This is a genomic window from Actinosynnema sp. ALI-1.44, from assembly GCF_001984155.1.
GTDB lineage: Bacteria > Actinomycetota > Actinomycetes > Mycobacteriales > Pseudonocardiaceae > Kibdelosporangium.
Genome location: NZ_MTQO01000052.1, coordinates 112,390 through 169,626 on the forward strand (window position 1 = coordinate 112,390; position 57,237 = coordinate 169,626).

Consider the following 57,237-nt stretch of genomic DNA (forward strand, 5'->3'; position numbering starts at 1 on the left):
TACGCGCACAGAATGTCGATGACGGTCTGTTGCATGCCGGGCCACGTTTTGGCCAGCCCTGCCAAGGCGTGCAGCGCACCGACCCTCACGTGATCAGCCTCGTCGCCCAGCAGTTCCACAGCGCCCAGCTTCCCGCTGACCGCACCGGCCAAAGGCGCCGGCACGACCCCGATCGCAACCACTTAGTTGGCGGAATCCGGCGGCGTCGCCCGCCTTGCCGGTAGGGTCGCTGGGGAGGTGCGGATGAGTTTCCGGCTGGCGGCATATGCCGTGTGCATCGAGGACGGGCGTGTGCTGCTCGCCCGTTATGTCTCGCCGACGGGAGACACGAACTGGACTCTTCCGGGCGGCAAGGTTGAGCATGCCGAGGATCCGTTCGACGCGGTGGTCCGGGAGGTCGCCGAGGAGACGGGCTGCGAGGTGGTGGTCGAACGCCTGTTGGGCGTGGATTCAAGGGTGATTCCCGCCGCCGAAGCGCGGTTGGGGATGGAGCACCAGAACGTCGGCATCTTTTACCAGGTCCGGATTACTGGTGGCGCCTTGCGGCCCGAGCCGAACGGCGAGACCGCTGAGTCGGTCTGGATGTCGATATCGGATGTCGCCGATCTGTGCCGATCGTCGCTCGTTGACGTCGGTCTTGCGTTGGCGCGGACGCTTCCGGCAACCGGCCACGTCTCTCCCGTCGCGGTCGGCGGCCTGATCCGGCATTGACGTGCCGTCCGGGAAACGACAGCGAGGACAGCAGGTCATCACTGTGCGAGCAGCTCGGGCCGATGGGCGGCCAAGGCTGTGCGGGTGCGGGCGGCGACGCGTGCGCCGGCCTTGTCCGGTTCGTGCTCGGCCCGGGTGAGCAACGCGTCCAGCGCGCGGGCGATCTCGGTTTCGGTGACATCGCGGCCGGACTCGGCGACCATGTGGCGGGCGTGCCGCCAGGCGAAGGTCGCGAACGGCGCGGCCACCATCGTCCGATGCGTCAAGGGCGCGGTGATCCAGCCGTCCGGAGTGCGGATGAACACCTGCGACAGGTCATAAGGGTCGTAGTGCACTTCCCAGAGACCGCGTTTGCCGGTCAGCCCGGAGTGCTGCCGCCGGTAGTCGCCCAGCTCGGGGCAGTCGTAGGTGCGGTCGATCCGCACGCCGTAGTGGTTGATGGCCCGCCATTTCACCGACAGCAGCTCGAGATAGTCGGAGCCGGTCAGGGTCAGCGGCAGATAGCCCGCGACCGCGACGAGCGCGGCGTAGCGCGCTCGTTCGGGGTGAGCTTGCGGCGAGCTGAGTGCGGGTCGCGCAGCGCGTCGTGTGGGCGGTGCTGCCAGCCGACGATCAGCCGCTCGTCGAGCAGGTTTGCAGTTGGTCCAGAGTCCAGACCGGTTGGACGTCGCGGCCGCGCTGCTGAGTGTTGGCGCCCTTGAACCCGGCGACGTGCTGGGCGAACAGCGTCTTGATCGCCGAGAAGGTCGCCTCGACCACCGCCTTGTCGGTCGGGGTGTCCTTGCGCGCGGGCTGGATGGAGATGCCAAGCCGTTCGCAGGCGCGGCTGAAGGTCTCGGAGATGAACACCTTGCCGTGGTCGATCACGACCTGCTCAGGGACGATGACCGGCCGCGCCGCGGCCTCGCGCATCCGCGCGTCGATGGTGAGCAGCCGCTCGTGCGGCAGCCGGGACGCCGACATGCGCAGCGCGTCCACCCAGCCGGGTCGCATCGGCTCCGGCACCAGCAGCTTGGCCAGCAGCAGCGAGGCGTCGATGGCCTTGGTGCCGACCGGGCGCAGCACCGCGGCGCAGATCGTGCGGGTCGCGACATCAACGGCGATCGTCAGATCAGCACGGACGGGAACGCCGTCGGCGGCCAGGACCATCACGTCGACGGGCGTGGAATCGATCTGAACCTGTTCACCGGGGCGCGCCGCCATCGTCGCGGTGAACGCCCCCGACGGCCGGTTCGCCGTCTGCCGCCGGGTGACCGCGGAGCCGAAGGTGTGCTGGCCGACCGCCAGCCGGTCGACGAGTTCGTAGAAGGCACTGCGTCCCGGCAGCGGCACCACTCCTTCGCCGTGCAGTTGTTCGAGGCGTTTGGTCGCGCGGCGGATCAGCCGCGACCGTGTCCCGGTGGACAGGTCTGTTTCGGCCTCGATCAGCTCGCGCAGCACCTCGACCAGCCGCGCGTCGGCCTGACCGGCGACGTCGAACGTGCGGGCGGCGCGCTGGTCGACCAGGCCCCACAACCCTTGCGCCTCGAACCGGGCGCGTTTGCGTTCGATCGTGCGGGCCTGATCCCCAGCTCGGCGGCTTTCGCGTGCAGGCGGTCGGTCTGTGAGGTGGTGTTCGGGTCGAAGCCGGGACGTGCGGCGGTGCCCGGTGCCGCGCCGGGCGGCAGCCCGGTCGCGATCTCCACCAGGTGCTCACGCCAGCGTTCGGCTTCGGCGATGACGTCGGCGGGCAGGGATTCCAGCAGCCCGAACGGTTCCATGAAGGCCTGGTCTCCGCAGCCGACGTCCTCATCGCCGACCACAGTCCGGTGGCGGTGCCCGCTGCGGCTGTCAGTTCCGTTGCTGCTGAACAATTCTGCCGAGGACAAACTCGATCATGCAGGATCTGGCTCGACTGAGCTCCCCCAGGTGTCCAAACTGGGCAGTATAGACATGTTGGCATTGTCTCGGTGAAGGTCCTCGACGACGGGCTCATACGGGTTGTGCGGCAACCAGATCTCCCCGCACGGAGGTGGTCTGCGTGGTGAGGTAGTCGCTGGAGACGGGCACGTCGAGGGCGCAGAACCGGGTTCCCAAGATGCTCGGCGCTTGCTCGACGGTCAGCGAGGTGGTGGGGATGTCGAGTATCCCGCGATCCGCTCCGTGATGCTCTTGATCCCTGTCCGGCCACCGAGACGCTGGCCCGCGCTGTGGACGCGGTCACCAGGCAGGACCGGCCCACACCGCACCCACTTGAACCACACCCGAACCCCAACACACCAACCACAACCCCGCAAGCCAAAGACAGCAACACACCCCGCCACGCAAGGCACAGCAGGCAACCAGACCACAACTACCGCCCAAGCAGGAGCGGCTCACACCGCGCCTGCTTGGCCCGCAACCCGACAAGCCGAAGGCTCTTACCCACGACCGGGACAAGTCCGGCGCGTCAGCCTGCGACGCGGAGACCGGGGGCGTCGACGGCCCCCGGTGGGTTGAGGTCGACGCTGCGGTCGACCACGGATTCCTCCCCGACTTCGGCGTTGTGGACGCGGTCGAGCAGGAAGCCGCGTGGGGCGTCGCGGAGGCGGCACCAGGCGAGCAGGTACCAGCCGCGGGGACCGTGTAAGAGGCCCATGGGCTCCACTGTGCGGTCGGTCGTTGTGTCGTTGCGGTCGTGGTAGCGGATTTTGAGGACTCGGCCGGTTTCCAGGGCTCGCTGGATCGGCCTGGGCACCGCTGAGCGGGGGCCTGGTGGGGCGTTCACCGGGCGGACGCGGTCGACGAGTTTGTCCGCTCGTTCGAGGTCCTGTTCCGGCATCATCGCGGTGAGCTTGGCCAACGCCGAACGTGCCGCCGCTTCGAAGGGCTCGCCGCGCAGCTCCCGTAGGGCCACGGACACCGCCATGGCCTCTTCTGTCGTCATGGTCAACATGGGCAAGGCGCGGTCCTTGTCCAGTACGTAGCCCCCGCGTCGTCCCCGGTCGCCGTAGACCGGGAGGCCTGACTCCTGCAACGCAGCCAGGTCACGCTCGATCGTGCGGACCGAGACGTTGAGACGATCTGCCAGCCACCGTGCCGCACGCGGCTCGGGTGCGGCCGCGCGAAGCTCCTCCACCAGGGCGAACTGTCGATCGGTTCTGTTCATACCGAGCAAGTTACCGAAGGGGTCTGACATTTTTGAGGTTGTCGCACAGCCGTTCGTCACCCGTTCGGCTCATCGCGACCGCATCTCCCCTGGTCAGAGACTCGAACATTTGTTCGAAATTTCTCCGTCAGAAGCGGTAGCGCAGGATCCGGCCGATGTCCCGCAGCGCGGGGATCCGAGCTACCACCCGCAGGCCGATCCGCCCCGACAGCGGCAGGTTCTCCAGGTCGGGCATGTCCACGCTGCGGAGTGCGTCCACGCACTTCAGTCCCGGATGCCACGCCTCGAGTTCGCGCGGGTCGTCGATGCCCCAGTGCAGAGTGGCGCCAGCGTTGCGGACCGCGGGCACGAGCTTCTGCAGCTTGATCCCCCACGACCCGTAGCAGTCGAACAACAGCTGCCCGGACGGGAACCGGGAGGTGATCCGTTCGATCAGCCGCCTGCCCTCTTCCTTGCGCAGATACATGGAGAGGCCTTCGAACACCGCGACCGTCGGCCGGTCCGCGGGTACCTCGTCCAGCCACGAGTCAGACGTGACCGACGCGCCGACGAGACGGTAGTCGCCGCCGGGCGCTTCGAGGAGGCGGGTGCGCAACTCGACCACGTCGGGAAGATCCACGTCCACCCAGCGCACGGTGTCCGCTGGCGCGATCCGTTGCACGCGAGTGTCCAGACCACACGCGAGGTGCAGGACTGTCGCCGTCGGATGAGAGGCGAGGAACGAGCGTGTCCAGTCGTCGAGGGCTTTGGCACGGATCGCCACGCCGACCGCGCTCGTCCCTGTCATCTTGGTCTTGCGAAAGTCGTAGTCGATGCGCGCGACGGCGCGGGCCGCGGCGACGTCGTTCAGCACGGAGTTGGGCCGTCGGCTGTCCAGCGCACGCCCGTACAGGGTGGCCAGCATGGTCTCCGGCGCTCCGGTCAGCGTTATTCGCTCCACGCCTCCATGATCCCACCGTTAACGAGATCCCGGCGCCGGTGCCGCGGTAATTCACCGGTGGGGGCAACCGGCAAGGCCGCGGCGCTGGCCCGGGATCTCCGATCCCACCCTCAGTCCGACCTTGCCGGAACCCACTTCGCGCGGTTCTTGTCAGTGTGGATCCAGCAGCCGGTGGTGCTCGTGGGTGGGTTGTCCGTTTCCACATCGGGAAGGTTGAGCAGGTCGTCCAGCACGCGGGGCGCCGGGCCCGCCGAACGCCAGCTGTGCGAGGTCGGCGCGAGGACGTCCGTCGTGTCACCTGCCAGCCGCAACGCCACCGCGTCGTCCTCGGTGCGCAGCTGCACGACGTCGATCACGTCGTGGTGCGGGCGGACGCCGACTATCGCGGTGATGTCCCCCGTTTCATCTCTCGGGTGCACGAATTTGAAACCGCGTGCGATCAGTTGCCGTAGTCGTTCTTCGGTGACTTCGGCAGCGTTCACCGCACGCCCTCGCCCTCTTTTATGCGTGCCGTCATTGACATCAGCCGGTATGCGTCATAGATCAGCACGGCACCCCGCGGATTGCGCGAGTTGCGGACGGCGACGCGGCCGTCGGGCAGCCATGCCAGTTCCACACAGTTGCCGTTCTTTCCGCTGCGACTGCTCTTTCGCCATGACAGGCATGACAGATCCGGCAGATCCGCGGGAGAGGGCGCGGCGGGGTGCATCGCGGATCCTCCTCGTTCGAAGGGTGATGCAGATGCAATTGCATCCGGGATTGCGCCCTACCGTAGCACGTGCGGATGCGTCCGCTTAGGTCTATCAGGGTGATGGTTGGCGGCCGTATGTCAGAGCGCGGCGCGTACCTTCATCAACCACTGCCGGGTCTCGCGCGGCGTCGCGGCGTCGACCGTCAACTGATCGAATACGCGCCCGTATTGTTCGACGTCCACGCGTTTGTCGAGGTAGAAAGCGCCGGTGAGGTGTTCGATGTAGACAATGTCCGGCAATTCCCGCTCGCCGAATCGCAACATCGTGAACGAGCCTTCCGCGGCGTACCCGGACAGCCCGTACGGCACGATCTGCAGCGTCACGTGCGGCAACGTGGTCAGCTCGAGCAGGTGGTCGATCTGTTCGACCAGCACCTCCCTGCCGCCGAGCGGCCGGTTCAGCACGGACTCGTCGATCACCGCCCACAGCCGCGGCGGCGACGGCCGGTGCAGCACCTTCTGCCTGCGCATCCGCAGGGTGACGCGCCATTCGGCGTCCGGCGTGGCCAGGTCGGGGTGGCCGCTGGTCGCGATGGCGCGGGCGTAGTGCTCGGTCTGCATCAGGCCGGGGACGAACTGCGTCTCGCAGGTGAGGATGCGGGTGGTGGCCTCCTCGAGGCCGACGAAGTCCTGGAACCAGTCCGGCATCAGGTCGGCGAAGCGGTACCACCAGCCCGGCTCGTTCGACTGCTTGACCATCTCGATGAACTGGTCCCGCTCAGCCCGGTCGTGCACGCCGTAGAGGGTGAGCAGGTCGGCGACGTCGCGTTCCTTGAGACCGACCCGGCCGAGTTCGAGCCTGCTGATCTTCGATTTGGAGCCGCGGATGCACGCACTCGCCTGGGCAGGCGAAATTTCGGCGGCCTCGCGCAACTTCCGTAACTGGGTTCCGAGAATAATGCGCAACGCGGTCGGCCCTGCCGGGCGATTGGCTCCACCGTCCGCAGCGCCGAGATCCCCACCGGTACGACCGTCCACCACCACCGTGCTCCCTTCCAGCCCAACCCCACCAAAACCTACTCATAGTAGTCGTCAAAAGATCAGCTGGCCACACCTCACCTGAACGGAGTAGCCCCCACGATAGCTCAGGTGGACCTGCCGACGACAATGCGGATGTGATGGGATAAGAAACCCCGACTGACGATTGCGGGTTGAGAGGATCTAATGTCGCAGAAGCTTGTGCCGACGCATATCGACACGACAAAGGCCAGTATCGCTCGGGTCTACGACGCCTTTCTCAACGGAAAGGACAACTACGAGGTCGACCGCGAAGTGCTGCGCCGGGTCCAGCAGGTGGCACCGGAGGCCGCACAGCTCGCGTTCGACAACCGTGCCTTCCTGATCCGCGTCACCCGGTTCATCGCGATGGAAACCGGTATCACCCAGTACATCGATCTCGGGTCCGGCCTGCCGACCGCGGAGAACACCCACCAGGTCGCCCAGCGCATCCAGCCGGAGTCCCGCGTGGTCTATGTGGACAACGACCCGGTTGTGCTCGCCCACGGCCGCGCGTTGCTGGAGGAGAACGACCAGACGTTCCTGACCTCGGCCGACATCTTCAAGCCCGAGGAGGTGCTCGACGACCAGATCGTCCGCGAGCAGATCGACTTCACCGAGCCGGTCGCCCTGTTCCAACTGGGCACGATCCACCACTACGACGGGGAACGCACCCCCGAGTCGATCATGCGGGCGTACGTCGACGCGCTGCCATCCGGCTCCTACGTGGCCGTCAGCCACTTCTTCGACCCGCAGACCGAGGAGTACAGCGGCCTGGCGCGGCGGATGGAGGACACGTTCCTGCACAGCCCGATGGGCACGGGCCTGTTCCGCACGCGCGACGAGATCCTGAGCATGTTCCCCGGCCTCGAACTGGTCGATCCCGGCCTGACGCTGTGCGCGGACTGGTGGCCGGACGGGCCGCGGATCAAGCCGCTCACCCAGGTCTCGTACTGCATCGTCGGCGCCATCGGCCGCAAACCCTGATCAAATGCGCACTAGTGCACTAGGCTGAAATATAGAGCGTTAGACGTCTTGTTCAGCACGTACGATGTACGCATGACTGATGCGCTCCCGATCGCGAGGACTTCCCCGTTCGACCCGCCCGCCGAGCTGACCGACCGAGCGGCGGTCAGCAGGCTGCGCTTCGGCGACGGCTCGCTCGGCTGGTTGGTCACCACCCACGCCGAGGGCCGGAAAGTGTTGTCGGATCCACGGTTCAGCGCCCGCGGCGAGATCGTGCGCTCCCCGATCCGGCCGACCACGATGCCCGCGTCGCCGGGGTCGTTCGCGTTCATGGACCCACCGGAGCACACCCGGTACCGCAAGCTGCTGACCGGGCAGTTCACCGTGCGGCGGATGCGACTGCTCGAACCGAGGGTCGAGCAGATCACCCAGGAACTGCTCGACGCCATGACCCCGCCGACGGATCTGGTGCAGGCGTTCGCCTTACCGCTGCCGTCCCGTGTGATCTGCGAACTGCTGGGCGTGCCGTACAGCGACCACGAGTTCTTCGAGACGAACTCGCACGTCATGGTCGAGCCGTCGGTCAGCGCGGAAGTCCGTGACGCCGCGGGATCGGCGCTGTTCGGCTACCTGCACGACCTCGTGCGGACGAAGCGGTCGAACCCGGGTGACGACCTGATCAGCGGACTTGTCACCGACAGCGACCTGGACGACATGGAGCTCACCGGAATCGCGATCATGCTGCTGTTCGCCGGGCACGAGACGACCGCGAACATGCTGGGGCTGGGCACGTTCGCCCTGCTGCGGCACCCGGACCAGCTCGCCAGGCTGGCCGACGACGTACCGGGCGCGGTGGAGGAACTGTTGCGGTACTTGAGCATCGTGCAGTTCGAGGTGAACCGGACCGCGCTGGAGGACGTGGAACTCGGCGGTGAGACGATCAGGAAGGGCGAGACAGTCCTGGTGTCACTGCCCGCAGCCAACCGTGACACTTTCGAGCGACCCGACGAGCTGGACGTCACCCGTTCGACAGCAGGGCATCTCGCCTTCGGGCATGGCGTGCACCAGTGCCTCGGCCAGCAACTGGCCCGGATCGAGATGCGGGTCGCGTTCGACGCGTTGTTCCAGCGCTTCCCGGCCTTGCGGCTGGCGGTGGACCCGGACGAGATCCCGCTGAACGTCGGGCGCGGGATCTACGGCGTGGCCAGCCTGCCGGTCACGTGGTGAGTCACCCGAGCACCGCGCGGACCGTCAGTCCCATCCCCACCAGCAGAACCATTCCCGCGGTGATCGACGGTGCCGCCGCGACCAGGCGCCGCATCCGCAGGCGCGCCGCCCAGCCGTCGATCCGGTCGGCGAACCTGACCAGCAGCAGTCCGGCCGCGGTGAGCGCCGCGGCCATGCCCAGCCCGTAGGCGAGTACCAACAGGACACCGAACCAGGTGCGTCCCAACGCGATCGCGCCGAGCAGAACGACGAGCGCCGACGGGCTGGGCACGAGCCCACCGGCCACGCCCATCCCGATCAGCCCGCCCTTGCCGAACCGCGGCCCGTGACCGTGCCCATGTCCGTGCCCATGTCCGTGACCGTGGCCATGCCCGGCAAGGGCGGGTTCGCGGTCGCGCACGGCGGACCGCAGCAGAACCACCCCGATCCCGGCGATCAGCAGCCCGCTGGCGATCCCCAGCCAGCGCAGGACGCTCTCCCCCGTCAGCACACTGGACACACTCACCAGCAGCCCCAGCACCAGGACACCGGCGGTGTGCGTCAACGTCACGGTGGCGCCGACGACGACGGCGTCGCGCGGAGTCCCCCGCCGCCCCACCAGGTAGGCGGCGATGACGGTCTTGCCGTGGCCCGGTAGCGCGGCATGGGAAGCCCCCAGCACCAACGAGAGCAGCACGGCCAGCAGTCCGATCAGCGGGGTCAGCTCCCGCCTGCCGACGAAATCCGCCAGTGCCAGCGAAGCCCGGTCGAGCACCCCCGCCTCTCCCCCGCCAGACGCGGCACCCGGGGCCACGGTCCCCTGCCCTGGCTGGGCTTTCAGGCTGACTGTGCGGATGTTCAGCGGGCTGGCGAGCAGGTCGTCGGGGTACTGGCGCAGTTCGTTGCTGACGCTGGTCGCCGGGACGGGCGAGTCGAGCGCCACCCCGGACCCGACAGCGGTGATCTCACGCCAGCCGACCCGGTCGGGCCGGAACGAGTCGCTGAACGACAGGGTGACCGGACCGCGGATCCGCACCGGAGCGGTCAGTTCACACGTGAGCCGGGTGGTCGCCAGATCCGCCTGTCCCCGGGGGTGCTCCACGTGTGACGAACGGACTGTCCACGCCAGCGCACCGGAGTCCACATCGGATCTGACCGAAGCGGCGAGCGACCCGCACTCGCGCCCGGCGTCGAGATTCTTCTCCTGCAATGTCGGGATTTCCGCCAGATCCACGATGGACCGCAGGTCGATCCGGTCCGGGTGCACGTGCAGCCCGTTGTAGTGGTTGACGCTGAAGTTGCCGAGCGGATGCGCGTCCGCATGTCCGGACGTCAGGACCAGCGCGAAAGCCGCCAGCAGACCGGCTTTGGCCAGGGTTCTCATCGGCCGCTCCGCAGTGCTTCGAGGTGCTTGCGCGCGATCGGCGCGTGGGTGATCGAGAAGTGTGGGTTGATGTCCAACGCCATCGCCAGATACCGCGAGGCGTCGGCGCGTTGGCCGAGTGCCAGGTGGATCATCCCTCGGTGGTAGGCGAACAGCGCGTTGTGCCACCCCAGTGCCAACGCTTTGTCCGTGTACGGCAACGCTTCGGCGTCGCGTCCGTTGACGTGCAACGCCCACGCCATCGCGTCGGCGACCAGGACGTTCTGCCGACGCCCCCACTCCGCCTCGGCCCGGCGCAACGCCTCGGCCTTGTCGCCGTGGTCGGCCAGCACCAGCGCGGTCGCCAGGTCGTCGGTCGCGCCCTGGGCCTGCATCAGTTTCCGCTGCTGTGCCAGGATTTCGAACTGCGCGGCGGCCTCGGCGGACCGGCTGGCGACGGCCAGCAGTTCGCCGTACTCCTCAATGTACTGCGGCAGCGGCGCCCGGGTGACCAGGTTCTGGTACCCGGCCAGGGCTTTGTCCGTCTCGCCACGGGCCGCAGCCACTTTGGCCTGTCCGTGCAGCAGGGTCGGGTCGGCCACGAGCGCCAGGCCTTGGTCGTGGTGGCGCTGTGCGCCGTCGAGATCACCTGAGTTGAAGGCGAGCTCGCCCAGGTGGTAACGGCAGAAGGCGATCTCGTCGGGCGCCCCGGCGGCGGCGAGGGCCCGTTCCAACGCCATCCGGGCGTCGTCGGTGCGGCCGTGCGTTTCGAAGTAGTAGGACGCGCGCGTGAACGACGCGACGTTCGGTTTCAGGTCGAGCATCGCCTGGACGGCGTTCGTGGCCGCGGGGTCGTCGCCGAGTTGGGTGTAGGCGTCGGCCAGCACGCCGTGCACCTCGGCGGATCGCGGCTGCACGGCCAAAGCTCGCAGTCCCCAGTCCTTCGCGGTACCGAAGTCGTGCCGCGCGTTGGCCAGTGCGCCCATTCCGAGCATCGCGGGGCCGTTGCCCGACGGCCGCAGCGTCAGTGACTTGTCCAGCGCCCCCTGCGCCTTGGCGTAGTAGGAAGCGTCGGCCGTGATCCGTGCCAGCTCCACGTAGGACGAACCGAGCTGGGCCCAGCCCAGCGCGTCGGACGGCCGCTGGTGGAGTCTGCCCTGCAACGCCGTGACCGACTGCAGGGCACGGCTCTGCTGGGTCGGCTGCCGGGACTCGGCCACCGACTGCGGTGGCGAATACCCGGTGAACACCGACAGCACCGTGGCCAGGCCGACGACCAGTGCCGCCAGCGGCCACCAGCGCAGGACGTCCGGCTGCTCGGGTTCCAGAAACGACTGCACGCCATTCCCTCCTGGGTTCCCGGAGGCGCGATCGCGCCTCCGGGCGTCGATTCGGACACTCACCAGGGACGGGTGCTGCGGTGACGGGCCTTGCTCGGCCGCTTGCGCCACAAGTAGACAGTGCCGCCGAGCAGCACCAGGGCACCGAGCGCGCCACCGATCAGGGCACCGGCGGGCAGGTCGCCGAGCACGCTCGACTTCGTCTCCACCTTGGTCGAGACAGCCGAGTTGACCGCGGCGTTGCCCGGGACGGCCACGTACGGGAACTTGTGCTCGAACGCGACGTCGTTCGCGTCGACCTTGTCGCCGGTGGCCAGTGCCTGGACCAGCGCACCGGACTGCGCGGCGCCTTCCATGGCCTGGATGGCGATGTCGATGACGTCGTCGGTGAGCCTGCGGCCGTTGGGGAAGCCCTGCTGGTCGCCGCCGAGCACGCCGAGGCGGTTGGGCTTGGCGTTGGGCGCGATGGACGTGTTGAGCCGCAGCATCTCCGACGGCGTGAACATGTGCGCCATCACGTCGGCGTTGTCGAGCTGCGAGTTGAGGTCGGCCTTGATCGGGCCGCCCGCCTTGGTGGTGACCCCGGTCAGGAAGATCTCCACGAGATCGGCACGGGGCCCGGCCGGTGCCGGGATCCGGTAGATCTGCTCGACGAGTTTCGGCAGCTCGGGGTCGGTCACGCGGTCGAGCAGGGCCTTGACCTCGCCGTCCTGGTCGGGGGTGAGGCCGTTGAACGCGTCCTTGAGGCCCGCCGGGGCGACGACCTCGTTGACCAGCGGGTTGCCCAATCGGGACACCTGCACGAACGGTCCATCGGGTTTCGCCTGCCCGGGGGACAGTTTGATCGACTGGCGTTCGGTGTCGGCCCACACGCCGATCACCGGGTTGCGCTTGGCGTCACCCTTGAGCGCCAGCATGGAGGTGGGGATCTGCAACGCGATCGTGTTGACGTTGAACCCGCGCAGGGTGTCCTGGCCGACCTCGGACAGGTTCCCGCCGTACAGCAGGTCGAAGACGCGCAGATCGGCGAAGAAGGAGTCCTCGGCCGGGCCCGCGTAGCTCAGGCCGCCGCCGGGGACCTTGGCGATCGCCTGGTCGCGCAGGACCCGGAAGTCCGGCATGGACGCCGCACCGGTGTTCGACGGCGCCGAGCGGGCGTTGCGCAGCAGCACCTTTCCGCCGCCGCGCTGGTCGATGAGTTCGAGCTGGTAGTTCTGCCGGAACAGCAGGTTCTCGTCATTGATCGACGTGACAGGCCCGTTGTTGTAGAGGAACGTGGCGTTCTTTCGGCGATCGTCCGTGTCGAAGGTGTAGCGGAATGTCAGATCGGCCTTGGCATCGCCGTCGTTGTCGACGTTGATGTCGTAGTGCGCGTTCTCCGCCCACGGGTAGAAGTTCGGCCCGCCGTTCGGTTCCTGCAGACCGAAGTAGTTGGCCACGACCGTCACGGTGTCCGGCTTGTCCGGACTGACGAACGCGTACAGGTCCGTGTTGTCCACGGTCGGGTCGGCGGCGATCAGCGGCGCTTCCCGGTGGCTGGACGCGGTGGCCGAGCCGGGGACCAACCCGCCTGCCAGCGCCGCGCCCACCGCGAGCAGCGCCACGGCAGCACGTGACCGGCGTAAGACCCGCTCGGTATGGGGTTGTGGCATAACCAATCCTTGTCGGGGTCGGTTATGCGCCTCGTCCTCCCTGGACATCAGGTATACGGAGCCGTCCGTGGTCCGGATCGGTCGGTGGACGATTTTTTTTCGCCGCCTCGGGGTACCTGGGGTCCGGCGAGGTAGTTCCGGCAGGTCGACGGGGGCTGGGGAGGCGAACGAGTGAGGACCAGTGACCTGCGGTTCGGCGTGGACCGCCGTCGGGGCGTGGTCGTCGCCCACCCGGTCGGCGTGTTGGACGCGACGACGTACCCCGAATTCCGGGACACCCTGCTGAGGTACGCGGCCGGGCGGCCTGGAGCGCTGCCCGAAGCACTGGTCGTCGACGTGGAGCGGCTGCGGATGCCGTCCGAGGCGGCACTGACCGTGTTCTCCCTGGTGTCGATGCGAGTGGCGGACTGGCCTGGGGTGCCGGTGCTGCTGGTCGCGCGGGACGAGTGCGCACGAGCGTCGCTCGCCGGGCGGTTCACGCCGGTGCACTCGTCGGTCGAAGCGGCGGTGGCCGCGGTGGGCAGCCCGCCGCGGAGGTCAAGGGCATCGCTCGAACTGCCGCCGTCACCGTTGAGTACACGTCGTGCCAGGTACTTCGTCCGCAAGACCTGTGAACGGTGGCACGTCGCGGATATGGTCATCGACGCGATGACCGTGGCGACCGCCTTCGTGGAGAACGCACTGATACACACCGATTCCATGGCGTTGCTGCGGGTGCAGCTGCGGCAGGGCCTGCTCACCGTCGCGGTGTCCGATGACGACCCGCGGCCCGCTGTCATGCGGGAACGGCTGATGGGCGGCGTCCCGCCGTCGGGACTGCTGCTCGTCTCGGCCACGGCGCGCTCCTGGGCCTGCACACCATCGCTGACCGGCGGGAAGACCGTGTGGGCCGCGTTGCGGGCGCCCGGGATCATCGCGACGACCGCGCCGTACGGGACCGCCGATGCCTAGTCCACTATGGATAGTTATACCGCTGAACGAATGCTCCGGACCAGCGGTTCCCGCCCCGCACGGCGCTACCGCGAAACAGGGGTATCATTGGTGGGGTCGACACGAGAACTCCCTTCCGCTCCAACGGACTACCCAGGGCGAGCCACGTCACACCCGCGGGCGGAACACCAGAGCCCCTTGGCGAGTTAAGCTAAGTGACTGGTGCGGAACGAGTCCCCGGGCCGCAACCGAAGCCATCGGGGGAATACCGGGAAACCGGAGCCCCCATGCGCCACTCGCCGAGAGGCGACCGCCGCACCAGTCAGTCCACCTCCCGGCTCGCGTCCTCCCCCCTCCGCGAGCCGGGGGTGGTCTGACACAGGACCTGTTCCCCAACAGGCGGCCAACCCCCAGGGCCGTCTCGGCCTCTGGCCCGTGTATCCCCCCTCCACGGGCCAGGGACCTGTAAGAAAAGGGTGGTCGACCCCCAGGACCACCCTCGGCGCTCCCGGCTCGCACCACCCCCTCCGCGAGCCGGGAGCGCCTCAAACCCTTACAGAACACTGAGAAAGTCGATCAGTACCCCAGTAATCCACTGAGCACACAGTGGATCACGGCAAGACTGGGCAGACCACCGGAATGGGCGGCAACCCCGAGGCCGCCGCGCACCCCTGGATCGCGACCCCCAGGCGACCAGGGGTGCCCCGCCATCACTCCATTGAGGACGCGACGTGCCGTGAAGGTGTGCAACCAATGTGGCCTTTGTTGCGTTTTTCGCTACGAAGGCCACATTGGTTGCCAACGCCGCGTGAGATACGCACTGGGGGCTACTCGAGGCCGCGCACGATGGTCGGTTCGAACTCGTACTCGTTCTCCTCGGTTTCCCGTGGTGAGGGCAAGTCGTCGGTCAGGGCGTGCTCGGTTTCGCGTATCGGGGTGGTCATCCCATCTCCTTTCCGGTGTGGGCCGCACCCGTCCGCGCAGTCGCGCAAGTGGCTGCCGCGACGCTCAAGGTCGGCTTTGAGCAGTAGTACCCCGGCGATTCCGTCGTAACCGCTGGTTACGCGCAGTCGGCAACCATAGGATGGGCCGAGTGGAATTCTCCGAAGTGATCCGGCGCCGCCGCATGGTCAGGCATTTCACCGACCAGCCGCTGGCTGGCGAAGTCGTCGAGAAGATCCTCGCCAGCGCGCTGCGCGCGCCGTCGGCCGGGTTCTCCCAGGGGTGGGCGTTCCTCGCGCTGACGTCAGCGCAGGACAGAGCCCGATTCTGGCAGTTCACCCCGGATGTGCCGGAGGCGTGGCCGACCACGCGCGACGTGCCGTTGATCGTGATCCCCTTGGCCAACAAGCAGGCGTACCTGGACCGTTACGCCGAGGACGACAAAGGGTGGGAGGACCGCGCCGAGGCCAGGTGGCCCGCGCCTTACTGGTTCATCGACACCGGAATGGCCACGCTGATGATGCTGCTCAGCGCGGTCGACGAGGGCCTGGGGGCGTTGTTCTTCGGTATCACCCCGGAAAACCTCGACGGCGTGAAACAGGAGTACGGCATCCCGGCCGAGTACGCCCCGCTCGGTGCGATCCTGATCGGCTACCGCGCCGAGGACGCGCCCGTGCTGGGTTCAGCCGCGACGAGGGCGCGCCGCGGTGCGGACGAGGTCATCCACCACGGCCACTGGGGCGGCAAGAAGTAGCGGTTCACGCCTTGGCGGGGCTGATCGGCAGCCGCGCCAAGGCGTCGACCAGGGGCGCGAGTTCGGGCAGTTTCTGTCCCTCCCGCAACGCTTCCGCCAGTGTGGCGTCGTGCAACGGACGGGCCTTGGCCAGCAGGTCGTGCCCGGCCGCTGTCACCTCGGTGTAGATGCCCCGGCGGTCGTCGATGCACAGGTAACGGGACAGCAAGCCCCGGTTCTCCATCCTGGTGACCAGCCGTGTCGTGGCGGACTGGCTGAGCACGACGGCTCGCGACAGCTGGTTCATCCGCATGTGCCACCCGTCCTGCCGGGCGAGGACGTCCAAAACGCTGTATTCGCTCACGGACAGGTCGAACTCGCGCTGCAACGCCCGTTCGAGCGCGTCCTCGATCGAGGCGTGCAGGGCCGCGAGCGTGCGCCACCCCTGTGCCCGCGCTTCCGCGGCGTCGTCGTCCAGCGACATGCTGCTCCACTCCATCCCCGGTTGCACAGCGGCCGCAACTATCTCGGAAGCAGGTAGTTGCAGCTGCCTGTAACACACTGTACGGGAGTGGAGCGCGGCTACCAGTCCGCAGCGGGGGCGGCCGGGGCGACCCAGACGATGCTTTTGGTGGCGCCTGGGGCTTCGCGGATGTAGTTCAGCGCGTGCTCGGCCTCGGTCAGCACGAGGTGGTTGCTCGCGCCGGGAGTGACCATGTACGCGCCGTCGTCGAACTCCATGCCCCACCCGGCGACCCGACAGTCGACGGTGGCGTCCAGTTTGGTCACCACGGCGGCGAACAGCCGGGGCGCCTGCTCCCTGACCAAAGCCTCGATGCGTTCCTGGTACGCGGCCTGCTCGGCCAGGTGCTGTTCACGCTCCGCGTCAATCTCATCCACGAGCAGACCATACAACGTACTGATACGACAGCGCTGTGCTCGATCGGGTGAAGCTCGCGATTTGTACGATCGCCGCATGGCACGTCGACGCGGCCCCACGACTGGAAAACGCACCCTTGGCAGGGAACTTCGCAGACTGCGCGAGGCCGTCGAGTTGAGTGTGGAGACAGCCGCCGCGGAGCTCGACTGCTCACCGGCGAAGATCCGGCACATCGAGAACGGCCGCAACGTGGTCAAGAAGGCCGAACTGTCGGTGTTGGTCAGGCTGTACAAGGCCGACGAGGATCTGGCCGTGCTCGACGAGATCCGGCGCGACGCGTCCAAGCCCGGCTGGTGGTCGACCGCGAAGCTGCCGCCGAGCATGAACACGTATGTGGGCGCGGAGTCCGATGCAACATCGATGAGCACGTTCCAGATGGAACTCGTGCCTGGCCTGCTGCAGACCGAGGGCTACATCCGCCAACTCAACCGCACTTCTCAAGCCAAGGACGTCGATCACTACGTGGAGGTCCGCCTCAGGCGACAACAACGGCTCTTCGACAAAGAGTTTCCGTTGGCAGTACACGCGATCTGCTCGGAAGCGGTCATCCACCGCATGGCGACCATGCCCGTCGCGAAGGCTCAACTCCAGCACTTGATCCTGATGAGCGAGCGGCCGAACGTCACGATCCAGATCGTGCCGTTCAGTGCGGGCATGCACGCCTCACCGGCAGGCAGCTTCGTCCTGTTGGACTTCGACCCGGAGATCTCGCTGCCGGTCGCCTTCTTCGAGTACACCAACATCGGGCAGTTCGTCGACGACGAGAAAGTTGTCGACGAGGTGGCCTCGACGTTTGCCAAACTGGGAGAAGAAGCGATGACACCGGACGACAGCATCCGCTTCCTCCGAGAGCGGATCTAGCAAGGAGCGGTATGGGTCAGCACTGGTCAACGTGGAAGAAGTCAACTTTCAGCGCCGACAAAACCAAGGAATGTGTGGAGGTTGCGCCGTGGGGCGAGGTACGTGACTCGAAGAACCCCGGTGTGTCCTTATCGGTCCCCACCAGCAGTTGGCGCCTGTTCACGGCCACGCTGAAGAAGTAGTCCCTCTCCCCACTTCAACATATAGCGCACCGGGGGGCTTGCCACAAGACCCCGGTCATGCCGCAAACTCTGCGTCCGCAGCAAGGACCTGCGAAAATCACCACCCGCGGCAAACAGGGGATGTAGTGGCACACGTACTGGGATTCCAGGAGATCGACCAGAGCCAGGTCGCGATCGTCGGGGGCAAGGGGGCGCACCTCGGGGAGCTTTCGCGCATCGACGGCGTCAGCGTGCCCGCCGGATACTGCGTGACGACGGAAGCTTTCCGGCGGGCCGTCTCGGCCGTGCCCTCGCTGGCAGACCTGCTAACCCAACTGTCGCACCTGGACCCGAACGACCGGGAAGCGGTCGGCGCGCTCAGCGCGAAGGTCAGGGAAGCCGTTGCGGCGATCGCCGTTCCCGGCGATCTCGCGGCGGAGATCACCGGCCGGGACGAGGCAGTCGCCTACGCCGTCCGGTCCAGCGCGACGGCCGAGGACTCGCCGACGGCCTCGTTCGCGGGCCAGCACGACACGTACCTGAACGTCGTCGGACCCGAGTCGGTCCTCGACCACATCAGGTTGTGCTGGGCGTCGCTTTTCACCGACCGAGCCGTGACCTACCGCCTGCGCAACGGTTTCGACCAGCGCAGGGTCACCATGGCCGTGGTCGTGCAGCGGATGGTGGTGCCGGACGTGTCGGGCATCCTGTTCACCGCCGACCCGGTCACGTCGAACCGCAGGATCACCAGCGTGGAGTCCAGTTTCGGGCTCGGCGAGGCGTTGGTGTCCGGTCTGGTGAACGCGGACATCCACAAGGTGCGGGACGGCGAGATCGTCGACAGGACCATCGCCACCAAGCAGTTGGCCATCCGAGCCACGCCGGAAGGCGGCACGCGGCAGGAGGCCATCAGTCCCGAGTCGCAGCGGCAGCCCGCGCTGACCGACGCGCAGGTCCTGCGGCTCGCGCAGGTGGGCAGGCAGATCGAGGCGCACTTCGGCCGTCCCCAGGACATCGAGTGGTGCCTGGCCGACGGGGAGTTCCAGATCGTCCAGAGCCGTCCGATCACCACGTTGTTCCCCATCCCGCCGACCGACGACCAGGACAACCACGTCTACGTGTCCGTCGGCCACCAGCAGATGATGACCGACGCGATGAAGCCGCTCGGTCTGGCGTTCTGGCAGATGACCACGCCACGGCCGATGGCGGAAGCTGGGAGCAGGCTGTTCGTCGACGTCACCCAGATCCTGGCGGCACCGGCCAGCCGCGAGGCGTATCTCAGCATCATCGAGGCGGACCCCCTGATCAAGGACGCGATGCAGACCGTTCTCGACCGTGACGGCTTCCTCCCGCCGCCACCAGAGAACAACAGCCCCACACTGGGCTCCGGCGGCGTGTCCGTTCCGATGATCGACCCCGATCCGGCCATCGTCGACGAGTTGATCGCGCACAGCCAGGCGTCACTGGCCGCCGTCAAGCGGGACATCCGGACGAAGTCGGGACCGGACCTGTTCGACTTCATCCTCGAGGACTTCCCGGAGCTGCGGCGGGTGTTGTTCGACCCGCGCAGTCACCAGGTGTTCATGACGGCGATGGACGCGGCGCACTGGCTCAACAAGCAGATGCGCGAGTGGTTGGGCGAGGACAACGCGGCCGACGTCCTCACCCAGTCCGTCCCCCACAACATCACGTCGGAGATGGGCCTGGCGCTCTTGGATGTCGCCGACGTGATCCGCCCATTCCCGGAGGTGGTGGCTTTCCTGCGGGACGTCGAGGACGACGGTTTCCTGGACTCGCTTACCGGACTCGCGGGCGGAAGCGAAGCCCGGGACGCGATCCTGGACTACCTGGACAAGTACGGCGCGCGTTGTGTCGGCGAAATCGACATCACCAGGACGCGGTGGAGCGAACGCCCGTCCTCGCTCGTGCCCGTCATCCTCGGCAACGTCGACAACTTCGAGCCCGGCGCCAGCCGACGCCGCTTCGAGCAGGGACTACAGGAAGCGCAGCAGGAGGAGCAGCGGCTGCTGGGGCTGCTGCGGGACCTGCCGGACGGCGAGGAGAAGGCCGCGGAGACCAAGCTGATGATCGACCGGCTGCGGACGTTCATCGGGTATCGGGAGTATCCCAAGTACGGCTTGGTCTGCCGCTACCTCGTCTACAAGCAGGCGCTGATGGCCGAGGCCGACCGCCTCGTGCGCGACGGTGTGCTCCATGACCGGGAGGACATCTTCTACCTCAGGTTCCAGGAGCTGCACGAGATCTCGCGCACCGGCAAGGCCGACGAGCGGCTGATCCGCGAGCGCAAGGAGCAGTTCAGCGTGGATCAGGCGCTCACGCCACCCCGGGTGCTCACGTCGGAAGGCGAGGCCATCAACGGGACCTACCGGCGTGACCACGTGCCAGACGGTGCGTTGGTCGGGCTCGCGGTGTCCACCGGGACCATCGAGGGGCGTGCCCGTGTCGTGCTGGACATGACGGACGCCCACCTCGAAGCGGGTGACATCCTGGTCACCACCTTCACCGACCCCAGCTGGTCCCCCTTGTTCGTGACGATCAGCGGCCTGGTGACGGAAGTCGGCGGCATGATGACGCACGGCGCGGTCGTCGCCCGGGAGTACGGCCTGCCCGCCGTCGTCGCCGTCGCGGACGCCACGCGGCTGATCCAGGACGGTCAGCGGATCCGCGTGAACGGAACAAGCGGGTACATCGAGATCCTGCCCTGATCACCGCCGGCCATCGTGCGCGAAGGATTGCGCGATCGCTTGTCCACGAATATGAGGCTGGGTCTTACTGTCGGAGCCATGAAGAAAAAGAACTTCTATACCGATGTCAAGGAGAAAACCAAGACCAAGGCAAGAAACAGGAAGGCCGAGCAGTCCGACGTCCTGAATGAGATCGAGGACGGACCGGACGTGGTCACGGTGGCGGGCATCAAGGTCGACCAGGGCACGAACATGGCCACCTGGGTGCAGGACAACGTCAAGTACCACCTCAACCTCACCTATGGCGAATTCCACGTGACCGTCGAGGACGGCATCAAGGTTCACTACTTCTTCACGGGCATGGGAATGCAGATCAAGGGCATTCGACCGCCCCCGGACGAGCAGGGGCGCTCCATCAAGTGGAACCCCAAAACCAGGGCGAACGTGAACACGAAACGCATGTTCGAGGATCTCCCCGGGGACGTCCAGGACTTCATCAAGGAGCACTGGAGCGAAATCCTCAAGTAGCGCCGCACCCACTGGCGTGACGCGGCTCACGGCGTGATCACTTGCCCCGACTCCTTGCGCGCCCCAGTATTGAGCCTGAGCAACTACCCGCGTCTGCAACTATCTCGCGAGCGGGTAGTTGCACAGGCTCGAACTACTGGGAGTGGAGACCAACGCCATGCCTGTTGCGCTTCTCGCGCTGGCAATCGGTGCCTTCGGGATCGGGACGACCGAGTTCGTCATCATGGGGCTGCTGCCCGAAGTCGCCGCCACCTACTCCGTCAGCATCCCCACCGCCGGGCTGCTGATCTCCGGATACGCGCTCGGCGTCGTGTTCGGCGCGCCGCTGCTGACCGCGATCGGGTCACGCTGGCCGCGCAAACCCATGCTGGTCGGGCTGATGGGCCTTTTCGTCCTCGGCAACGTGCTCTGCGCCGTCGCACTGTCCTACGAACTGCTGCTGGTCGGCCGGATCGTCACTTCGCTGTCGCACGGCGCGTTCTTCGGCGTCGGCTCGGTCGTCGCCGCCAGCCTCGTCGCCCCCGCCAGGCAGGCCAGCGCGATCGCGTTGATGTTCACCGGCCTCACCCTGGCCAACGTTCTGGGCGTGCCGCTCGGCACCGCGCTCGGGCACGCCTTCGGCTGGCGGTCGGCGTTCTGGGCGGTGTCCGTGCTCGGTGTGATCGCGATGGCCGGTGTCGTCGCCCTCGTCCCCGCCATAGCCAAGGACACCACGACCAACCTGCGTCACGAACTGGCCGTGTTCCGGCGGCCGCAGGTGTGGCTGGCGCTGGCGATGACCACGTTCGGGTTCGCCGGGATCTTCACGTCGTTCACGTACATCGCGCCGATGATGACCGAGGTCGCCGGGTTCTCCCCCGGCATGGTCACCTGGTTGCTGGTGCTGTTCGGCGTCGGCGTGGTCGCCGGGAACCTCTTCGGCGGCAAAGCCGCGGACAAGGCGCTGATGCCGAGCCTCTACGCCTTCCTCGCCGCGCTCGCGGTCGTGCTGGTGATCTTCACGTTCACCGCGCACTCACAGGTCCTGGCCGCCATCACGATCGTCGCGTTCGGCGCCGCGGGGTTCGCCACCATCGCCCCGCTGCAAATCCGTGCGCTCGCCAAGGCCGAAGGCGCGCCCGCGTTGGCGTCGGCGGCCAACATCGGCGCGTTCAACCTGGCCAACGCCATCGGCGCCTGGGTCGGCGGTCTGGCCATCGACGGCGGCCTGGGCTACGCGTCGACGAACTGGATCGGCGCGCTGCTGGTGCTGGTCGGCCTGGGCGTGGCGCTCTACTCGGGCAGGCTGGACCGCACCCGCGAGAAGGTGCTCGTTCAGAGCCCGTAGACGCGTTGTGCGGTAAGGCCGAAGACCTGATCCCGCTCGGTGCGCCCGAGGCCCGCGGTCAGGTCTTCCGCCGCGTCCACCACCTCGCCGTACGACCCGGCGAGCAGGCACACCGGCCAGTCCGAGCCGAACATCAGCCGCTCCGGGCCGAACGCCGCGAGCACGACATCGGCGTACGGGCGCAGGTCGTCAACCGTCCACTGTGCCCAGTCCGCCTCGGTGACCAGGCCGGACAGCTTGCACGTGACGTTCTCGAAGCCCGCGAGCTCCCTGATCGCCGACGCCCACGGCTCCAGTTCACCGGACGCGACCGGCGGTTTCGCGCAGTGGTCCAGCACGAACGGGAAATCCTGGAACGCCGCCACAGTCTCGATCGCGGCCTGCAACTGATGCGGCAGTACCAGCAGTTCGTACAGCAAACCCGCGTCGAACACGGCCATCAGACCGCGTTGCACGTCATCACGGCACAACCAGCGCGGGTCCGTCTCGCCCTGGACCTGGTGCCGGATCCCGCGCAACCACTCACCACCTGGCCCGGACCGCAGCCGCGCCAGGTCGTCCACGACCGTCGGCGCTGTGAGGTCCACCCAGCCGACCACCGCGCCGATGCGGGCCGTCTCCGAGGCGACCGCCAGGAACTCGGGCGTCTCCTCGGCGACGGTGACCGTCTGCACGAGCACGGTCCGGTCGAACCCGGTGGCCGCCTTGGCCAAGTCCGCCGGGCCGAAGTCCCGCCGGATCGCGGACATCGTCACCGGGTCGATCCAGTCCTGGTCGCGGACTGACAGGTCCCAGAGGTGGTGGTGCGCGTCGACCTTCATCCAGCCAGCAGTCCTTCCGCACGCAGGTCGTCCCACAGCTCGTCCGGTACCGGCTGGGCGAACAGACCCGCGTTGCGGACCGCCTGCGACGGCGACTTCACCCCGAGCACGACCGAGGCCACCGCCGGATGGCGCAGCACGAACTGCACGGCCGCCTGCGGCAGCGTGGCGCCGTGCCGTTCACAGACCGCCGCGATCCGTTGCGCACGCACAACCAGTTCCTTCGGCGCCTGAGCGTAGTTGTACTTGGCGTCGTCGGACACCAGCGTTCGCGCGAGCAGGCCGGAGTTGAACACACCGGCAGCGAGGATCGACACACCGCGCTGTTCGCACAGCGGCAGGAACTCCTCCGCCGCGGTCTGTTCCAGCAGCGTGTACCGGCCAGCGAGCATCACCACGTCGATCGACGACTCCCGGACGAACCTCGCGGGCATCTGCCACTGGTTCATCCCGGCCCCGACCGCGCCGACCACACCCTGGTCCCGCAGGTCCACCAACGCGGGAATGCCTTCCCGCAACGCCTGTTCGCCGTGGTCATCCGGGTCGTGCAACAGCAGGATGTCGACCTTGTCGAGACCGAGTCGTTCCAATGAGGACTCCAGTGACCTGCGGACACCGTCCGCGCTGAAGTCCCACACGCGCCGGTGGGTGCGCGGCACGGCGAACCCGTCCGCCAGGTCCAGTCCCGTGCCGTCGAACGGCTCAAGCAGCCGTCCGACCTTTGTGGACACGACGTACTCGTCGCGCGGGCGACCGGCGAGGAACTTGCCCAGCCGCCGCTCCGACAGGCCCAGACCGTAGTGCGGTGCGGTGTCGAAGTACCGAACTCCCGCGTCCCACGCCGCCTGCAACGCCGCTTCGGCATCGGCGTCTGTCACTTCGGTGTAGAGGTTGCCGATGCCGCCCGCACCGAACCCGAACTTCGTAACCTCGACGTTCACGGCAGCTCCCACACCTTGTGTACGTCCGGCTGGGCGCCGGAGTAGTCGTCCGCGACCTCCAGCAGCTCGGCCATCCGCGCCTGCCACGGGACATTGGCGGGATGATCCCGCAGCAGCTCGCGCATCCGGGCGTAGTCGTCGACCTCGACGACGTGGAACAGATCACGGCCACTGCGCCAGATCCGCCACGAGTGCACGCCCGCCTCCCGCAACGCCACGTCCAGATCGGGCGGGATGACCGCGTGCACACGGTCGTAGTCGGCTTCCTTGCCCGGTCTGAGCCGGGTGTGCAACGCAACCGTCTCCATGCGGTTCTACTCCTGGGCTTTTCCGGTGGTCAGTCGGGACAGCACGAGCGCGAGCAGGATGATGACACCCTTGATCGCGTTGAACCAGTGGCCATCCACAGCGGTCAGCCGCAGGATGTTCAGGATCAGGCCGAGCACGAGGACACCGCACAGCGCGCCGAACAGGGTGCCCTTGCCGCCGTTGAGGCTGATCCCGCCGATCACCGCGGCGGCGAACACGTCGAAGATCATGCCGTCGCCGAGGTTGGCGCCGATCGCGCCGAGCCTGCCGGTCTCCAGCATGCCCGCGAGCGCCGCCAGCACACCGCCGATGATCAGGACCGTCCAGATCACCTTGTTGGTGCGGATACCAGCCGCCTTGGCGGCGTCGACGTTGCCGCCGACGGCGTACAGCGAACGCCCCTGGCGGAAGTACGACAGCACCACCATCCCGACCACGAACAGCGCCAACGAGATCCACACCGACAGCGGCAGCCCGAGCCAGGTCTCGAAACCGAGGAACATGAACGACTGCGGGATCTGGAACAGGCTGTTGCCGCCGGAGACGCCCTCGTGCAGACCGCGGACGGTGATCAGCATGCCCAGCGTGACGATGAACGCCGACAGCTGGAACTTCAGGATCAGCAACCCGTTGAACGCGCCGATCAGCGCCCCGGTCAGCAGGCACAGCGGAACCGCCAGCCACGCGGCCCACTCCGTGCCCAGGCCGTGCGCGGACGTGGGCACGACGAGCGCGATCGCCAGCACCGGCGCGAACCCGATCGTCGACTCCAGCGACAGGTCGAACTTGCCGGTGATCAGGATCATCGCCTCGGCCAGCACGAGCAGGCTCAACGCGCTCTGCTGTTGCAGCACGCCCAGCAGGTTGCCGGTGGTGAGGAAGGTCGGATCCAGCAACGCGCCGACCACCAGCAGGATCACGATCGCCGGGACCAGTGCCAGGTCGCGGAACCGCGCGAACCGCAGCGGCGGGCGGCGGCCGGAGGCGGGGGCCGTCGACGCGCCGGTGTCCGGCGAGAGCGTTTCGGTCATTACTCAGACACCCCTTCAATGGCTGCGACCAAGTCCTGCTCGGTCCAGTCCCGCCCGAACTCGTGCGCCACCTCGCCGTGGAACATCACCAGCACCCGGTCGCACACCCTTAGATCGTCCAGCTCGTCGGACACCACGATCACCGCCGTACCCGTGCGGGCGACCCGGTCGACCACGCCGAGCAGGGACTCCTTCGACTTCACGTCGACGCCCGCGGTCGGGTTGATCAGCACGAGCACCTTCGGGTCGCTCGCCAGCGCCCGTGCCATCACGACTTTCTGCTGGTTCCCGCCGGACAGGTCCGACACCGGCTGGTCGGCGCCGGAGGTGACGATGTCGTACGACTCGATCGCCTTGCTGCCGACGCCAGCCAGCTGCTTCGGCGGGACGAGCCCGGCCGGGCCGAGCTTGTTCATCACGGTCATCGCCGCGTTCTCCGCGATGCTCAGGCCCAGCACGAGACCCTGGTGGTGGCGGTCGCGGGGCACGCAGCCGATTCCGTGCTTCAACGCGTCGAGCACCGAGCCGGGCTTGACCTTGCGCCCGTCCACCTCGATCACACCGGACGACGGCTTGCGCAGGCCGTACACGGTCTCGGCCAGTTGGTGCTTGCCGGACGACGCGCTGCCCGCGAACCCGATCACCTCGCCCCTGCGGATGCGCAGGCTGACATCGCTGAACGAGTCCCCGGTGAGGTTCTCGACGTTCAGCGCCACCTCGGAGTCCTGCGAGACGTCCGGGCGGTCGGCCGCGCCCGGCACGGTCAGGCCGCCGGGCTCGCCGGTCATCGCGTCCACCAGTTCGGCCCGGCCCAGTTCGGCCACCGGAGCGGTGAGGATGTGCCTGGCGTCGCGGAAGACCGTGACGGTCTGGCACACCTCGTAGATCTCCTCCAGGTGGTGCGAGATGAACATGAACGTGATGCCGGTGTCCTGCAACGCCCGCAGCCGCTCGAACAAGCGCTCGATCGCCGGACCGTCGAGTTGCGCGGTCGGTTCGTCGAGGATGATGAACCTGGCGCCGACCGACAGCGCACGGGCGATCTCGACGAGCTGGCGTTGTTCGACGGTCAGATCCGACGCGGGCGTGTTCACGTCCACGTCCACGCCGAAGGGCTCCAGCAGTTCACCCGCTTGTCGGCGCATCTTCGACCAGCTGATCAACCGCTTGCCCTGCCGGTTGATGAACAGGTTCTCCGCCACGGACAACGCGGGCATGATCGTGGACCGCTGGTACACGCAGGCCACGTTGCGCCGCCAGCCCTCGCGGTCGCTCAGCGCGGGCGCGGGCTTGCCGAAGAAGGACACCTCGCCGCTGTCGGCGGCCTGCAGACCGGTCAGTATCGAGACCAAAGTGGACTTACCGGCGCCGTTGCGGCCGACGAGCGCGTGCGACTCGCCGTCCTTGATCTCGATGCCGACGTCGTCGAGGGCCACCGTTCTGCCGTAGCGCTTGGTGACGTTGCGCGCCACGGCGGCGAGCCCTTCGCTCGCCGCCGGGTGGTTGACAGCACTCATCATTTGCCGATCTGGTTGCCCCACAACGCCTTGTCATCGACGTTGTCCTTGGTCACGAGCGGCGCGGGCAGCTGGTCCTCCAGGTTGCCGTTGCCCACGTCCACAATGGTCGATTCATGGTCGGTCGGGCCCGGCTTGAACGTCTTGCCCTCCAGCGCTGCCTTGGCGTAGAACAGCGCCCACTTCGCGTACAGGTCCGCGGGCTGCGAGACGGTCGCGTCGATCTCACCCTTGCGGATCGCCTCGAACTCCTGCGGGATGCCGTCGTTGGACACGATGGCGATGTGGTTCGGGTCGCCCGCCGGAAGCAAGTGGTTGGTCGAGCGCAGCACCTGCAGGGTGGGTGCCAGGAACACACCACCGGCCTGCATGTAGATGCCCTTGATGTCCGGGTGCTGGTTCAGGCGGGTCTGCAGCGCGGACGCGGCCTTCGAGCCCTCCCAGTCGGTCGGCTCCTCGAACACCGTGATCTCCGGGTAATTGTCCTTCATGCACTTGGCGAACGCCTCGGAGCGGTCGCGGCCGTTCACGCTGGACAACGCGCCCTGGAACTCGACGACCTTGCCCTTCTTGCCGAGCTTCTCGCCGAGGAACTTGCACGCCTTCTCGCCGTACGCCTTGTTGTCCGCGCGCACGACCATGTACACCTTGCCGCTGTCCGGCCGGGTGTCCACTGTGACCACAGGGATCTTCTGCTGTTCCAGGCGCTGCAACGTGGTCGCGATCGCCCCGGTGTCCTGCGGCGCCATCACGATCGCCTTCGCGCCCTGCCCCTGCAACGTCTGCACGTTGGCGACGAGGTTCTCGACCTTGTTCTGCGAGTTGGTCGACGGCATCAGGTTGACGTCCAGTTCCTTGCCGAACTGCGGCACGTACTTGATGTACGAGTTCCAGAAGTCCGAGTCGGCACGCGGGAAGTCCACGCCCACCTTGGCGTTGCCGTCGGCCGTGCCGCCACCGGACTGTTGGCCGCAAGCGGCGGCGGCCAGGACGACCGTGGCAACCGTGGCCACGGTCTTGATCGAACTGCGGACGGGCACCACAGGTCCTCCTTGACGGCGGTGTCTGCCTGGTCAGGAATCGTGAGTGTTCAGACGGGTCAGAACCCGGCTGAACACCCACGAGGTTCTACTGGGTTGGTGGACGGAGGCGGAGGCCGTGCATGCCGCCGTCCACGGCAAGTACCGTTCCCACCGTGGCGCCCGACAACGGGCTGGCCAGGTAGGCGATCGCGTTGGCCACCTCGTCGGCCGACACCAGGCGGCCCGTCGGTTGACGTGCGTTCAGGGCGAGCCGCTCCGCTGCCGGGTCCGGTGCCTGGTCGAGCAACCTGCTCACCCACGGCGTGTCCGCAGTGCCTGGGGCGACGCAGTTGACTCGGATGCCCTCGCGGACGTGGTCCGCTGCCATCGCCAGGGTCAACGCGTACACCGCGCCCTTGCTCGCGGAGTACAGCGCGCGCTGCGGGAGTCCGGCCCACGCGGCGATCGAGCACGTGTTGACGATCGCGGCGGCCGGTGACCGCCGCAAGTGCGGCACGGCGTGCCGGGCGACCCTGGCCATGCCGACCACGTTCACGTTCAGCACCCGCAGCCACTCGTCGTCGCCGTTCGCGGTGACGTCGCCGATCGCGCCGATCCCGGCGTTGTTGACCACCACGTCCAACCGGCCGAACCGCTCGACCACGGCGTCCACAGCGGACTTGACCTGTGCGTCGTCGGTGACGTCCACCTCGAACCCGGCGATGCCCTCCGGCAGGCCGTCCGGTTTCAGGTCGAGCGCGGCGACCGTCGCTCCCCTGCCTGCCAGCAGGTTCGCTGTGGCCAGGCCGATGCCCGACGCGCCACCGGTGACCACGGCGACAAGCCCGGCGAAGTCACTCACGAGTTCTCTCCCGTCCACTCCGGACCTTCAGGGAAGCGGTAGCGGCGCAGCGTGGCGTCGTGCATCCGCGCGGAGAAGCCGGGTTTGCGCGGCGCGAGGTAGTACCCGGCGCGCACCACGGCCGGGTCCGTGAAGTGCTCGTGCAAGTGGTCGACCCACTCGATGGCCCGGTTCTCCTGGTCGGCCGACACCGCGACGTAGTCGAACATCGACAGGTGCCTGACCAGCTCGCACAGCCCGACACCGCCAGCGTGCGGACACACCGGGACACCGAACTTGGCCGCCAGCAACAGGATCGCCACGTTCTCGTTGACGCCGCCGACGCGGGCGGCGTCCAGCTGCAGCACCGAGATCGCCTCGGCCTGCAGCATCTGCTTGAACACCACGCGGTTCTGCACGTGCTCGCCGGACGCGACCCGGATCGGCGCGATCCGCTGGGCGATCGCCTGGTGGCCGAGGACGTCGTCCGGTGAGGTCGGCTCCTCGATCCAGTACGGGTCGAACGGCGCCAGTGCCCGCATCCACTCGACGGCCGTGGCGACGTCCCAGCGCTGGTTGGCGTCGACGGCGATCCGGATGTCGTCGCCGACCGCGGCCCTGGCCAGGCGCAGCCTGCGGATGTCGTCGTCGAGGTTGCCGCCGACCTTCAGCTTGATCATGTCGAAGCCGTCGGCGACGGCCTGCTTGGACAGCCGGACCAGCTTGTCGTCGGAGTAGCCGAGCCAGCCGGGCGAGGTCGTGTACGCGCGGTACCCGTTGTCGAGGATGTGCTGGGCCCGTTCGGCTTTGCCGTCCTGGGCCCGCGCGAGGATGTCGTACGCTTCGTCCGGCGTGATCGCGTCCGTCAGGTACCGGAAGTCGACGAGACCGACGATCTCCTCCGGTGTCATGTCGCTCAGGAACTGCCAGACCGGCTTGTCCGCGCGCCGTGCCGCCAGGTCCCACGCGGCGTTCACGACCGCGCCGACCGCCATGTGCGCCACGCCCTTCTCCGGGCCGAGCCAGCGCAGCTGCGAGTCCCCGACCAGTTGCCGGGAAAGGGAAGCCAGTGCCGTCGCGTCCTGCGGCACTGGCAACCCGACCACGTGCCCTTCCAGCGCGCGGATCGCCGCGGCCTGCACGTCGTTGCCTCGGCCGATGGTGAACGCGAAGCCGTACCCGTCGGGGCCTTCGTCGGCGTGCAGCACGACGTAGGCGGCCGAGTAGTCGGGGTCCGGGTTCATCGCGTCCGAACCGTCGAGCTCGCGTGAGGTGGGAAACCGGACATCGAGGACGTCCATACCGACGATGTGGGCCATGTCAGGCCTGCCCGACGGTCTGCCGTTGGCGGCCAAGGCCTTCGATCTCCAGCTCGACCACATCCCCCTGCCGCAGGTACGGCTTGGGCTCCGGCTGGCCGAGCGCGACGCCTTGCGGCGTACCGGTGTTGATCACGTCCCCCGGCCGCAGCACCATGTACTGGCTCAGGGCGTGGACGATCTCGGCCACCGGGAAGATCATGTCCTTGGTGCTGGAGTCCTGCTTGAGCTCGCCGTTGACCCACAGCCGCAACGCCAGGTCCTGCGGGTCGGCGATCTCGTTCGCGGGCCGCAGCCACGGGCCGAGCGGGTTGAACGTCTCACACGACTTGCCCTTGTCCCACTGGCCGCCGGGCCGCTCGAGCTGGAACTCGCGCTCGGAGACGTCGTTGGAGATCGCATACCCGGCGATGTGCTCGTAGGCCTGATCGGGCGAGTCGAGATACCGCGCGGGCTTGCCGATCACGATCGCCAACTCGACCTCCCAGTCGGTCTTCGTGGACTTCCGGGGAATGAGTACGTCATCGTACGGGCCGACCACGCAGTCGGGGGCCTTCATGAAGACGACGGGTTCGCTGGGTATCGCCGCGCGGGACTCCGCGGCGTGCTCGCGGTAGTTCAGACCGATGCAGACCACTTTCCCCGGCTGCACGACAGGCGCGCCGACCCGTAGACCGGTACCGTCACCCGCGTCGTCGACGCGTGGTAGCGAGCCGTTCGCCACAGCGTCGGCAACACGCGCGATCCCGTCCCCGGCAAGGAAAGCACCATCGATGTCGCCGGTCAGCCCACTGAGGTCGTACAACGACCCGTCGTCGGCGCGGACCATCGGCCTCTCCTCGCCGATCCCGCCGAGGCGCATCAGGTGCATGTCGGTCTTCCCTTCCTCCCCGCCGTCAAGACATCCGATGTATATCGCCTCCAGGGGGCCTTCGTCCAGTCCTGTGACCGCATCGAGCCCCACAACTCCGATGATTCACCACTGTTGTGCAACCAATGTGGCCTTCGTTGCGTTTTTCGCAACGAAGGCCACATTGGTTGCCAAAACTCCGGGGTGGAGTGAGAGAAAAGAGAGGTGAATGTCGATCCACGGCAAGCACGAGCCGGAGTTCGTCGAAGTGCTCGCGGAGTTCGAGCGCAACTTCGCCGAACGCAGCGAGGTCGGCGCGTCGGTGACGGTCACGGTCGACGGGCGCACAGTCGTCGACCTGTGGGGCGGCGTGGCCGACCCGGCGACCGGTGCGCAATGGGACGAACAGACCCTGGTCGACGTCTGGTCGTGCACCAAGGGCGCGACGGCGCTCTGCGCGCACATCCTGGCCGACCACGGCGACCTCGATCTGACGGCCCCGGTCGCGAGGTACTGGCCGGAGTTCGCCCGCAACGGCAAGGAAGGCGTCCGCGTCCAGCACCTTCTCGACCACCAGGCCGGGCTCGCGGGCGTGCGGGACCGGCTGCCCGACGGCGCGTTCTACGACTGGGAGCTGATGACCGGCACCCTCGCCGCCGCCGAACCGCTGTGGACCCCGGGCACCACCCACGGCTACCACGGCCTGACGTTCGGGTTCCTCGTCGGCGAAGTGGTGCGGCGGGTCAGCGGACTGCCACTGGCCGACTTCTTCGCCACGGAGGTGGCGGGCCCGCTCGGCCTGGACTTCTGGCTGAGCCTCCCGGAAGGCGAGGAGGCCAGGGTCGCCCCGACCATCCCGCCGGACATGACCGAACCGGGCACACCGGTGCCGAGCCTCACCATGATCGCGATGAGCGATCCGACGTCCGTCCCCGGCCTGATGGTCCTGAACACCGGCGGATACATGCTGCCCGGCCAGTTCAACTCCAGGACCGCGCACGCGTCGACGATCGGGTCGGTCGGCGCGCTCACCAACGCCCGCGGACTCGCCGGGATGTACCGCCCGCTGGCCCTCGGCGGCACGTTCGGCGACGTGCGCCTGGTCAGTCCCAACCAGGTCGCCGCGATGGGCCGGGTGACGTCGGCGTGCTCGGTGGACGCGGCCGTGCTCGTGCCCACCAGGTTCGCCAGCGGGTTCGTCAAGTCGGTCGACAACCGGCACCTGCCACCGAACGACCAGGAAGGCATCCTGCTCTCGGAGGACGCGTTCGGGCACAGCGGAATGGGCGGCGCCCTGGGCTTCGCGGACCCCCGTGCCCGCGTGTCCTTCGGTTACGCGATGAACCGGCAGGGCATCGGAATCGGCGTGAACGAACGCGGCCAGTCGCTGGTGGACGCCGTGTACCGGGCGCTGGGATACCACCGGATCACCGAGGGTGGCGCCTGGTTCGGCTGAAAGGTCGCCCTTCGGACAGTCCGATCACGGCACATCAGGGATGACGTACTTGGTGAAGCCGAGCGCGACAAGGTCTTCGTAGGCCTGCCAGACGTTTCCGGGGATGTCCATCGGGATCTGGAACCCCAGTTCGGCGTAGACCCTGATCCGCTGCAGGTCGCCGACCATCAGCTCCAGCGTGGTCCGCGCGGTCGCCTCGTCGGCCGTGTAGTCCACAAAGGATATTTCCGGCGTGCTGACCAGCCACCGCGGGCCCGGCCACTGTTTCGCCGCCGTCGCGACGCCACGGCGCGCCATGTACGGCTTCGCCACGAGGATGGCGCGCTCGACCGGGATGCCCTGGCGCGTGAGCAGATCCCGCGTCCTGGTGACGTTCTCGCCCGTGTTGGTCGCCTGCTTCTCCAGTATCATCGCCGACCTCGGCACACCGAGACCCTCCGCGACCGACGCGAAGACCTCGGCCTCCGAGTCGGCCCACGACTCGGTCACCTTGCCCCGGCCGCCGGAGATCGCCAGCAGCGGCGCCCAGCCCCCGTGCCAGACCTTGGCGGCGTGCTCGGCGACGCGGGTGTCGTGACTGCCGAGCACGAGGATGACGTCACTGCGCTCAAGCGCGGGCGCGAGACGGTGGTAGTCCCACAGGACCTCGGCGAGCGAACGGACAGTGCTGTTCATGCCCCCAGCCAGATGTACCCGGCGAAACGGCCGGTGACGCGGTCTCTTCGGTACGAGTACAGCTCCGGCGACTCGATCGTGCAGCGCCGGTCGTGCCGGACGTCGGCCACGCCGTGGTCGGTCAACTGGGCGGTGATCGTCGCGCGGATGTCCAGCGCGGGATTGCCGTGACGGCTCGTCGACCAGCCGGTGGCGGGGAACGAAGCCTGGACGTCCGCGGGGACCTCGTAGCACGCGCCGCACGCGGCGGGGCCGACCAACGCGACCATCCGCGCCGGATCCGCGCCACGCGAGACCATGGACCGGACCAGGTTGAGCACGACCCCGGCAGCGGTGCCAGGCCGCCCGGAATGTGCCGCGCCGACCAACCCGGCGGTCGCGTCGGCGATCAGCGTCGGCGCGCAATCAGCAACCAGCACGCCCAAAGCCAACCCGACCTGGTCGGTGCAAAGCGCGTCGGCGGCCGGGGTCTCCGCACGCCACGGCTCGGTCACATATTCGACATCGACACCGTGCACCTGGTTCATCAGCACCACACGCGACGGGTCGAAACCGTGCTCCAGCGCGGTCTTGTGCCGGTTCTCCAGCACGTTGGACGCTGTGTCGCCGACGGCGCCGCCGAGGTTGCGGCTGTCGTACGGATCCGCGCTGACGCCGCCGTGGCGGTCGGTGATCACGACATGCACCCGGTCAGTCAGCAACAACAGGGTTTCCTCCGTCCGGGGGCCGCGCGCCGAGCCTATCAAGCAGCGTGGCGAGCGCATTCGCTGTGCTCGAGCCGAGATCCACGCACAGCGCCTCGGCGGCGGAGGCGTGTTCGCAGGCCGCGTCGTGCTCACCCGTGTCCAGCAGGCAGTGCGCGGCCTCGATCAAGGCGTTGACCTGGCCACCACGGCTGCTCACTTCGTCGCGATACCACTCCAACGATTCCGTGGCATACGTGAGCGCGTCGCCGGGACGGCCTGCGCGTCGCACGACCGACGCGAGTTGGGTGAGCACTCCGGCGGTACCGAAGGACGCACGGGTCGCGCGGTAGATGTCCAGCGCCTCCAGCAGTTCACTCTCCGCCTCGGCGAACGCGCCGGCCCGGGTCTTCAGCCGCGCCGTCACGCGCAGCACGTCCGCGACACCGCCGGGGTTGCGGATCGCCGAGAAGATCGACATCGCCTCGTCGAGCAACGGCAACGCCCGCTCCGGGTGACCGGCGAGTTCCAGCGCGGAAGCCATGTTGTTCAACGTGTTGCCGACGCCGCGCTGGTCGCCCGTCCCCCGGTAGATCACCAGTGCCCGCTGGTACTGGCTGTGCGCGGCCTCGTAGTCGCCGAGCAGCCGGTGGATGACGCCGATGTTGGCGATGCTGCGCGCCTCGCCCAGCGCGTAACCCAGGCGCCCGTACAGGTCGATGGCCTGGCGGTGGTTGTCGAGCGCCGCCGGGTAGGCGCCGGTGACCCGGTGCACCATGGCGATCAGGTAGTGCGACTCGGCCGCGCCGAAGGCGTCGTCGAGTCCACTGTGCTCGGTCAACGCCTGCGAGTGCCGCTCCAGCGCGGCGGTGTACCGGCCGTTCATCCGATGACCGATCCCGGCCCGGTTGAGCATGTCCGCGGCGGCGACCGGATCGCCGAGACGCAGGTACAGTTCGCGCGCCCCCAGGTATCCGTCGATGGCCGCGGCGTGGTTGCCGTGTGCGTTGTTGACGTCGCCGATCCGGGCCGTCATGTCCGCGACGGCCCGCTGGTCGCTGGAGATCGTGGCCAGGCTCAGGCCCAGCCCGTACTGGTTGCCCGCGTCGTCGATACCGGCCCGCAGCCCGAGGAAGTGCGCGATGGCACGCGGAACACGCCAGATGTACGACTGCAGGTCGAACTCCGCGGCCATTCCCCGGCAGCTCAACAGGTTGTCCAGCTCCAGATCGCACCACTCGACGGCGGCCTGCTCGTCGGCGAACTCACGGGCGAGGTCCGGCAGCACGACGACCTCGTCCTTGATCGGCCGGTACGGCATCAGGGTGGCGTGCGCCGACAACGCCGCGTGCAGGTAGTAGTCGAGCGCACGAGCGGTGGCGCGCTTGCGTTCCGGCCGCGGATCGGTCTCCGCGACGCACTCACGCGCGAACTGGCGCATCAAGTCGTGCAGGCGGTAGCGGTGCCGCCCGACTTCCTTGACGAAGCTGTACTCCACCAGCTTGTCCAACGCGTCCCGGCCCGGCGCGTTGCCGCAACCGCTGAGCGCGACCGCGACGGGCAAGCCGAGATCGCCGGGAACGTGCAGACCCAGTCGCCGGAACACGACCTGCTCCGGCTCGGCCAGCCGCCGGTAGGACAGCTCGAACGCCGCACGGACGGACTTGTTCTCCGCGCGCATGGCGCGCAGCCGGGTCTGCTCGTCGGCCAGTTCCTCGGCCATGTCCGCCGCGGTCCAACTGGGACGTGCCGCCAGCGCCGCCGCCACCAGCCGGATCGCCAGCGGCAGGCCGCCGCACAGCCGCACGATCTGATCGATCACAGCCGGGTCCTCGCCCTTGCGGCCCACGGTCGTGAACAACGAGACCGCCGCCGGGTGCGGCAGGATGTCGACGCTGTGGCTGACGGCGCCGCGCACCCGCAACCCGTCCAGCCTGCGGCGGCTGGTGACGAGAACCAACGAGTTCGTGGACCCGGGCAGCAGGTGCTCGACCTGCTCGGTCGACGCCGCGTTGTCGAGGACCACCAGCACACCGCGGCCGCCGAGCGTGGCACGCCAGACCTCACCCCACTCCGCCGCCGTCGCGGGTCGCTGTGCCGGCGTCTTGTTCAGCATCGCCAGCAGCCGTGCCAACGCATGCGCCGGGTCGAGTTCCTCATCCGTGTTGGCCTGCAGGTCGATGAACAGCTGTCCGTCGGGGAACCGCGCGGCCAGCCGGTGCGCCAGTTCCACCGCCAGTGTCGTCTTCCCGATCCCGGCCATGCCGTCGATGGCGAGCACGGCCGCACCACGGGTGATCACCTGCTCGGTCAGCGTTTCCAGCTCGTCGTCGCGGCCGGTGAAGTCCGGGTCCGCGCCGATCAGCGTGTTCACCGGGGACTTGAGGGCCTTGCGCGGCGCTCGGGACGCCGACACGCGGTACCAGGCGTCGGCCCACTCGCGTTGTTCCCCCGGCGACGCCCCGAGCGCGATCACGATCGCGTCCAGCACCTCCGCGGGCACCATCGTCTTGCCGGTGACGTAACTGTGCACAGTGGACTTGCTGGACGCGGGCAGGCCCAGCCTGCGGGTCAGCTCGGCGAGGCTGACCCTGCTCCGGCCGGTGCCCCGCGCGGCGCGTGCGGACAGCAGGCCGAGTTCAGCGGCCAAGTCGTCCGGCTTGTGCACGCGCTGTGGATCCGGCCCCGCGGTGGTGGTCACGCCCCTCCCGTCCAGGATCGTCCGGACCCGTACGAGACAAGCGTCCGGACGCCTCGCCGTCGCGTCCCCTTGTCGCCATGCCTGATGCGAAGTGGTTCAAAAGTAGCCGATGCGGTCCGAGCGCTGCCTGCGTCGAGGTGGCGTTCCTGCCTGATCGAGTGCCCGATCGAATGCCTGGTCGAGTCGCGGTCCGGGACAGCAAGAACCCGGGCCCCGCGTTCACGTTCGACGGCTCGTCGTGGCGGGCTTTCCTCAGCAGGGTCCCCCTGACGTGTGAATGACCCGGTCACCAATCTGCAAATCTTGCAGTTGATCTTACATATGTATACGCTCCGTGCATCTTGCAATACTTGCACATGATCCCGGGAGTTGTCCGATGCCCGCGCTCCGCGAACTCATGGACGAGGTCTTCCCCAAGCTGCTCGAGAAGTTCCCCCGCAAGCTGGTGTACTGGCTGTACGGCGTGATCACGACCTACGTGGGGATTGTGTTCGCCGGTGCGGGCGACGTGCTCGGCCTGATCATGATCGGCGCGTCGATCCTCCTGCTCGTCGCGGCCCGGTACTGGGGGCTGCCGCACATCCCCGGTCCGCTGCTCGCGATCGGCGCCCTCGGCGGGTTCTTCCCCGCGTTCATGGTCGGCAAGTACCGGATGTCCGACGACATGCCAACCGGACTGATCCTGGTCGGCTACGTGGTGTTCCTGGTCTGGATGGCGCTCTTCCCGATCCTGCTCGACAAGCTCGACGAGCAGTACCACCTGCGGCAGTTGCCACCCGGGTCCGGGATCACCTCGCTGCCCAAGGCGGACCGGGACGAACGCAGCCAGTACCGCCTCCTGGTGGTCGATCTGTGGGCGGCGACGATCATCATGATCGTCGTCAGCGGCGGCGACTCCCTCGCGGCGCTGCTGTGCGTGTTCGCCCTGATCCGGCAGCGCAGGTGGACCGCCGCGCTCGCCGCGGTGGCGTGTCTGCTCGATCCGGTGCTGTCCTTCGGCTACGGCGGGTTCGAACTGGACCTCGACGTGTTCGCGATCGCCGGCGGGGTGTTCGCGGCCATGGTGTGGTTCAAGGCCTGGCGAACCCCGTGGTGGGACCGGCGGATCCGGGCGGTGCTGGTATGACTGCCGTCCCCGACTGGCTCACCGCCGCGCTGAGCCGGATGAAGATGCCCGACGCGCCCGTCGCCGAGCCGTGGGAGTTCGCCGTGAGCACGCTGATCGGCCAGCGCGTCAAGGTCCCCGGCGCACTCGACCGGTTCGGCGCGGTCCGGATCAGCCGCCAGGAGATCGGCATCGACGCCACGACCGTGCCGTGGGCATCCGTGGTGCAGGTGCGGACCCGGCCGCTGCGTGACGTCATCTCCGGGGCCGTCGGCAGACAGGCGTCGCAAGCCGCGCCGTGGGGAACCCGGTTCGTCGCACGTGCCATCACAACCCGGGCCACGGACGCCGTCGCGGGCCTGTTCCAGATCGCCGACCGGGACGGACCCGCCGGTGCGATGGTGCCGTGTCAGATCATCTACCGCCTGCGCCGCAAGCCGATCGTGATCAACCCGAGCCTCGCCGCGCTCGCTGTGCTGTGTCTGCCCGCGGTGTCCGCCAGCGTGCTGGCGACCGCGCCCGCCGGTGTCCTCCAGCACAGGCCGACCGGTCACTCGACCGGTCACTCGACTCCGGGGCCGTAGATCGTGCGCAGCCAGATCTCGGCGAGCGTGTCCACGATGTCCGCGTCCCACTTCGCCGACCGCTTGGCCATCGACTGGTGGTAGCAGGTGGTCTCGTTCATCAGCACGAGCACCCTGGCCAGTGTTTTCGCCGAGGGCGGGCCCGCGATCGCGAGGCCCGCCCGGCGCTCGCTCTCGATCTGGACCGCGGTCGACCGCATGAACCGCCGGGCGACCTGGTCCCACAGTTCGGCCAGGTGCACGTCCGTCTCACGACCCCGCACCGAGGCACGCAGCACCGGACCGTGTCGCCGCCACAAGGCGACGGTCTCGGTCAACGCGCGGCGCACGGCTGTGCTCGGGGTCTCATCACTGCGCCGGAACCACACGACACCGCCCGCGTATATCTCCCGCAGGACACGTTCGGACAACGCGTACAGCACGGCTTCACGCGACTCGAAGTGGAAGTAGAACGTCGAACGGGAGACCCCGGCGCCGGCCGTCAGCTCGTCGATCGCGATGTCGCGCAGGGATCGCTTGGCCAGCAGCCGTTCCGCAGTGTCCAGAATGGCCTGCGCGGTCAGGTCGCCCTTGCTCGGCCTGCGGGCCTGGTCGTCGTCACCAGGCCGCGTCTGCTCAGGCTGCTGGCGACGGACCGTCATGCCCTCATTCTTGCAAACAGGTGCACGGACTACTGTTGTGCGGGTGACGAAGCCTGAGCAGCCGGACCCGTCCGGTGACGAGATCGAGGTCCGCGTCGCGGCGGACGCCGCACAGCTGCCGATGCTGCGCGCCATCACCTCCGCGGTCGCCATGCGCCAGGACTGCGACCTCGACTCGATCGCCGACCTGAAGATGGCGGTCGACGAGGCGTGTTCGATGTTGGTGCTCAGGGCGATCGCCGGATCGATCCTGACCGTGCGGTTCACCCCGAAGAACGAGATCAAGGTCGTCGCGACGGTGTTGTCGGACAGCGACGACTGGCCCGACACCGGCGCCTTCTCCTGGCACGTGCTGTCCACCCTGACCGACACGCTCGAAGCGGGTGTCGTGCAGGGGCCTGCCGACCCCGGTGGTTTCGTCCTGTGGATCGAGTTCACCAAACGCAACGTGGTGGGCAACGAGTGAACCCGCGCGGCGGTTACGACCACCTCGCCCCGCTGTTCGAAGAGCTCGCCACGTTGCCCGCGGACAGCGCCCAACGGGCACGGATGCGGGAACGGCTGGTCACCGAACACATGCCGGTCGCCGAGCACATCGCGCGCCGGTTCAGCCACCAGGGCGCGCCGCTGGAGGACCTCGCGCAGGTCGCCAGGATCGGCCTGATCAACGCGGTCGACCGGTTCGACCCGCAGCACGGCTCGGACTTCATGTCGTACGCGGTGCCGACCATCATGGGCGAGGTCCGGCGGCACATCAGGGACACCAGCTGGGCCGTGCACGTCCCGCGCAGGCTCAAGGAGCTGCGGCTGTCGATCGGCAGCGCGGTGACCGAGCTGTCGCAGAAGCTCGGCAGGGCGCCGACACCGAGCCAGATCGCCGAGCACCTCGGGATCAGCAGGGAAGAGGTGTTCGAGGGCCTGGAGGCCACGAACGCGCACCACTCGCTGTCGCTGGACTACCTGCTCACCGACGACCCCGACTCGGCGTCATTGGCCGACACGCTCGGCGCCGACGACCCGGAGCTGAGCGTCGTCGACGCCCGTGAGGCGCTGTATCCGCTGATCAAACGGCTGCCGGAGCGGCAGCAGAAGATCATCACGCTGCGGTTCTTCGGCAACCTCACCCAGACGCAGATCGCCGACCGGCTCGGCATCAGCCAGATGCACGTGTCCCGGTTGCTGGCAAAGAGCCTCGACACGCTGCGCGCGAGCCTCTCCAATGACGGCTGACCTGCCGTTACTCAGCCCATTGGGGTTGCGCGATCGGCTGCGGATGGGTACCAAGCCACTATGAGACCCGTTTGGCGAGGTGCCATCTCATTCGGTCTGGTGACCATCGCCGTCCGGATGTTCGGCTCGACCGAGGAGCACGACTTCCGGTTCCACCAGGTCCACCCCGAGGACGGGGGCCGGATCCGGTACAAGCGCGTCTGCGAGATCTGCGGCAACGAGATCGAGTACCGCGACATCGCCAAGGGCTACGAGCTGGAAGACGGCCGGGTGGTGATCCTCACCGACGAGGATTTCGAGAAGCTGCCCGTGTCGACCGACAAGTCGATCCAGGTGCTGGAGTTCGTGCCGACCGAAGAGGTCGACCCGATCTTCTTCCAGAAGACGTACTACCTCGACCCGGACAAGACGGCCGGTCGCCCCTATGTGCTGTTGCGTCAGGCGCTCGAGGACACCGACCGGCACGCGCTGGTCAAGATCACCGTCAGGCAACGCGAGTCGCTCGGCATCCTGCGCGCTCGTGACGACGTTTTGGTTCTGCACACGATCTTCTGGCCGGACGAGATCAGGAAACCCGATTTCGGATTCCTTGATCAAGATCTCGAGGTGCGCCCGCAGGAGCTCAAGATGGCCACCTCGTTGATCGACAACATGTCCGGTTCGTTCAAACCCGAGCAGTTCACCGACGAATACCGCGACGCCATGGCCGAGCTCGTCGCGGCCAAGGCGGACGGCGCTGAACTGCCGGAACGACCGGAAGAAGAAGACACCGGCGACGTGATCGACCTGATGACCGCATTGGAACGCAGTGTCGAACAGACTCGCGCGAAGACCGAGGCCGAGCCGCCGAAGAAGAAGCGCTCTTCGAAGACCAAGTCCGCGTAAGCACTAATAGTGGGCCCCATTCCACGCCGAGTGGTGCGGCATGGAATCCTTAACGCATGAGTTCTGCTTCCGAACCACGCTGGCGACGACTCGAACCAGATGCTCGGCGGGAACAGATCCTCGTCTGTGCTATGCGCCTATTTTCCGAACGCCCGTACCCAGCGGTCTCGACAACGGACATCGCGCAGGAAGCCGGGGTCGCGAGAGGGTTGATCAACCACTATTTCGGCACGAAACGCGATCTTTATCTGGAAGTCGTCCGCCGAATGGTGACTATTCCCAGTTCAGCGCCCCAGGCGTTGCCACCCGGCAGGTTGGAAGAGCGGATCGACGCCAGTGTGAACTGGTTCCTCGACCGGGTGCTGCGGCACAGCAAGACGTGGCTCGTCGCGGTCGGCGGCGTCGGCCACGACCCGGACATCGAACGGATCCTGGCCGAGGCGGACGAGAACGCCGCCGACCGGGTACTGGAGTTCGTCGGACTCACCGACGTGAGCGAGCACCGCGAACAACTACGCGCGATGGTCCGGGCGTACGCGGCGATGGTGAAAGCCGCGGGCCGCGAATGGGTGATGGGCAACCACCTCAACCGCGACCAGGTCCACCTCCTGCTCAGCCAGACCCTGCTCACCCTGGTGCGAGACACGTTCCCGCAGGTCAGGGCAAGGTGACGACCTGCGCGGCGTAGCTGAGGCCCGCGCCGAAGCCGACCAGCAGCGCCAGCGAGTCCCGTTCGACCGCCTTGGCCTCGATCAGCCGCTGCAGGGCGAGGGGGATCGAGGCGGCCGACGTGTTGCCCGACCGCACCACGTCCTGCGCGACGACCGCGTCCGGTGCGCCGATCTTCTTGGCCATGGCGTGGATGATCCGCAGGTTGGCCTGGTGCGGCACGATCGCGGCCAGGTCGCCCGGCTTCACCCCGGCGCGTTCGCACGCGGCGAGCGCGATCGGGTGAACTTCGGTCGTGGCCCAGCGGAACACCGCCTGGCCCTCCATGTGCATGCCGTGCGAGAAGTCGGGGATGCGGATCAGGTCGGCCCCCTGGCCGTCGCTGCCCCACACGACCGGGCCGATCCCCGCGTCGGACGACGGTCCGACCACGGCGGCGCCCGCGCCGTCGCCGAAGATGATGGACGTGCCCAGGTCGGCGGGATCGACCCACGCGGTCATCCGCTCGGTCCCGACGACGAGCACGTACCGCGCGGAACCACTGCGCACCACGTCCGCCGCGACGGTTAACGCGTAGCAGAACCCGGCGCACGCCGCGTTCAGGTCGAAAGCCCCCGCCGTCCGCGCCCCGATGCGGTACGCGACCTCCGACGCGACATCCGGCATCGGCCGTTCGGCACTGCAACTGGCCACGATCACCAGGCCGACGCTCGCCGCGTCGAGACCGGCGTTCTCCAGCGCCTGACGCCCAGCCTCGACCGCCATCTCCTGCACGGTCTCGGCGGCACTGGCCTTGCGCAGCGACACGATGCCCGTGCGCCCCTGTACCCACTCCCCCGTCCGACCGAAGCGCTTGGCCGTCTCCTCGCTGGTGACCACAGTAGACGGCTGGTAGGCACCGAATCCGATGATCCGGGACCCGGCAACCGGCGTGGCCTGCTGAAGGCGCGAAACTTTCACTGCGGAAACTCCACCCATGGTCACACATCCTGGTGGCTACCAATGAGTAAGAGTGTCATCCTCAGGTCTCTGTTTCCGACGGAGCCACACCCGGCGCCATCAATACTGCCAAGTAACTTCTGGCGAATGCCCGAACGGACTCGTCGTCACCCAGCGGAATGCAACTGTCCGGCGTGAGGGTGAACGAGATGGCAAGCCGGACGAAAAGCTCGGCGACACCCGACGGATCCCGCCCGTCAACCGGCTTGTCACCATCCGGGAGCCCTTCCGCATGGCCGACAAGGAAATCACGCGCGACAGCGACCACAAGGCCACCATTGACTGTGAGATACGGCAACAACGCTTCCGGGTCGCTCGCCAGAAGGCGGGTCAGCAACGGGTCGTCCCTGGTGTAGCGCACGCCCACCACAAAGCCTTCCACCAGCCGTTCACGGGCGGTGGGCAAGCCATCCACGGCCGCGGCGATGCTCCCGAAGAACCTCCGGCATTCGCGGATCAGGACGGCTTGGACGAGGACGTCCTTGTTCTCGAAGCGGCGGTACAGGGTGGCACGGGACACACCCGATCGCTTGGCCACCGCGTCCACGTTGGTCCGGCGCAGGCCGTAGTCGAGGAACTCCGCGAGGGCGGCGTCCAGTATCGCTTCACTGGCCGGGTCTTCCTCGCCGTTCTCGAGGACCAGGTTCAGCAGGGCGTTGGGCTCCTCCGCGTTCACGCCGGTGAGCCTAGAACACCTCGTGAGTGTTTATCGGGCCTGGAACACCGATAAACACTCACGAGGGTTTCTCAGTACTGGAAGAAGCCCCGGCCGCTCTTCTTGCCGAGCAACCCGGCGTCCACCATCCGCAGCAACAGTGGTGGCGGCGAGTACAACGGCTCCTTGAACTCGGCGTACATCGACTCGGCGATCGCCTTCGTCGTGTCCAGGCCGATCAGGTCCGTCAGGTGCAGTGGCCCCATCGGGTGCGCGCAGCCGAGGATCATGCCGTTGTCGATGTCGTCCGGCGACGCGAACCCCGATTCCAGCATCCGGATCGCCGACAGCAAATACGGCACCAGCAGTGCGTTCACCACGAAACCCGCGCGGTCCTGTGAGCGGATCACCTGCTTGCCGAGCTTGCCGGTGACGAACTCGTCCGCGCGCGACTGCGTTTCCCGACCGGTCAGCAGGGACGGCACCAGTTCCACCAGTTTCAGGACCGGGACCGGGTTGAAGAAGTGCACACCGATCACCTGCTCGGGGCGATTGGTCGCCATTCCGAGTTTCATGATGGGGATCGACGACGTGTTCGACGCGAAGATCGCGTTCTCGTCCTCGACCACCTTGTCCAACGCGGTGAAGACGTCCGTCTTGATCTGCTCGTTCTCCGCTACCGCTTCCACCGTGAACTGGCGGTCGGCCAGGTCGCCGATGTCGGTGGAAAAGGTGATCCGGCCGAACGCCGCGTCGCGGTCGTCCGCCGAAAGCTTGCCGTTGCGGACGCCCCGGTCCAGTGATTTCTCGATGCGTGCCTTTCCGGCCGCCAGCGCGTCCGGCGACGCTTCCGTCACCTTCACGTCCAGTCCGGAACGGGCGCTCACCTCCGCGATGCCCGACCCCATCAGCCCACACCCGATCACACCCACGCGGCGGATCTCGCTCACGTTCGTCCCTTCGCTGCTCATGGCCTAGACATTACGGCGGTACTGACCGCCGACCTCGAAGAACGCCTCTGTCACCTGTCCGAGGGTGCAGACGCGGGCCGCCGACATCAACTCGGCGAAGACGTTCTCGCCCGAGACGGCCGCGGCGCGCAGCCTGCGCAGCGCCTCCTGCGCTTCCTCGCCGTGCTTGGCCTGGAAGTCGCGGGTCCGGTCGACCTGCGACTTCTTCTCCTCCTCCGTCGCCCTGGCCAGCTCGATCTCGATCGTCTCCGCGCTGCCCGCCTCCGGCAGGAACGTGTTCACGCCGATCAGCGGCAGCGAACCGTCGTGCTTGCGGGTCTCGTAGAGCATCGACTCGTCCTGGATGCGGCCGCGCTGGTAGCCGGTCTCCATCGCGCCCAGCACGCCACCGCGGTCCGACAGCCGGTCGAACTCCGCCAGCACGGCTTCCTCGACCAGGTCGGTCAGCTCGTCGATGATGAACGAGCCCTGCAGCGGGTTCTCGTTCTTCGACAGGCCCCACTCCTTGTTCACGATCAGCTGGATCGCCATCGCGCGGCGGACCGACTGCTCGGTCGGCGTGGTGATCGCTTCGTCGTAGGCGTTGGTGTGCAGGGAGTTGCAGTTGTCGTACAGCGCGCACAGCGCCTGCAGCGTGGTGCGGATGTCGTTGAAGCTCATCTCCTGCGCGTGCAGCGAGCGGCCTGAGGTCTGCACGTGGTACTTGAACTTCTGGGACCGCTCGTTCGCGCCGTAGCGCTCGCGCATAGCGACCGACCAGATGCGCCTGGCGACCCGGCCGATCACGCTGTACTCGGCGTCCATCCCGTTGGAGAAGAAGAACGACAGGTTCGGCGCGAAGTCGTCGATGTGCATCCCGCGTGCCAGGTACGACTCGACGTAGGTGAAGCCGTTGGCCAGGGTGAAGGCCAGCTGGCTGATCGGGTTCGCCCCCGCCTCCGCGATGTGGTAGCCGGAGATCGACACCGAGTAGAAGTTGCGGACCTTCTGCTGGATGAACCACTCCTGCACGTCCGCCATCATCCGCAGCGAGAACTCCGTGGAGAAGATGCACGTGTTCTGGCCCTGGTCCTCTTTGAGGATGTCGGCCTGGACCGTGCCGCGCACGTTCGCCAGCGCCCACGCCGCCAGTTCGGCGTGCTCCTCCTCCGACGGCTCACGGCCGTGCTCCGCACGGAACGCGTCCACGCGCTGGTCGATCGCGGTGTTCAGGAAGTACGCCAGGATCGTGGGCGCCGGGCCGTTGATCGTCATCGACACCGACGTGGTCGGCGCGGTCAGGTCGAAGCCGTCGTACAGCGCCTTCATGTCGTCCAGCGACGCGATGGACACGCCCGACGTGCCGATCTTGCCGTAGACGTCCGGCGGGGTGTCCGGGTCGCGGCCGTAGAGCGTGACGGAGTCGAACGCCGTGGACAGCCGCGTCGCCTCCGAACCCGACGACAGGTACTTGAAGCGGCGGTTGGTGCGGAACGCGTCGCCCTCACCGGCGAACATCCGCGCCGGGTCCTCGCCGTCCCGCTTGAACGGGAAGACACCCGCGGTGAACGGGAACCGGCCGGGCAGGTTCTCCTTGCGCAGGAACCGCAGCACTTCGCCGTCGTCGTCGAACGCGGGCAGCGCCACGCGGCGGATCTTGCTGCCGGACAACGTCTCTCGGATCAGGGGCGTGTGCAGTTCCTTGTCCCTGATCTTCACCACCAGCTCGTCGCCGGTGTAGTCGTCCTTGGTCTTCGGCCAGTCCGCCAGCAGCTCCCTGGCCTCCTGGTCGACCTTCTTCGCCGCGTCGGCGACGAGACCTTCGACATCCTCCGTGGACTTCTCGGCACGGGCGAGCGCGTCCTTGGTCGCCTCGAAGTGGCTCAGCTCGCGCACCGCCGCGACCTGCTGCTCGGTCTTGGCGTGGTAGCCGCGGACGGTGTCGGCGATGTCCGACAGGTAGCGGGCGCGGGACGCGGGCACGACCGTCGCCGCCGAGGTGGAGGTCTTGTGGCCGATCACCGGCAGCGTGCCCTCGGTGATCGACAGCCCCTTCTCGACCAGCTCGTCGCGCAGGTACTGGTACAGCGCGGTCACGCCGTCGTCGTTGAAGGTCGCGGCGCTCGTGCCGAAGACCGGCATGTCCTCCCACGACTTGCCGAACGCCTCGCGGTTGCGCACCATCTGGCGGCCGACGTCACGCCGGGCGTCCTCGGCGCCGCGGCGCTCGAACTTGTTGATCGCCACCGCGTCGGCGAAGTCCAGCATGTCGATCTTCTCCAGCTGCGACGCGGCGCCGAACTCCGGCGTCATCACGTACAGCGAGAAGTCGACGAACGGCACGATCGCCGCGTCGCCCTGGCCGATGCCCGGCGTCTCCACGATGATCAGGTCGAACCCGGCCGCCTTGCACGTGTCGATCACGTCGGCGAGGCCGTCCGGCACCTCCGCTCCGGCCCGGCGCGTGGCCAGCGACCGGAAGAACACGGTCTCACCGTCCACGCTGTTCATCCGGATCCGGTCGCCGAGCAGCGCGCCGCCGCCCTTGCGCCGCGTCGGGTCGATCGCCAGCACCGCGATGCGGACCTTGTCCTGCTGGTCCTGGCGGAACCGGCGGACGATCTCGTCGGTCAACGAGGACTTGCCGGACCCACCGGTGCCCGTGATGCCGAGGACCGGCACCTGGCGGCTGGTGCCGACCGCGTCCTTGCCCGTGAACACCCCGGCCTCGATCTGCGTGATCGCCCGCGCCAGCACGTCCTGCTGACCCGACAGCAGCCCCTCCCACGAGTCGGGCGCCTGGTCGGCCAGGTTGTGGTCGCAGTCCTCGACCATCGTGTTGATCATCTTGGCCAGGCCCATCTGCTGGCCGTCGGCGGGCGAGAAGATGTGCGCGACACCGCGCGAGTGCAGCAGCTCGATCTCGGCGGGCACGATCACGCCACCGCCGCCGCCGAAGACCTTGATGTGCCCGGCGCCCCGCTCGTTGAGCAGCTCGACCAGGTACGAGAAGTACTCGACGTGCCCGCCCTGGTACGCGCTGATCGCCACGCCCTGGACGTCCTCCTGGATCGCGGCCGCGACGACTTCCCTGACCGAGCGGTTGTGGCCGAGGTGGATCACCTCGGCGCCCTGCGACTGCAGGATCCGCCGCATGATGTTGATCGCGGCGTCGTGGCCGTCGAACAAGCTGGCCGCCGTGACGAACCTGACCGGGTTCGCCGGACGGTGCAAAGGCACCTGAGGGGTCATGAGAATAGTTTGACGTCCTACTTTCGGATGGGCAACCTCATGTGGGCCGCGTCTCCCGAAAACATGCTTCCACCTGCGGATCAACGCAGCAGCAAGAACACCACACCGCCCGCGACAGGGCCGAGAAATGACCCGACGATCACCTGAGCGGCCGTGTGGTCGCTCACCCGCACACGGGCCCACGCCACCAACGCGACCAACGGGATCAGCGCGGCAGCCCACCACCCGTAGATCAGGATGACCGTGGCGACCGCGCCGCCCGCGACCGTCGCGTGCAACGACACCTTCCACCACTTGGTGATCACGACGCACACCGCGAGCACCGCGATCATCGACCAACCCAGCGCGACCACGTCCCTCGGCGCGTCGCCCACCAGCAGGATCACCAGCCCCACGACCGCGGACAGCAGGCACATCAGCAACGGGACCGCCCGGCGCTCGCGTTCCCGCACCCAATGGCCGTCCCACTTGCCCTTGCGGGCGCCGCTGACGATGAACGCCATCGGCAACACGCTGAAGAACGCGGCGACCACGAGCGACCACACGAGCGTGGCGACGACCTTGTGCCCGGTCGCGTTCCACGCCACCGCGAACGGCAGGAGCACCACGATCGTGGCGGGCGAGAGCACTTCGGTGACGATCTTGGCCAGCCGGAGCCCAGTCCTGGACCCGGTGTCCGGGGAGTTGTCGTTCTCAGCGATCACGGACGCGATCTTGTCACTCGGGCCGCTCGAGGCGCTGTGGCAGGGGTTCAGGTCAAGGCGCAGGTGGGCAGGTGTCACTCACGGCGCGTGAACTGGTGGTACAGCGGGACGAGGACGTCGATCAACGGCTGCCCGCGCACGTCGATCGCCGGGGCGTCGACGCGGAGCAGCACCAGGTCGGCATTCCGGTCCTCGGGCAGGGCGGGCAGTGGCCCGGTGCCGAAGAAGTCGTCGAACGCCGGTTCCGGCGGGGGCGGCGGCGCGGGCGCTTCCTCCGCGCGGCTGCGGCGCAGCCTGTCCAGCAGTTCGGTCTTGGACCGCCCGCGCCATTCGAAGATCAGGAACGGGTCGTCGTCGAACCGCTCGGCCAGCAGGAAGCACACGGCGGCGACGTGTTTGCACGGCACCGCCCAGTCCGGGCAGCTGCAGTGCATCGGCAGATCCCGGGCGGCGGCGGGGAACAACGGGACGTCCAGCTCGGCGAAGACCTCCTCGATCTCCGACGGCATCTGCCCGGCGAGCAGCTTCGCCGCGAACAGGGCCATGCCTGCCAGCCGTTCGGTGACCAGGTCCCACTGCTGGGGCGACAGCGGCTTGGAGATCAGCTTCACCGCGTACGGCTCCGGCCGGGAGCCCTGCACCTTGGCGATGACCTTGCCTGCCGAGATGTCCAGTGACATCACCTGACCGGCCCGCGCGTACGTCTTGCCCCTGGTCATCCGGCCGCCGAGCTGCAGCTCTTCCAGCACGGTGATGAACCGCTGCGACCACCAGCTGGTCGCCATCTTGCCACGGGTCCGGCGCGCCTTGATGCCGTTCTCGACCTTGATCGGCCCGGTCGACGGGTAGTCCTCCCACCACCTGGCATCGGGTTTGGCATCGTCCGGCACTACGCCACCTCCTCGACCGCGTCCGGGGCGAGCTCGAACAGCTCACGCAGGGCGTTGGTGGACAGCTCCGTCAGCCAGTCCTCGCCGCTGCCGACGACCATCTCCGCCAACGCCTTCTTGCTGCGGATCATCGCGTCGATCCGGTCCTCGACCGTGCCCGCGCAGACGAACTTGCGGACCTGGACATTGCGGCGCTGGCCGATGCGGAACGCGCGGTCGGTCGCCTGGTCCTCCACTGCCGGGTTCCACCAGCGGTCCACGTGCACGACGTGGCTCGCGGCGGTCAGGTTCAGCCCCACACCACCGGCTTTCAGCGACAGCACGAAGATCGGCGGGCCGGCGTCCGACTGGAACCGGTCCACCATCGCGTCCCGCTGCGACTTGGACACGCCGCCGTGCAGGAACAGCACCGGCTGCTCGAACCTGGCGGTCAGGTGCGCCCGCAGCATCTCGCCGAACTCGGCGAACTGCGTGAAGCACAACACCTTGTCCCCTTCGGACAGTGCCTCCTCGAGCAGTTCCTCCAGCCTGGCCAGCTTGCCGGAGCGGCCCGGCATCCGGGACCCGTCCTTGAGCAGGTGCGCCGGGTGGTTGCAGACCTGTTTGAGCCGCGACAGCGTGGACAGCACCAGGCCACGGCGTTCCATGCCCTCGCTGTTCTCGATGCGGTCCATCATGTCCGCGACCACCGCCTGGTACAGCGAGCCCTGTTCGGCGGTGAGCTGGCAGACCTCGGTCATCTCGATCTTGTCCGGCAGGTCGGAGATGATCTGCTTGTCCGTCTTGACCCGGCGCAGGATGAACGGCTGGGTCCGGCGGCGCAACGCCGCCGTGGCGGCCTGGTTCTTGTCGCGTTCGATCGGCACGGCGAACTTGCTGCGGAACGCGCTCGCCGGGCCGAGCAGGCCGGGGTTGGCGAACTCCATCACCGACCACAGCTCGGCCAGCCGGTTCTCCACCGGCGTCCCGGTCAGCGCGATCCGGTGCGCGGCAGGCAAAGCACGCACCGCCCGCGCCTGCTTCGACGCGGAGTTCTTGATGTTCTGCGCCTCGTCGAGCACGACCCGGTGCCAGCCGAGCTCGGCCAGTTCCCCGGTGTCCCGGGAGACCACGCCGTACGTCGTGATCACCAGGTCGGACTCGGCGACCTTGGCGGCGAGGTCGCCACCGCCGACCCGGCCCGCGCCGTGGTGGACGTACACCCGCAGGTCCGGCGTGAACCGCGCGGCCTCCCGCTGCCAGTTGCCGACCACGGACATCGGGCACACCAACAGGTTCGGCCCGGTCCCCTCGGCGGCGAGCAGCGCGAGCAGCTGCACGGTCTTGCCCAGCCCCATGTCGTCGGCCAGGCACCCGCCGAGCCCCAGCCTCGACAGGAAACTCAGCCACGCCAGCCCGCGTTCCTGGTACGGCCGCAGCACCGCGGTGAAACTGTCCGGAGTGGACACCGGGGCCAGCTGGTCGTCGACGCGGCCCGTGAGCACGTCACCCAGCCAGCCGTCCGCGACGACATCGGTGACCGGCACGTCCACGCCCTGCTCGGCCAACGCGGAGTCGGCCTGCAGCAGGTCACGCGCGGTCATCTCGCCCTCACCGGACCGCTCGAGGAACGTCAGCGCCCGCCGCAGCCTGGCGTTGTCCAGCTCGACCCACTTGCCGCGCAGCCGCACCAGCGGCGCCTTCGCCTTGGCGAGCTCGGCGATCTCGGTCTCGGTGAGCTCGTCCTCGCCGACGGCGATCTTCCACTGGTAGTCGAGGATCTCGTTGAGCCCCATACCGCCCTTGACGACCGCGCTCTGCCCCTGTTTCGACGAACTCGCCTTGAGCTTCAGGCCGAGCTCCGGGCCGCGCTGCAACGCCGACGGCAATTGCACGCCGAACCCCGCCATCGTCAGCGCGTTCGCCGACTGGCGCAGAAACCGGTACGCCCCTTGCGGATCCGTGTGCAACTCGGCCGGAGTGCTGACCCGCAGCGCCGCGTCCAGCTCCGGGTACACCCGGCTCGCCCTGCCCAGCCCGGCGAGCAGCACCTCCTCCGGGTGTTCGGCGTACCGGGACAGCAGCGTGGCAGCGCCTGACCGCTGCCACACGTCCCGTGCGCTCGCCGTCAGACTGGGGTCGGCCGTCGACTGCAGGAGGAACTCCACACGCCAGTCCTCGCCGTCGTCCTCAGGCAGGGCAAGCCGGAAACACGTCCGCAACGGGCCCGCGGGCGGCGCGGCCGACCGGTGCCACGACCGGAGTTCCCCGCCGAGACCGCCCAGGTCACCGTCGACCACAGCGTCCTGTGTGGTCAGTGCGCGCACCCACCGCTGAGCGGCCGTCGGGCTCTCGGCTGCGGGGATCTCGGCGAGACGGTCCCGCACGATCGCGTCCGTCAACGCCGTCAGCACGAACGGAACCAGGTCATCCCGGCCGTCACGGACCACCGCGGGCGTCGCCTTGTCCAACGCCCTGGCATGCTCGGCCTCGTCGCCGGTCAACTGCGGTATCCATCGCGCATGCCCGGCCACCAGGCCCGGCAGGACCTGCCCGCGGTCGGCCAACGCCACCGCGAACCGAGCGACCGCGGCCATCCACCGCCAGGAACCGCTCGGCGTCTCCGGGGGCTCCTGACCGAGCAGCCGAACGGCTTCGCCGGGAGTCAACGACAACGCGTTCACGGTCCACGGCGCCAGTTTCAGCTTCTTGGGCCTGCCCGCGGCAGGCCGCACGAGCTCAGGCGCGGCGACCGGCCCCGCACTCGACGAAGGCAGCTGGAGCGTGAACGTGCACTCGTCACCGGCGTCGAAGACCTTCCGAAGGGTTTCCACCGAGGCGCCGAACGGGTGCTTCTTCGGTCTGACACCGGGTTTCGCTGTGCCGGACAGCGTCGCGTCCTCCGCCCACACGCACACGCCACCGGTCGCGGACCACGTAGCGTGCACGACAAGCATGCCGGAGACCATATAAGGCCCCACCGACAAGATCACCAGGTGCTAGGACTTGCGGCGGGCGTTGCGCAGCTCGACGGCCAGGACGGCGGCTTGCGTCCTGCGCACCATGCCGAGCTTGGACAGCAGGTTCGACACGTAGTTCTTCACGGTCTTCTCAGCGAGGTTCAACTGGGCGGCGATCTGCCGGTTCGTCAGGCCGTACCCGATCTGCTCGAGCACCTTGCGCTCCTGCTCGGTGAGCTCCGCCACCCGGTCGGCCGCCGGGCGCCCACGCAGCCGGGTGACCATCTCGGTGACCGTGGCGGGGTCAAGCAACGACCCGCCCATCGCCACGATCCTGATCGCACGCAGCAGATCACCCGCATTGGCCTCTTTGAGCACGTATCCTGCGGCACCCGCCATCACCGACTCGAACAACGCCTGGTCGTCAGAGTAGGACGTGAGCATCAGGCAAGTCAGGTCCGGTATCGCGGCACGCAGGTCACGGCACACCTGGACACCGTCGCCGTCAGGCAGACGCACATCCAACACAGCTACATCCGGCTTCAACACCGGCACCGTGGCCAACGCCTCCGCTGCCGTGGACGCCGCACCGACCACGGTCATATCCGAGTTGTCGTTGATCAGAGTCTTGAGTGCATCAAGCAGAAGTACGTGGTCGTCCAGCAGGAACACGGAGATCGGCTTGGCCCTCGTGCTGCGTGGCGGTGGTTCGTTCCCGCCGACGTCGGCCAGGCGGAGCAGCTTCTCGACATGGCTGTAACCGCCACGACCGGTTCGCCCCGGCTCGGCATTCCGGGTCGCCTCGGCCTTGGACACCCGTTGCCACAGCAGTTCCCACTCGTGGACATCGCCGCCGCAGGCTTCGACAAAGGCACGCACGACCGGCCATGACGGCAGATTCACACCGGCGGCCGCCTGGGACAACACCGACGCCGAATAGTGTGTGCGCGCGGACATTTCGCGGTACGACAACCCGCCGGCGTCAGCGCGCAACTCCCGTAGCCGAGCGGCCAGAAAGGCCCGTGGCCCCTGGCTTTCGTCGATCGGGTTCTCGCGTCGTGGCACTTCCACCCCACCATCTCCCGGTTCCGGATCACGCGATCCGGAACCGGGAGACACTCATCGGGCCGCGGCCCGGCCGGACGCGGTGCTGATCCGCGCGCCGATCGCTGCCGTCACGGCGGTGGCCAGCGCGGCCACCGGACCGTAGCCACCGGCGACGAGCACCTCGACGTAGCAGGCGATCCCCGCGAAGGTGACCAACTGGAACGCGGGCGGGACCAGGTTTTGCCAGTACTGCGGCGAAACCTCTCGTGTCCGCGCGCGCCGAAATGGGTCTGTCAAGGGCGGGACCTCCTATACCGCTACCGGGATGGGACAGCGGAGCCGCGACGCGAGAGGGGTTCTCCCGGCGAGTAGGCGCTCACCGGGCCTCCGCGTCAGGCTCCGTCATCGCCCATCATCCCGCACGGCACGGCCCGACACCAGGGTTTGCGAGGTTTGTTCGGTTGATTGGAGACGTTGGTCCCTGGCCAGGATCCGCATGTGACGGTCAAGAAATCCCGGGGAGGCCGATCCGGGCAGGTCAGGCGTTGTTCGGCGGTTTCGGGACCTTGGCCCCTACACCCGACCGCACCCGGCAGATGATCCTGTGCGTGGAGCGAGGCACCGTTCTACCGGGATGGGCATCGACTCTCGCGGTCTCCTGTAGGCGCAGGAGGCCGCTTTTTCGTGCTTTCACGATACCGGCCGGGCGGCTCAAGGGCGTGGGCCGGCGACACCTCCAGCAAGCCGCCGGACCACGCGACAGCGACAGCGGCGGACCCAGGCTAAGTCGCCCGCGTACAGCGGTCCGTACAGTTGGACCGGTAGTCATTGGGCGTGCGCGGACAGTACTTCTTCGAGCATCGGGTCACGGCGCGTCGACGGCGCCGCGAACAGTTCGAACGCCCGCCGCCGGTCCTGTCCCGCGGCCGCCACGTCGCCCAGCGCCGTCCTCGCCCTCGCCAGTTGCCTCGCCGACGCGGCCTGCCCGTAGTCGTCCTCGATCTGGACGGTCAGCCGTTGGGCCCGTAGCGCGTCGTTGAGCGCGTTGCGGGGCTCGTCCTCACGCAGCCAGATCTCCGAACGGCACAACAACGCTTCCCACTCGTCGTCGCGGTTGCCCATCCGACGGCACGCGGCCAGACCGGCGTCCAACGTGCGCAACGCCTCGCCACGGTCGTCCATCAGGCAGTACGCCCGGCCGAGCGCGACCAGCGTGATGCTCTCACCGATCCGGTCGCCGCCGCGGCGGCGCATCGCCAGGCACTCGTTGAGGCAGTCGACGGCTTCGGTGTGCTTGCCCAGCCTGAGCAGGACCTCACCCAGGTTGTGCCGCACGACGGCCAGCTTCGGCGACCCCTCTTCGGCCAGCAACGCGATGCCTTCGGTGAAGTAGTCGTGCGCGCGGTGCAGGTCACGCGTCCACATGCACAACCAGCCGAGGTTGTGCAGCGCGAGCCCTTCGCCCTCGCGGTCACCGAGTTCACGCCAGATCCGCAGTGCCCGGGTCATGCATTCCCGCGCGGACGACACCCGTCCGGCCCGGTACTCGATCGTGGCGTGGATGCCCAGCATCGCCGCCTCACCGCGGCTGTCGTCGTCGCGCCGCGCGACGTCCAGCGCGAGCCGGGCCAACGCCGCCAGCTCACGCCAGTGGCTGCGTTTCGTCGCCAACGCACGGACCGCCGTGACCAGGTCGACGGTGAACCGGGCGATCGCGGGTTCACGCTCGGCCGCCTGCGTCGCCACGGCCACCAGGCACGGCATTTCCGCGTCGAACTGCTCGATCCCGGCGCTCGCGCACATCGTGCGATACCACCCCAGTGCGCGCTGCAACGCGTACGTGCGCTCGGTCGCCGGGTCGGTCTCGGCGGCCAGTTCGGCCGCATACAGCCGGAGCAGGTCATGGGTGCGGAACCGGCCGCCGGGGACCGGGTCGAGCAGCCGGACCTCGACCAGCCGGTCCAGCGCGCGTTCGGCACGCGGTTCGTCCACATCGAGCAGAACCGCCACCAGTTCGACGCCGACCTCGGGCACACCGAGCACGCCGAGCAGTCGGAAAGCCCTCGCCGCCAGCACAGCCGTGACGTCGGCGCCGAGGGATTCGTAGCCGACCGAGAAACACGCCCGCACACCGAGGTCCGCGACGCGCAGCTCGTCCAGCGTGCGGCGCCGGTCGGCCAGCCGCGCACCGAACTGCGCGAGCGACCAGTCCGGGCGGCTGGCCAGCCGCGCGCCCGCGATCCGCAACGCCAGCGGATGCCCGCCGCATGACCTGGTGATGTCGTCGGCCGCACCGCGCTGGGCCATGACCCGATCGTCACCTGCCAGCTTTCCCAGCAGCCGCACCGAATCCCCGTCGTCGAGCACACCGACCGCGATCTGCCGCGCGTCCACAGTGGTCAACGCGACCCTGCTGGTGATCATCACCGCGCAGTCCCGGTTGGCCGGCAGCAACGGCGTCACCTGGCCGGCGTCGGCGGCGTTGTCCAGCACCACCAGCATCGTCCGGGACGCCAGCAGCGACTGGTAGCGGGCGGCTGCCTCACCCGGGTCGACGGTCAGCTCATCCGGCGGCACCCCGAGCGCGCGCAGGAACCGGCCGATCACCTCGGCGGGATCGAGCTGGCGCAGGCCGGGACTCGATCCCTGCAGGTCCACGTACAGCTGACCATCCGGGTAACGGCGGGCCACGGCGTGCGCGGCCTTCAACGCGATCGTGGACTTGCCCAGCCCGCCAGGCCCGTGCAGTGCCACCACACCACCAGCGGACGCCAGCTCGATCTCGGTTTGCCTGCCCACGAACACCACGGGCTCCGGCGGCAGCTGGCGGGGCACGACCGGCTCGGCCCGGCTGGGTGACAACGCCGGGTCACGCCGAAGCACCTGCTCGTGCAGCCGGCTGAGCTCCGGTCCGGGATCGATCCCCAGCTCGTCGGCGAGCGTCCGGCGAGCCGACTGGTAGGCGTCCAACGCACCCGGCACGTCCCCCGAGCGGTACAGCGCGAGCACGAGCTGGCTGTGCAGGCGTTCCCGCAACGGGTGCTGCCTGATCCAGCCACGCAACCGGGCCGTGACCTCCGCGTGCCCACCCGTCGCGAGCTGGACTTCCGCGTAGTCCTCGGCGACCGCGAGGTACTGCTCGGTGAGCCGGGCGACGGTCTCGCCGAGCACCGGGCCGAGCGGCACACCACTGGCGGCCGGTCCACGCCACAGGCCCAGTGCCTCGCCGAAGGCCTGGGCGGCCGTGCCGAGGTCGGACCGGATCAGCGCCAGCCTGCCCTTGGTGGCGAGGTCCTCGAAGACGGGCACGTCGAAGTCACCGGGCTCGATGTCGAGCTGGTAACCCGACCGCGAGGTCACCAGCAGCTCCTCGCTGGGCAGCAACCGGCGCAGCTGCATCACGTACCCACGCAGGTTCGGCGCGGCCGAACGCGGCGGCTGCTCACCCCACACCTCGGCGATCAGGGTGTGCGCTGGAACCGTGCGCCCGGCGTTGACCAGCAGCATCGCGAGTACGGTGCGCTGTTTGTCCGCGGCGATCGGGGTGTCGTCGATCTCCAGTGCGCCGAGCAGCCGAAACCTCATGGCACCAGGACACCCGCTGGAACTCGCCGCATCCGCGCAGTGTGTCGATGTCCCCGCTGTCCGGTCAAGGGGGCGCCGCAGGGCACCGGTGGTTGTACAAATACGGGTATGAGCAAGCCGTCAGCGCGGACCCCGACCCTCGAGGACGTCGCGAGGGTGGCCGGGGTGTCCCGCGCGACGGTGTCCCGCGTGATCAACGGCATCCGGAACGTGGACAGCGAGATCCAGGAGACGGTCCGCGAGGCGATCCGGGCAACCGGCTACGCGCCCAACCAGGCAGCCCGCTCGCTGGTGACCCGCAGGGCAGGCACGATCGTGCTGGTGATGGCGGGTGCGCCGGGCGAAGGAGAGGAGTTCGCCACCCAGGTGTTCGGCGACCCGTTCTTCGGCCGGGTGGCCGGTGGAGTGGTGAACTTCCTGCGCAACCACGGCATCCACCCGGTGCTGATGCTGGCGGAGACGGGCGAGGCCCGGACCGAGGTGATCGACTTCCTGCGGCGGGGCAACGCGGACGGCGCGCTGCTGGTCTCGACCCACCCGGAGGACCCGCTGCCCAGACTGCTGATCGACGCGGGACTGCCCGCGGTGCTGTTCGCCCGCCCGGCACGCCCCGTCCCGATCAGCTACGTGGACACGGCCCACCAGGCAGGAGCGGAACTGGCCGCAGACCACCTGGTCAGCCGAGGCAGGACGAAGGTGGCCACCATCTGCGGCCCACTGGACGTCCCGGCGGCCCAAGCACGGCTGGCCGGGTTCC

56 protein-coding genes (2 of these 56 cut by a window edge) are annotated in these 57,237 nt (G+C 68.1%); 19 read left to right on the forward strand and 37 right to left on the reverse strand.

Annotated features, from left to right (window positions below; genetic code table 11):
- A protein-coding gene (locus ALI144C_RS38425) for a pentapeptide repeat-containing protein (protein WP_143231126.1) crosses the window boundary here: on the reverse strand, positions 1-119 show its 5' end (the start). 871 nt of this gene lie to the left of the window's left edge; only the first 119 of its 990 coding nucleotides appear in the window; the start codon lies at positions 117-119; the stop codon falls past the left edge of the window.
- Between the two features lie 124 nt (positions 120-243).
- Here ALI144C_RS38425 and ALI144C_RS38430 point away from each other — a divergent pair, with 124 nt between their 5' ends.
- Positions 244-711, forward strand: coding sequence for an NUDIX hydrolase (locus ALI144C_RS38430; RefSeq protein WP_076992170.1), 468 nt, complete (start codon positions 244-246; stop codon positions 709-711).
- A 38-nt stretch (positions 712-749) separates the two neighbouring features.
- Here the strand turns inward: ALI144C_RS38430 and ALI144C_RS56915 are convergent, their stop codons facing one another.
- The 8 genes from ALI144C_RS56915 to ALI144C_RS38460 form a co-directional block, all read right to left on the reverse strand.
- The gene (locus ALI144C_RS56915; protein ID WP_202819157.1) at positions 750-1,166 is read right to left on the reverse strand and encodes a Mu transposase C-terminal domain-containing protein; all 417 of its coding nucleotides are present in this window, start codon (positions 1,164-1,166) and stop codon (positions 750-752) included.
- Between the two features lie 157 nt (positions 1,167-1,323).
- Positions 1,324-2,226 carry a DDE-type integrase/transposase/recombinase gene (locus ALI144C_RS56920; RefSeq protein ID WP_202819158.1) on the reverse strand — a complete coding sequence of 301 codons (903 nt, stop codon included), beginning with the start codon at positions 2,224-2,226 and terminating at the stop codon, positions 1,324-1,326.
- The gene (locus ALI144C_RS56925) at positions 2,136-2,579 is read right to left on the reverse strand and encodes a hypothetical protein (RefSeq protein WP_143231127.1); all 444 of its coding nucleotides are present in this window, start codon (positions 2,577-2,579) and stop codon (positions 2,136-2,138) included. The genes ALI144C_RS56920 and ALI144C_RS56925 overlap by 91 nt, the downstream gene beginning before the upstream one ends.
- 560 nt (positions 2,580-3,139) lie before the next feature.
- Positions 3,140-3,838, reverse strand: coding sequence for a helix-turn-helix transcriptional regulator (locus tag ALI144C_RS38440; RefSeq protein WP_143231128.1), 699 nt, complete (start codon positions 3,836-3,838; stop codon positions 3,140-3,142).
- Positions 3,839-3,965: 127 nt separating this feature from the next.
- Positions 3,966-4,778: a class I SAM-dependent methyltransferase gene (locus tag ALI144C_RS38445; protein ID WP_076992171.1), complete on the reverse strand. Its 813-nt coding sequence runs from the start codon at positions 4,776-4,778 to the stop codon at positions 3,966-3,968.
- A 110-nt stretch (positions 4,779-4,888) separates the two neighbouring features.
- Positions 4,889-5,197, reverse strand: a complete 309-nt coding sequence (locus tag ALI144C_RS38450; RefSeq protein ID WP_237774521.1) for a hypothetical protein — start codon at positions 5,195-5,197, stop codon at positions 4,889-4,891.
- 59 nt (positions 5,198-5,256) lie between these two features.
- A complete protein-coding gene (locus ALI144C_RS38455; protein WP_076992173.1) occupies positions 5,257-5,487 on the reverse strand; it encodes a DUF397 domain-containing protein in 231 nt (76 codons plus the stop codon).
- 120 nt (positions 5,488-5,607) lie between these two features.
- Complete coding sequence (locus ALI144C_RS38460; protein WP_076992766.1) at positions 5,608-6,507, reverse strand: helix-turn-helix domain-containing protein; 900 nt, start codon at positions 6,505-6,507, stop codon at positions 5,608-5,610.
- A gap of 186 nt (positions 6,508-6,693) precedes the next feature.
- Here ALI144C_RS38460 and ALI144C_RS38465 point away from each other — a divergent pair, with 186 nt between their 5' ends.
- Together ALI144C_RS38465 and ALI144C_RS38470 are read left to right on the forward strand one after the other, a co-directional pair.
- Complete coding sequence (locus tag ALI144C_RS38465) at positions 6,694-7,512, forward strand: SAM-dependent methyltransferase (protein ID WP_076992174.1); 819 nt, start codon at positions 6,694-6,696, stop codon at positions 7,510-7,512.
- 72 nt (positions 7,513-7,584) lie between these two features.
- Positions 7,585-8,718, forward strand: coding sequence for a cytochrome P450 (locus ALI144C_RS38470; RefSeq protein ID WP_076992175.1), 1,134 nt, complete (start codon positions 7,585-7,587; stop codon positions 8,716-8,718).
- Between the two features lies 1 nt (position 8,719).
- On the opposite strand, the gene ALI144C_RS38475 is transcribed toward ALI144C_RS38470, so the two are convergent.
- Genes ALI144C_RS38475 through ALI144C_RS38485 form a run of 3 tightly spaced genes read right to left on the reverse strand, consistent with a single transcriptional unit; the run spans position 8,720 to position 13,052 of the window.
- Complete coding sequence (locus ALI144C_RS38475; protein WP_193441261.1) at positions 8,720-10,081, reverse strand: urease accessory protein UreH domain-containing protein; 1,362 nt, start codon at positions 10,079-10,081, stop codon at positions 8,720-8,722.
- Positions 10,078-11,400 (reverse strand): tetratricopeptide repeat protein, encoded by a 1,323-nt coding sequence (locus ALI144C_RS38480; RefSeq protein ID WP_143231129.1) that lies wholly within the window; start codon positions 11,398-11,400, stop codon positions 10,078-10,080. Before ALI144C_RS38480 ends, ALI144C_RS38475 begins: the two co-directional genes overlap by 4 nt.
- Positions 11,401-11,459: 59 nt before the next feature.
- The gene (locus tag ALI144C_RS38485; protein WP_076992176.1) at positions 11,460-13,052 is read right to left on the reverse strand and encodes a DUF4331 domain-containing protein; all 1,593 of its coding nucleotides are present in this window, start codon (positions 13,050-13,052) and stop codon (positions 11,460-11,462) included.
- A 171-nt stretch (positions 13,053-13,223) separates the two neighbouring features.
- On the opposite strand from ALI144C_RS38485, the gene ALI144C_RS38490 reads away from it, so the two are divergent.
- Both ALI144C_RS38490 and ALI144C_RS38495 read left to right on the forward strand, forming a co-directional pair.
- Entirely contained in the window at positions 13,224-14,003 is a 780-nt protein-coding gene (locus ALI144C_RS38490) for a hypothetical protein (protein WP_083753768.1), read from the forward strand.
- 1,072 nt (positions 14,004-15,075) lie between these two features.
- Positions 15,076-15,678 carry a nitroreductase family protein gene (locus ALI144C_RS38495; RefSeq protein WP_076992177.1) on the forward strand — a complete coding sequence of 201 codons (603 nt, stop codon included), beginning with the start codon at positions 15,076-15,078 and terminating at the stop codon, positions 15,676-15,678.
- Between the two features lie 4 nt (positions 15,679-15,682).
- Here the strand turns inward: ALI144C_RS38495 and ALI144C_RS38500 are convergent, their stop codons facing one another.
- The gene (locus tag ALI144C_RS38500) at positions 15,683-16,141 is read right to left on the reverse strand and encodes a MarR family winged helix-turn-helix transcriptional regulator (RefSeq protein ID WP_076992178.1); all 459 of its coding nucleotides are present in this window, start codon (positions 16,139-16,141) and stop codon (positions 15,683-15,685) included.
- Positions 16,142-16,239: 98 nt separating this feature from the next.
- A complete protein-coding gene (locus tag ALI144C_RS55950; RefSeq protein WP_168211458.1) occupies positions 16,240-16,557 on the reverse strand; it encodes a hypothetical protein in 318 nt (105 codons plus the stop codon).
- A gap of 76 nt (positions 16,558-16,633) precedes the next feature.
- Here ALI144C_RS55950 and ALI144C_RS38510 point away from each other — a divergent pair, with 76 nt between their 5' ends.
- The 5 genes from ALI144C_RS38510 (at position 16,634) to ALI144C_RS38530 (ending at position 22,179) form a co-directional block, all read left to right on the forward strand.
- Positions 16,634-17,458, forward strand: a complete 825-nt coding sequence (locus tag ALI144C_RS38510) for a helix-turn-helix domain-containing protein (protein WP_076992180.1) — start codon at positions 16,634-16,636, stop codon at positions 17,456-17,458.
- 11 nt (positions 17,459-17,469) lie between these two features.
- Positions 17,470-17,640, forward strand: a complete 171-nt coding sequence (locus ALI144C_RS59250) for a DUF397 domain-containing protein (RefSeq protein ID WP_083753770.1) — start codon at positions 17,470-17,472, stop codon at positions 17,638-17,640.
- Positions 17,641-17,765: 125 nt separating this feature from the next.
- Positions 17,766-20,345, forward strand: coding sequence for a rifamycin-inactivating phosphotransferase (rph, locus tag ALI144C_RS38520; RefSeq protein WP_076992181.1), 2,580 nt, complete (start codon positions 17,766-17,768; stop codon positions 20,343-20,345).
- Between the two features lie 78 nt (positions 20,346-20,423).
- Complete coding sequence (locus ALI144C_RS38525; RefSeq protein WP_076992182.1) at positions 20,424-20,852, forward strand: hypothetical protein; 429 nt, start codon at positions 20,424-20,426, stop codon at positions 20,850-20,852.
- Between the two features lie 157 nt (positions 20,853-21,009).
- Positions 21,010-22,179 (forward strand): MFS transporter, encoded by a 1,170-nt coding sequence (locus ALI144C_RS38530; RefSeq protein ID WP_076992770.1) that lies wholly within the window; start codon positions 21,010-21,012, stop codon positions 22,177-22,179.
- On the opposite strand, the gene ALI144C_RS38535 is transcribed toward ALI144C_RS38530, so the two are convergent.
- The 9 genes from ALI144C_RS38535 to ALI144C_RS38575 all read right to left on the reverse strand — a co-directional run bounded on the left by ALI144C_RS38535 (position 22,167) and on the right by ALI144C_RS38575 (position 30,851).
- Positions 22,167-23,000 carry an amidohydrolase family protein gene (locus ALI144C_RS38535; RefSeq protein ID WP_076992183.1) on the reverse strand — a complete coding sequence of 278 codons (834 nt, stop codon included), beginning with the start codon at positions 22,998-23,000 and terminating at the stop codon, positions 22,167-22,169. The genes ALI144C_RS38530 and ALI144C_RS38535 overlap by 13 nt on opposite strands.
- Positions 22,997-23,941: an aldo/keto reductase gene (locus tag ALI144C_RS38540; RefSeq protein WP_083753771.1), complete on the reverse strand. Its 945-nt coding sequence runs from the start codon at positions 23,939-23,941 to the stop codon at positions 22,997-22,999. The genes ALI144C_RS38535 and ALI144C_RS38540 overlap by 4 nt, the downstream gene beginning before the upstream one ends.
- Complete coding sequence (locus ALI144C_RS38545) at positions 23,938-24,249, reverse strand: L-rhamnose mutarotase (protein ID WP_076992185.1); 312 nt, start codon at positions 24,247-24,249, stop codon at positions 23,938-23,940. Before ALI144C_RS38545 ends, ALI144C_RS38540 begins: the two co-directional genes overlap by 4 nt.
- 6 nt (positions 24,250-24,255) lie before the next feature.
- Positions 24,256-25,281 (reverse strand): ABC transporter permease, encoded by a 1,026-nt coding sequence (locus tag ALI144C_RS38550; RefSeq protein ID WP_076992186.1) that lies wholly within the window; start codon positions 25,279-25,281, stop codon positions 24,256-24,258.
- Complete coding sequence (locus tag ALI144C_RS38555; protein WP_076992771.1) at positions 25,281-26,798, reverse strand: sugar ABC transporter ATP-binding protein; 1,518 nt, start codon at positions 26,796-26,798, stop codon at positions 25,281-25,283. The genes ALI144C_RS38550 and ALI144C_RS38555 overlap by 1 nt, the downstream gene beginning before the upstream one ends.
- Positions 26,798-27,838: a sugar ABC transporter substrate-binding protein gene (locus ALI144C_RS38560; RefSeq protein WP_237774522.1), complete on the reverse strand. Its 1,041-nt coding sequence runs from the start codon at positions 27,836-27,838 to the stop codon at positions 26,798-26,800. The genes ALI144C_RS38555 and ALI144C_RS38560 overlap by 1 nt, the downstream gene beginning before the upstream one ends.
- Positions 27,839-27,926: 88 nt before the next feature.
- Complete coding sequence (locus ALI144C_RS38565; protein ID WP_076992187.1) at positions 27,927-28,682, reverse strand: SDR family NAD(P)-dependent oxidoreductase; 756 nt, start codon at positions 28,680-28,682, stop codon at positions 27,927-27,929.
- Positions 28,679-29,980 carry an enolase C-terminal domain-like protein gene (locus ALI144C_RS38570; protein ID WP_076992773.1) on the reverse strand — a complete coding sequence of 434 codons (1,302 nt, stop codon included), beginning with the start codon at positions 29,978-29,980 and terminating at the stop codon, positions 28,679-28,681. Before ALI144C_RS38570 ends, ALI144C_RS38565 begins: the two co-directional genes overlap by 4 nt.
- A gap of 1 nt (position 29,981) precedes the next feature.
- Positions 29,982-30,851 (reverse strand): fumarylacetoacetate hydrolase family protein, encoded by an 870-nt coding sequence (locus ALI144C_RS38575; protein WP_076992774.1) that lies wholly within the window; start codon positions 30,849-30,851, stop codon positions 29,982-29,984.
- 208 nt (positions 30,852-31,059) lie between these two features.
- On the opposite strand from ALI144C_RS38575, the gene ALI144C_RS38580 reads away from it, so the two are divergent.
- Positions 31,060-32,286: a serine hydrolase domain-containing protein gene (locus ALI144C_RS38580; protein ID WP_076992188.1), complete on the forward strand. Its 1,227-nt coding sequence runs from the start codon at positions 31,060-31,062 to the stop codon at positions 32,284-32,286.
- 24 nt (positions 32,287-32,310) lie between these two features.
- On the opposite strand, the gene ALI144C_RS38585 is transcribed toward ALI144C_RS38580, so the two are convergent.
- The 3 genes from ALI144C_RS38585 to ALI144C_RS38595 are packed head-to-tail and all read right to left on the reverse strand — an operon-like array spanning position 32,311 to position 36,345.
- Positions 32,311-32,961 (reverse strand): YdcF family protein, encoded by a 651-nt coding sequence (locus tag ALI144C_RS38585; RefSeq protein ID WP_076992189.1) that lies wholly within the window; start codon positions 32,959-32,961, stop codon positions 32,311-32,313.
- Positions 32,958-33,665 carry a peptidoglycan editing factor PgeF gene (pgeF, locus tag ALI144C_RS38590; protein ID WP_076992190.1) on the reverse strand — a complete coding sequence of 236 codons (708 nt, stop codon included), beginning with the start codon at positions 33,663-33,665 and terminating at the stop codon, positions 32,958-32,960. The genes ALI144C_RS38585 and pgeF overlap by 4 nt, the downstream gene beginning before the upstream one ends.
- A complete protein-coding gene (locus ALI144C_RS38595) occupies positions 33,652-36,345 on the reverse strand; it encodes an ATP-binding protein (RefSeq protein WP_076992191.1) in 2,694 nt (897 codons plus the stop codon). Before ALI144C_RS38595 ends, pgeF begins: the two co-directional genes overlap by 14 nt.
- 77 nt (positions 36,346-36,422) lie before the next feature.
- On the opposite strand from ALI144C_RS38595, the gene ALI144C_RS38600 reads away from it, so the two are divergent.
- The 3 genes from ALI144C_RS38600 to ALI144C_RS38610 all read left to right on the forward strand — a co-directional run bounded on the left by ALI144C_RS38600 (position 36,423) and on the right by ALI144C_RS38610 (position 38,034).
- On the forward strand, positions 36,423-36,626 hold the full coding sequence (locus ALI144C_RS38600; RefSeq protein WP_076992192.1) for a DUF397 domain-containing protein: 204 nt from the start codon (positions 36,423-36,425) through the stop codon (positions 36,624-36,626).
- Positions 36,627-36,721: 95 nt separating this feature from the next.
- Positions 36,722-37,471 (forward strand): hypothetical protein, encoded by a 750-nt coding sequence (locus tag ALI144C_RS38605; protein ID WP_076992193.1) that lies wholly within the window; start codon positions 36,722-36,724, stop codon positions 37,469-37,471.
- Positions 37,468-38,034, forward strand: a complete 567-nt coding sequence (locus tag ALI144C_RS38610; protein ID WP_076992194.1) for a hypothetical protein — start codon at positions 37,468-37,470, stop codon at positions 38,032-38,034. The genes ALI144C_RS38605 and ALI144C_RS38610 overlap by 4 nt, the downstream gene beginning before the upstream one ends.
- On the opposite strand, the gene ALI144C_RS38615 is transcribed toward ALI144C_RS38610, so the two are convergent.
- On the reverse strand, positions 38,013-38,675 hold the full coding sequence (locus ALI144C_RS38615; protein WP_076992195.1) for a TetR/AcrR family transcriptional regulator: 663 nt from the start codon (positions 38,673-38,675) through the stop codon (positions 38,013-38,015). The two genes, ALI144C_RS38610 and ALI144C_RS38615, sit on opposite strands and share 22 nt — an antisense overlap.
- Before the next feature lie 43 nt (positions 38,676-38,718).
- On the opposite strand from ALI144C_RS38615, the gene ALI144C_RS38620 reads away from it, so the two are divergent.
- From ALI144C_RS38620 to ALI144C_RS38635, 4 genes are read left to right on the forward strand one after another with little or no spacing between them, the layout of a single operon-like run.
- Positions 38,719-39,141, forward strand: coding sequence for an ATP-binding protein (locus ALI144C_RS38620; protein WP_168211459.1), 423 nt, complete (start codon positions 38,719-38,721; stop codon positions 39,139-39,141).
- Positions 39,138-39,905: a SigB/SigF/SigG family RNA polymerase sigma factor gene (locus ALI144C_RS38625; protein WP_076992197.1), complete on the forward strand. Its 768-nt coding sequence runs from the start codon at positions 39,138-39,140 to the stop codon at positions 39,903-39,905. The genes ALI144C_RS38620 and ALI144C_RS38625 overlap by 4 nt, the downstream gene beginning before the upstream one ends.
- 60 nt (positions 39,906-39,965) lie before the next feature.
- On the forward strand, positions 39,966-40,790 hold the full coding sequence (gene ku / locus ALI144C_RS38630; RefSeq protein ID WP_076992198.1) for a non-homologous end joining protein Ku: 825 nt from the start codon (positions 39,966-39,968) through the stop codon (positions 40,788-40,790).
- Positions 40,791-40,846: 56 nt separating this feature from the next.
- The gene (locus tag ALI144C_RS38635; protein WP_076992199.1) at positions 40,847-41,461 is read left to right on the forward strand and encodes a TetR/AcrR family transcriptional regulator; all 615 of its coding nucleotides are present in this window, start codon (positions 40,847-40,849) and stop codon (positions 41,459-41,461) included.
- Here ALI144C_RS38635 and ALI144C_RS38640 read toward each other — a convergent pair.
- From ALI144C_RS38640 to ALI144C_RS38685, 10 genes are all read right to left on the reverse strand, one after another.
- A complete protein-coding gene (locus tag ALI144C_RS38640) occupies positions 41,448-42,419 on the reverse strand; it encodes a beta-ketoacyl-ACP synthase III (RefSeq protein WP_330359639.1) in 972 nt (323 codons plus the stop codon). The genes ALI144C_RS38635 and ALI144C_RS38640 overlap by 14 nt on opposite strands.
- Positions 42,420-42,480: 61 nt before the next feature.
- Positions 42,481-43,134 carry a TetR/AcrR family transcriptional regulator gene (locus ALI144C_RS38645; RefSeq protein ID WP_076992200.1) on the reverse strand — a complete coding sequence of 218 codons (654 nt, stop codon included), beginning with the start codon at positions 43,132-43,134 and terminating at the stop codon, positions 42,481-42,483.
- Positions 43,135-43,205: 71 nt separating this feature from the next.
- Positions 43,206-44,063, reverse strand: coding sequence for a 3-hydroxybutyryl-CoA dehydrogenase (locus ALI144C_RS38650; protein WP_193441268.1), 858 nt, complete (start codon positions 44,061-44,063; stop codon positions 43,206-43,208).
- A gap of 24 nt (positions 44,064-44,087) precedes the next feature.
- On the reverse strand, positions 44,088-47,315 hold the full coding sequence (gene icmF / locus ALI144C_RS38655) for a fused isobutyryl-CoA mutase/GTPase IcmF (protein ID WP_076992202.1): 3,228 nt from the start codon (positions 47,313-47,315) through the stop codon (positions 44,088-44,090).
- A gap of 80 nt (positions 47,316-47,395) precedes the next feature.
- The gene (locus ALI144C_RS38660) at positions 47,396-48,019 is read right to left on the reverse strand and encodes a hypothetical protein (RefSeq protein WP_076992776.1); all 624 of its coding nucleotides are present in this window, start codon (positions 48,017-48,019) and stop codon (positions 47,396-47,398) included.
- Between the two features lie 74 nt (positions 48,020-48,093).
- Positions 48,094-48,909, reverse strand: a complete 816-nt coding sequence (locus ALI144C_RS38665; protein ID WP_076992203.1) for an SWIM zinc finger family protein — start codon at positions 48,907-48,909, stop codon at positions 48,094-48,096.
- A complete protein-coding gene (locus tag ALI144C_RS38670) occupies positions 48,909-51,845 on the reverse strand; it encodes a DEAD/DEAH box helicase (protein WP_076992777.1) in 2,937 nt (978 codons plus the stop codon). The genes ALI144C_RS38665 and ALI144C_RS38670 overlap by 1 nt, the downstream gene beginning before the upstream one ends.
- Positions 51,846-51,887: 42 nt before the next feature.
- Positions 51,888-52,913 carry a response regulator gene (locus tag ALI144C_RS58770; protein WP_168211460.1) on the reverse strand — a complete coding sequence of 342 codons (1,026 nt, stop codon included), beginning with the start codon at positions 52,911-52,913 and terminating at the stop codon, positions 51,888-51,890.
- Between the two features lie 54 nt (positions 52,914-52,967).
- Positions 52,968-53,192 carry a hypothetical protein gene (locus tag ALI144C_RS54920; protein ID WP_143231131.1) on the reverse strand — a complete coding sequence of 75 codons (225 nt, stop codon included), beginning with the start codon at positions 53,190-53,192 and terminating at the stop codon, positions 52,968-52,970.
- 528 nt (positions 53,193-53,720) lie between these two features.
- On the reverse strand, positions 53,721-56,480 hold the full coding sequence (locus ALI144C_RS38685; RefSeq protein ID WP_076992204.1) for an AfsR/SARP family transcriptional regulator: 2,760 nt from the start codon (positions 56,478-56,480) through the stop codon (positions 53,721-53,723).
- Positions 56,481-56,588: 108 nt separating this feature from the next.
- Here ALI144C_RS38685 and ALI144C_RS38690 point away from each other — a divergent pair, with 108 nt between their 5' ends.
- Positions 56,589-57,237: the 5' portion of a LacI family DNA-binding transcriptional regulator gene (locus tag ALI144C_RS38690; RefSeq protein WP_076992205.1), read on the forward strand. The gene runs 389 nt beyond the window's last position; only the first 649 of its 1,038 coding nucleotides appear in the window; its start codon is at positions 56,589-56,591; the stop codon falls past the right edge of the window.

Coding starts and splice junctions, on each gene's coding strand:
- ALI144C_RS38510 (WP_076992180.1), top strand. CDS start 16,634: ATGGCACGTCGACGCGGCCCCACGACTGGAAAACGCACCCTTGGCAGG.
- icmF (WP_076992202.1), bottom strand. CDS start 47,315: ATGACCCCTCAGGTGCCTTTGCACCGTCCGGCGAACCCGGTCAGGTTC.
- ALI144C_RS38580 (WP_076992188.1), top strand. CDS start 31,060: ATGTCGATCCACGGCAAGCACGAGCCGGAGTTCGTCGAAGTGCTCGCG.
- ALI144C_RS38535 (WP_076992183.1), bottom strand. CDS start 23,000: ATGAAGGTCGACGCGCACCACCACCTCTGGGACCTGTCAGTCCGCGAC.
- ALI144C_RS38575 (WP_076992774.1), bottom strand. CDS start 30,851: ATGCACCTGATGCGCCTCGGCGGGATCGGCGAGGAGAGGCCGATGGTC.
- ALI144C_RS38530 (WP_076992770.1), top strand. CDS start 21,010: ATGCCTGTTGCGCTTCTCGCGCTGGCAATCGGTGCCTTCGGGATCGGG.
- ALI144C_RS38685 (WP_076992204.1), bottom strand. CDS start 56,480: ATGAGGTTTCGGCTGCTCGGCGCACTGGAGATCGACGACACCCCGATC.
- ALI144C_RS38525 (WP_076992182.1), top strand. CDS start 20,424: ATGAAGAAAAAGAACTTCTATACCGATGTCAAGGAGAAAACCAAGACC.
- ALI144C_RS38615 (WP_076992195.1), bottom strand. CDS start 38,675: ATGACGGTCCGTCGCCAGCAGCCTGAGCAGACGCGGCCTGGTGACGAC.
- ALI144C_RS38475 (WP_193441261.1), bottom strand. CDS start 10,081: ATGAGAACCCTGGCCAAAGCCGGTCTGCTGGCGGCTTTCGCGCTGGTC.
- ALI144C_RS38570 (WP_076992773.1), bottom strand. CDS start 29,980: ATGGCCCACATCGTCGGTATGGACGTCCTCGATGTCCGGTTTCCCACC.
- ALI144C_RS38440 (WP_143231128.1), bottom strand. CDS start 3,838: ATGAACAGAACCGATCGACAGTTCGCCCTGGTGGAGGAGCTTCGCGCG.
- ALI144C_RS38550 (WP_076992186.1), bottom strand. CDS start 25,281: ATGACCGAAACGCTCTCGCCGGACACCGGCGCGTCGACGGCCCCCGCC.
- ALI144C_RS38430 (WP_076992170.1), top strand. CDS start 244: ATGAGTTTCCGGCTGGCGGCATATGCCGTGTGCATCGAGGACGGGCGT.
- ALI144C_RS38610 (WP_076992194.1), top strand. CDS start 37,468: ATGACTGCCGTCCCCGACTGGCTCACCGCCGCGCTGAGCCGGATGAAG.
- ALI144C_RS38455 (WP_076992173.1), bottom strand. CDS start 5,487: ATGCACCCCGCCGCGCCCTCTCCCGCGGATCTGCCGGATCTGTCATGC.
- ALI144C_RS38670 (WP_076992777.1), bottom strand. CDS start 51,845: ATGCTTGTCGTGCACGCTACGTGGTCCGCGACCGGTGGCGTGTGCGTG.
- ALI144C_RS38600 (WP_076992192.1), top strand. CDS start 36,423: ATGCCTGATGCGAAGTGGTTCAAAAGTAGCCGATGCGGTCCGAGCGCT.
- ALI144C_RS38545 (WP_076992185.1), bottom strand. CDS start 24,249: ATGGAGACGGTTGCGTTGCACACCCGGCTCAGACCGGGCAAGGAAGCC.
- ALI144C_RS38485 (WP_076992176.1), bottom strand. CDS start 13,052: ATGCCACAACCCCATACCGAGCGGGTCTTACGCCGGTCACGTGCTGCC.
- ALI144C_RS59250 (WP_083753770.1), top strand. CDS start 17,470: ATGGGTCAGCACTGGTCAACGTGGAAGAAGTCAACTTTCAGCGCCGAC.
- ku (WP_076992198.1), top strand. CDS start 39,966: ATGAGACCCGTTTGGCGAGGTGCCATCTCATTCGGTCTGGTGACCATC.
- ALI144C_RS38555 (WP_076992771.1), bottom strand. CDS start 26,798: ATGAGTGCTGTCAACCACCCGGCGGCGAGCGAAGGGCTCGCCGCCGTG.
- ALI144C_RS38465 (WP_076992174.1), top strand. CDS start 6,694: ATGTCGCAGAAGCTTGTGCCGACGCATATCGACACGACAAAGGCCAGT.
- ALI144C_RS38635 (WP_076992199.1), top strand. CDS start 40,847: ATGAGTTCTGCTTCCGAACCACGCTGGCGACGACTCGAACCAGATGCT.
- ALI144C_RS38470 (WP_076992175.1), top strand. CDS start 7,585: ATGACTGATGCGCTCCCGATCGCGAGGACTTCCCCGTTCGACCCGCCC.
- ALI144C_RS38585 (WP_076992189.1), bottom strand. CDS start 32,961: ATGAACAGCACTGTCCGTTCGCTCGCCGAGGTCCTGTGGGACTACCAC.
- ALI144C_RS38500 (WP_076992178.1), bottom strand. CDS start 16,141: ATGTCGCTGGACGACGACGCCGCGGAAGCGCGGGCACAGGGGTGGCGC.
- ALI144C_RS38605 (WP_076992193.1), top strand. CDS start 36,722: ATGCCCGCGCTCCGCGAACTCATGGACGAGGTCTTCCCCAAGCTGCTC.